The organism is Ruegeria sp. HKCCA5463, assembly GCF_013034175.1.
Classification (GTDB): Bacteria; Pseudomonadota; Alphaproteobacteria; order Rhodobacterales; family Rhodobacteraceae; genus Ruegeria.
The window spans coordinates 339,134-395,672 of record NZ_WQFL01000001.1 but is presented as its reverse complement, the minus strand read 5'-3'; the positions used below and the strand labels follow the sequence as shown (position 1 = coordinate 395,672).

The window sequence follows — 56,539 nt, the reverse complement described above, 5'->3', positions numbered from 1 at the left end:
CATCCATTGAAGTAAATCACTGGGGAGTTTCACCGACGGAGCCCCCAATGGATCTGAGAGCCCTGCACAATTTTCGCGTTGCCGCATGTGACCTGAACGGTCAGATGCGGGGCAAACGCGTGCCCCCCGGCTATGCCGACAAACTGGGAAAAGGCGCCGTGCGAATGCCGTTTTCGGCACTGAACGTAGACCTGTGGGGCGCTGATATCGAAGGAAGCCCGCTGGTCTTTGAAACCGGCGACGCTGATGGGGTGCTGCGCCCGACCGAACGCGGCCCGGTCCCCGTGCCCTGGCTGGATACGGAAACAGCGCTGGTGCCGATGTGTCTGTATGATGATGACGGCGTACCCTTTCCGGGCGACCCGCGGCATGCCCTGTCCGCCACACTCGACCGCTATACGCAACGCGGCTGGTCCGTTGTTGCCGCGACGGAGTTGGAGTTCACACTCGTTGACGCTTCTGCCGCGCAGCCGCAACCACCGGTGAATCCGATCACAGGGCGGCGCCTTGCGGATGAGGCCGTTCTGTCGGTTGCCGAAATGGACGCGTTCGAGGCGTTCTTTACCGACCTGTACGATGGCTGCGCCGCAATGGGCATCCCCGCGCAGACGGCCATTTCCGAAAGCGGCATCGGTCAGTTCGAGATCAACCTGAACCATCAGGACGCCATACGCTGCGCTGATGATACGTGGCTTTTCAAGGCATTGACGCGTGGATTAGCACGCAGGCACGGATTTGCGGCCACCTTCATGTCCAAGCCTTATGCCGATGACGCGGGCAACGGAATGCATGTGCATTTCTCGGTGTTGGACCAGAATGGGCACAATGTGTTCGACAACAACGGGCCGGAAGGCACCGAGATATTGCGGTCTGCCGTAGCGGGCTGTGTCGCGGCCATGCCGGGCAGTACGCTGATATTTGCACCCCACGGCAACTCCTACACACGGCTCATACCGGGTGCACATGCGCCCACGGGCGCCTGCTGGGCCTATGAAAACCGAACCGCTGCCATTCGTATCCCGGGCGGGGCGCCCGCCGCACGGCGCATCGAACACCGCGTCGCCGGCGGGGACATAAACCCGTATCTGATGCTGACCGCAGTTCTGGGCGCGGCACTTGTCGGCATCGAGGACGGCTTGACCCCACCTGCCCCGATCATGGGGAACGCCTATGACATCGCGGACCTGCGTCAACTGATGCCGGATTGGTCGAGCGCGATTGACAGGTTCGCCACGGATCCCCTGGTGGCCCGGCTGTTCCCCGCTGACCTGATCCGCTATCTGACCATGACCAAGCGACAAGAGATCACCCGATTTGCGAACATCCCGCCCGAGGATCACTGGCTGTGCTATCTCGAGACGGTTTGAACCCCTTGCCGCGTCAACCAGTCTCGGTTAGGGTTAATTTGATCAAATTTGGTGACATATGAAAATCGGTATTCTACAAACCGGCCACACCCCCGAAGTGCTACAGGAAGAATTCGGGGATTATGACGAACTTTTCCCCGCGTTGCTGCGTGACAACGGGTTCGAGTTCGTGACCTTCGCCGTCGTGGACGGCACTTTCCCCGATGGTGCGGATGATGCGGATGGATGGATCATTACCGGATCGCGCCACGGGGTTTACGAGGACCTTCCCTGGATCGCCCCGCTGGAAGCGTTGGTGCGCGAGATCCGGGAAAGTGGAAAACCCCTGATCGGCGTTTGCTTTGGCCACCAGATCATTGCTCAGGCACTGGGTGGCAAGGTCGAGAAATTCTCGAAAGGATGGGCCGTAGGTCGTACGGAATACGAATATGACGGCAGCAGATTATGGCTGAATGCCTGGCATCAGGATCAGGTTGTCGAATTGCCGAAGGAAGCGCGGGTTCTGGGCCGGAATACCTTCTGCGAAAACGCGATGCTGGCTTATGGGGACACAATCTGGACAGTTCAGGCCCACCCGGAATTCACCAACGGATTCGTGGCAGGCCTGATGCGGACACGGGGCAAGGGCGTGGTGCCCGAAGACCTGATGCGCGAAGCCGCAAATCGCGAGACGGCCCCGGACGACAACGCCAAAATCGCGCGCCACATGGCCGAGTTTCTAAAGAAAGAGAGAGCCTGATGGCTGATTGGACCGACAAACTTCCGGAAGCCGCAAAGGCATATTTCCATGGGCAACGACTGGACGAAGTTGAATGCATCATTTCGGACCTGCCGGGGATTGCGCGCGGCAAGGCGGTGCCTGCATCAAAATTCGCAAAGCAATCCTATTTCCACCTGCCCGACAGCATCTTTTACCAGACCATCACAGGGGGCTGGGGCGAAGCGGCCGGCGATGACGGGTTCATCGAAAAGGATATGATCCTGAAGCCCGATTTCTCGACCACTTCCGCTGCGCCGTGGACGGGGGATTGGACATTGCAGGTGATCCACGACGCCTACGACCGGGATGACAATCCGATCCCCTACAGCCCGCGTAACGTGCTCAAGCGTGTTGTGCAGCTTTATCATGATAAGGGATGGAAGCCGGTTGTTGCACCAGAGATGGAGTTCTTTCTGGTTGCCCCCAACGTGGACCCGGCGCAGGGCATCAAACCCATGATGGGGCGTTCCGGCCGCCCGGCCGCGGCGCGGCAGGCCTATTCCATGACGGCCGTGGACGAGTTTGGCCCGGTGATCGACGACATCTATGATTTCGCCGAGCATCAGGGGTTTGAGATCGACGGCATCACGCAGGAAGGCGGCGCCGGGCAGTTGGAAATCAACCTGCGTCACGGCAATCCGGTGAAACTGGCCGATGAAGTCTTCTATTTCAAACGTCTGATCCGCGAGGCCGCGCTGCGCCACAATTGTTTTGCCACCTTCATGGCCAAACCGATCGAGGAAGAGCCGGGTTCGGCCATGCATATCCATCACTCGATCATCGACATGGAAACCGGTCAGAACATCTTCTCTGGTCCTCAAGGGGGTGAGACGGACGCGTTTTATCACTTCATCGCCGGTTTGCAGAACCACCTGCCCGCCGGTCTGGCAGTCATGGCGCCCTATGTGAATTCCTACCGGCGCTATGTGAAAGATCACGCGGCACCGATCAACCTGGAATGGGCCCGTGACAACCGCACCACCGGTATTCGCGTGCCCCTGTCCGGCCCGGAATCGCGACGCGTCGAGAACCGCATCGCCGGGATGGACTGCAACCCGTATCTGGGCATCGCGCTGTCGCTGGCCTGCGGCTATCTTGGCCTGGTCGAGCAGGAACGCCCACGTCGTCAGTTCTATGGCGACGCTTATGAAGGCGAGGGCGATATCCCGCAGGTCATGGGCGAAGCGCTGGACCTGTTCGACGAGGCCACTGCCCTGCACGAGGTTCTGGGCCCTGAATTCGCCCGCGTTTACGGCATCGTCAAACGGGCCGAGTACGAAGAGTTCCTGCAGGTCATCTCTCCTTGGGAACGTGAACACCTGCTGATCAACGTCTGAGACCTTCCGTGAACCTGCTCTATTCCAATGACCGCAAAGGTGAGTACCCAGACAGCTGGTATGCTGCGACGGCAAATCCGATGGATCGCTTTCCTGCGTTGTCAGAAGACACCAAAGCGGATGTATGTGTAGTCGGTGGCGGTTATACGGGGCTGTCCGCGGCTCTTCATCTGGCCGAAGCCGGGTTCGACGTCGTGCTGCTTGAAGCGCACCGCGCGGGCTTTGGCGCGTCGGGCCGAAACGGCGGCCAGTTGGGCAGCGCGCAGCGGATGGATCAGGAAGACCTCGAACGTCTTGTTGGCGATGCTGACGCCGCCAAGCTGTGGGATTTGGCCGAAGACGCCAAGGATCTGGTCAAATCCCTGATCGCCAGACACCAGATCGCGTGTGACCTGAAACCCGGCATCGCCGTCCTGGGCCTGAGCAGATCTGAGCAGAAAGAACTGCATGACCACGCTGGCCATCTTTCTGAGCGGTACGGATATGACCAGATCGAATTGTTGGACGAAAACGCAGGTCACGCGCTTTGCCCATCACCCGCTTACAAGGGCGGGTATCTGGACATGGGTGCGGCACATCTGCACCCTTTGAACTTTGCGTTGGGATTGGCGCAAGCCGCGGCCAAAGCGGGCGTTCGCATCCATGAAAGCACCGAAGTGACCGGTATTGACGAGGGCCAGACGGCTGTGATCCGAACTGCTCACGGCAACGTTCGGGCCGAGCACGTCATTCTGGCCTGCAACGGGTATCTGGGCGACCTCAATCGTTCCGTCGCCGCCAGGGTCATGCCCATCAACAATTTCATTGCGGCCACCGAACCCCTTGGAGAGGACACCGCCCGGGTTTTGACCCGGGATGTGGCGGTTGCGGATACGAAATTCGTGGTGAACTATTTTCGCCTCAGCGCCGATGGCCGCCTCTTGTTCGGAGGCGGCGAAAGCTATGGCTATCGCTTTCCATCAGATGTCGCCGCCAAGGTCCGCAAACCCATGACCGAGATTTTCCCGAATTTGCGGGATGTGAAGATCGACTATGCCTGGGGCGGAACGCTGGCCATCACCATGCGGCGGATGCCGTATCTGGCCCGTGTCGCACCCAATATTCTTTCGGCTTCGGGATATTCCGGTCACGGTGTCGGCACTGCGACCCATGCCGGACAACTCATGGCGATGGCGATTCAGGGTCAGGCCGAAGGGTTTGACACGATGGCACGCGTGCCCGCGCTGTCTTTCCCCGGCGGCCCTGCCCTGCGCAGCCCGCTTCTGGTGCTGGCCATGACATGGTTCGCACTGCGCGACCGGCTTGGGGTCTGATCCACGTAAATTGCGACAGATTGGTGAATTTTCGCCTGCCCGGCGATTGAGGGCTTGGATTGCCTTCCGATTATCTTTATCTTTCCCAAAGATAGAATTCGGGAATTCCAAATATGACGCTGCCCCCCAACGTTCACGACGCCGAACCCATCCCTGCCGCCGCCAAGGACGCGATCGAGGCCCTGATGCAGTCAGGTGACCTGTTCCGCTATACCGCACCGCAGGATGCCCCGGTGGCCCTGCTGGAAGCCGAGTTCGCGGAACTGTTGGGCACGAAATACGCCTTGGCGGTGTCGTCCTGTTCAGCCGCGCTGTTTCTGTCGCTCAAAGCACTGGGCCTGCCCCGCGATGCGCGTGTTCTGATCCCCGGCTTCACCTTCGCGGCCGTGCCGTCGTCTGTCGTCCATGCCGACTGCATTCCGGTTCTGTGCGAAGTGGGTGAAAACTATCGCATCGACATGGCCGATTTCGAGGCCAAGCTGGACAACGTTCAGGCAGTCATCATCAGCCACATGCGCGGGCATACATCCGACATGGATGCGATCATGGCCTTGTGCGACGCACGAAACATTCCGGTGATCGAGGATGCCGCGCATTCGCTGGGCACCACATGGCATGGCCGCAATATCGGTACGATCGGAAAGGCCGGATGTTTCTCGTTCCAATCCTACAAGATGATCAATGCCGGCGAAGGTGGCATCCTGATCACGAATGATGCAGATCTTGTCGCGCGGGCCGTCATCATGTCAGGCGCGTATGAGCACAATTGGAAGAAGCACAAAGGTCCTCAGGGTGACAACTCACCCGAACTGGAAGAGGCCTTTGCCCGCTGGCAGAACAAGCTGCCGCTGTACAATCTTCGCCTGAGCAACCTCAGCGCGGCGGTGATCCGTCCGCAACTTCCGGAACTGGCGCGCCGCGTCCGCGATGGCCTGGCGAACCATGATTACGTGGCTGGTCGCCTGAACACCTCGTCTCATATCGAGGTTCCCGCCCCCCTGCCCCCCGAGCAGCGTGCGCCGGATTCGATCCAGTTCAATCTTGTCGGAATGCAGGAACATGAGATCCGCGCCTTTGCCGCAGCGTCCGAGGCACGCGGCGTCAAGGTTCAGGTTTTTGGTCTGAGCGAAGACAACGCCCGCGCCTTCTGGAACTGGCAATTCCTTCCGGAAACTTTCGACCTGCCCAAGACGCGCGACATGCTGATGAAGGCCTGTGACGTGCGCCTGCCCGTCCGCCTGACCCGCGAAGAGCTGGACGTGATTGCAGACATCCTGCTGGCATCGGTTGGCGAAGTGACCGGCCCGATGCCGGTCTATGGCACTTAAAGCAATGGCATTTTGAACAAGAAAGGCCCGCACAATGCGGGCCTGTTTCTTTGTTCGGAACGGATCAGTTCAGCTTGGACAGTTTTTGCTGCAACTCGGCCAGCTGTTTCTTTATGTCGTCCAGATCCTCTTTTGGTTCGGACTTTTCCTCTTCCTTTTCCGGGCTGGACCATCCGCTGGACAGCCCACTGGTCATCGCCTTCAGGAAAGCCTGTTGCTGCGCCTGCAATGCGTCAAAACCCGGCATCTGAGACATCGGATTCATCGCGCTCATGTTTTCCATCATCTTGTTTTGGCTTTCGCGCAGCATCTCGAACGAGCTTTGCAGAAACTGGGGCATCATTCCCCCGCCCGGCAGCATGTAACTGCGCACCAGATCATTCAGTACATTCACCGGCAGCACGTTTTCACCCCGGCTTTCATGTTCGGCAATGATTTGCAGAAGATACTGACGTGTCAGGTCATCGCCTGTTTTCAGATCAATGATCTGCACTTCGCGCCCGTCGCGGATGAACCCCGCGATATCTTCGAGCGTCACGTAATCGCTGGTCTCGGTATTATACAGCCGACGGCTGGCATAGCGCTTGATAAGCAGCGGTTTTTCTTGGTCCGACACCGGGTTCCCTCCCCAAGGATGATGCGTTGCAGCACAGGTTATGCGAGTGCAGCACAAAAAGAAAGGGCAGGTCAATGGACCTGCCCAACGCGATTGCACCTAATGGGAGGGTTGGGTGCGCTTCGCGGACGTTTCTTACTTTGCAGCTGCAGCTTTCTTGGCTGCGGTGGTGACCTCGTTGGTCGCCTTTTTGACGGCAGCGGTTGCTTCTTCCGCGGCGTCTTTGCCGGCAGCCATCAGCAGCTCGACGGTTTCGGTCTGAACTTTTTTCGCGATTTCAGCGAAAGCGGCCAGGTTTTCAGCTGCAACTTCAGCCGACGCGCTTGCGAAGTCGGTTGCGGCTTTTGCGTAGTCAGCAGGCTCTGCCTTGGCTTTCGACATCTCGCTCAGCTTGGCCAGGGTGTCCTTGGTCCATTTGTTCGAGATCTCGGCCGATTTCTCAGCAGCGTCCAGAGCAACGCCCGACAGCTTCTCGTTCAGCGAAGCGGTCGATTTGAATGCACCTTCCATTGCGGTGGTGTCCACCGGAAATGCACCCATCATGTCTTTCATGATCGCGGTAAAGTCTTGGGTCTTTGCCATTGTCCTAATCCTTTTAGCCGGTCCGGGCCCACCCCGGGTTTCATCAGCTTGAGGACAATATGATTGCTGCACCGCAGCATTGCAAGTTTTTTCTTGCTGCGGTGCAGAATTTTTAAGTTTCAAAATGAAATCAGGCGTTTGGTTTCGCCACAACATAAGTCCCGGGTGCGGGTGCAAGGCTCGGGTGCTTCGAATCACCCGGCTCACGGGCTGGAACCTGCTTGCCGGAGCGCTTCTTCAACCACGCATCCCACATGGGCCACCAGGACCCCTCGTGAAAATCAGCTTCTTTCAGCCAGGTGCTGGCATCCGACTTCATATCCGGGTTGGTGTAGTGGCCATATTTCTTCTTGCTGGGCGGGTTCACGATACCCGCAATATGACCCGATTCTGAAACCACGAAGGTTTTGGACCGCGAGCCCATTTTCTGCACGCCGCGGTAACAGTCTTTCCATGCCGCGATGTGGTCCGTTTCGCAGGTTATGGCCATCAGCGGCACATCCACGTCTTCGAGTTTCAGCTTGTGCCCCATCAACTCGAAACCGTCGGTCGCGAACTCGTTGCGCTGGCAGAGGCCTCGCAGATATTCCACGGCCATTTTTGCTGGCAGGTTTGCACCATCGCCGTTCCAGTAAAGCAGATCAAAGGCCGGAGGCACTTCCCCCATCATATAGCTGCGAATAGCCGGACCATAAATCAGGTCGCGTGATCGCAGGAACGACATGGTGCGCGCCATGATCCACGACCGCAGAACGCCCTCCTTTTTTACTTCCTCTTCGATTCCGTCGATGAAGTCGTTTTGCAGGAATGGCGTAAACTCACCCTGATCGGAAAAATCCGTCAGTGCCGTGAACAGCGTTGCGGATTTGACCGACTTGTCGCCACGCTGTTTCAGCAAGGACAAGGTCAGGCTCAGCGTCGTGCCCGCGATGCAATAACCCACAGCGTTGACCTGTTTGACCTTGCAGATCTTCTTGGCCGTTTCGATTGCGGTCAGGAAACCGTCCTGAATATAGTCTTCCATGCCGGTTTCGGCATAGCTTTCATCCGGGTTCACCCAGCTTACGACAAACAGGGTATAGCCCTGTTCGGTGATCCATTTGATCATGCTGTTCTGGGCTTTCAGATCCAGAATATAGAACTTGTTGATCCAGGGCGGGAACAGAACGATGGGTGTTTCGTAAACCGTTTCGGTCACCGGCTTGTATTGGATCAGCTCCATCATCCGGTTGCGATATATGACCTCGCCCGGCGTTGTCGCCAGGTTTCCACCAACCTCGAACGCGCTTTCATCCGCCAGTTTGACGACCAACTCGCCATCATTGGCTTCGAGGTCTGAAACAAGGTTCTCCAACCCTTTTATCAGCGACTGACCTTCGGTCTCGACCGCCTTTTGCAGGGCATCCGGGTTAGTCGCCAGAAAATTCGTGGGCGCCATCATGTCGATGATCTGCTGCGAGAAATACTGTAGGCGTCTTTTGTCTTTGGCATCCAGATCATCGACCGACGAGACAGCCTGCGCAATCGCTTCCGCGTTCGTCAGGTATTGCTGCCGGATCAGTCGGAAATAAGGGTTTGTCTCCCAAAGGGGATTGGAAAACCGTTTGTCACCGGGCTTGGTTTCCTCGGTTTCCACCTCACCCGTTGTCAGCGCTTTCTGCGCTTCGGCAAAGTTGAGAACCGACTTGCCCCAGAATTCTATCTGTTGCTCCAACAGTTTGGCGGGATTTTGCCATGCATCGGCCCAATACGCCGTTGCTGCTCGTGCGAAAAGCTCTTGATTCGGGCCGTCCAGCGCTGGGGTGTGCGACTTTTTTGACGCCATAATTTCAATCAGGCGCTTCGAGAGCTGCTCGACCTTTTCCATATTTTCTTTAATGCGTTCAATATGTTCTTCGGACACGTCCGGCATTTGGTCTTCACTTGTTGTCATTTTAACAATTCCACCCTAACCTCGCTGCCATGCAGAATAACGTCGTGGGTGCTGGGGGGCAAAGCGACGAATGGTCCGAACTCTCAGGATGACACTCAGGAGGCCCCATTTATGCGCTATATGATGACCTACGACCTTATGGAGTCCATGCGTAACACCAACCAGTGGCTTGGTGCAACCGCAAGCGCGATGGCGTCCTACCCGCTGTTTTCCATGACACCCAACCCGGCGTTCAGCTGGATGGCTGCCTGGGGCGAAGTTACCGAACGAACCTTCCAGCGAATGATCGTCAAACCTGACTGGGGCATTCGTACTTTCACCTGCGAGGATGGAAAGGACCATCTGGTCGAGATCACGACAGTTCTGGAACGCCCCTTCGGCGATCTGGTTCATTTCCGTGTCAACGGCCGGGAAGAACAACCGCGCAAGGTCCTGCTGGTTGCGCCCATGTCCGGCCATTACGCCACGCTGCTGCGCTCGACCGTCAAAAGCCTGCTGGTCAATTGCGAAGTTTACATCACCGATTGGCATAATGCGCGCGATATTCCTGTGTCTGCCGGCAAGTTCGATGTCGAAGACTACACGCTCTACCTTGTAGATTTCATGAAGGAACTGGGTCCGGACACGCATGTCGTCGCGGTTTGTCAGCCCGCCCCCCTGACACTGGCGGCCACCGCTTATCTGGCCGAGGTCGAGCCCAAGGCTCAACCCAGCACTCTGACACTGATTGGCGGGCCGGTGGACCCGGACGCGACCCCGACCGACGTCACCGACTTTGGACGCCGTGTGACGATGGGTCAGCTGGAAGAAACAATGATTCAACGAGTCGGGTTCAAGTACAAAGGTGTCGGGCGTATGGTTTACCCCGGCCTGCTGCAACTGGCGTCGTTCATGTCGATGAACGCCGATCGCCACTCCAAAGCGTTTTCCGATCAGATTCAGCGTGTTATCCGCAACGAAGCCTCGGACTTGGATGCCCATAACCGTTTCTATGACGAATATCTTGCGGTGATGGACATGACGGCCGAGTTCTATCTGTCGACGGTCGAACGCGTCTTCAAAAACCGCGAGATCGCACGCAACGAATTTGTTGTCGCCGGCCACAAGGTGGATATCGGCAAAATCACCGATGTTGCCGTGAAATCGGTCGAAGGTGCGAATGACGATATCTCGGCGCCCGGTCAATGTATTGCTGCCCTGGACCTGTGCACCGGCTTGCCAGACAGCAAAAAGGCCAGCCACGTAGAACCCGGCGCGGGCCATTACGGCATTTTCGCGGGCCGCAGCTGGCGCGACAACATTCGCCCGCTTGTGATTGATTTCATGAACGAAAACAGCCGCAAGAAACGTCGCCGCGCAGCGAACACCAACAAGGTCGCCTGATGAACATGGGCGGGCCGGCACATAGTGGCCTCGCCTTTTCTTGCACCTGCGGCCAGTTGAAGGGTCAAATCTCGGACCAGGGTGTTCGGCTTGGAACCCATGTCGAGTGTTTCTGTCATGACTGCCGCGCGGCGCAGCTGTATTTCGGGCAGCCCGACCCGGCGCCCGGCCCGGTCGACATCTTCCAGATGGCACCGGATGAAATCGAAATCACCGCCGGAGGCCAATTCCTTTCCGCCATGAAGCTCAGCCCAAATGGTATGCTGCGATGGTATGCCAGCTGCTGCAACGCTCCGCTGGCGACGACGCCACAGACTGCACGTTTGCTCTTTGCAGGGTTTATCGTCGGCAGGATTACCGGTGACGTTTCCGCATTGGGGCCGGTCACAACCCGTGGGTTTGTCCCTAGACCCGATGGAAAACAAAAACATGAAAAGGTCAGGTTTGCGGCGTTTGGCCTTTTGCGCCGCGCCCTGCAATCGCGCCTGTCAGGACGGTGGAAGAAAACGCCGTTTTTCGACCCCGAGACCGGCGATCCTGCGGTCGTACCGAATGTCATTTAGAAAGACGAGCGGGTGGCGCTTTACCCTTAGACAAACCTTTGCGGGATATTCAGCCAGGTTTCCAAGGCTTTGTTCACGGCATCGGGCGCTTCCAGCGGCAGCAGATGTCCGGCATTTTCGACGATCTCCAACGCGGCCTCCGGTATCAGGTCAGACATGAAAGAATGCCGTTTGACCGGGGTAAGCGTGTCATGGGCACCGCACATGATCAAAGTGGGGACTTTGATCCGGCGCAACGATCCCTGTTGGTCGGGTCGGCGCTGCAAGGCACGCATTTGGCGCACAAAAGTTTCGGCGCCCAGATCATTCGCCATTGCCAAAAGATCATTCAGAATGGGGATTCGCCTGGGCCCCGGCGCCAAAGTATCGGTCCCGACCAGTTGGCGCATGACCTCTTCCAGCCGCCCACCCAGGGCACCAATGATCAGGTCCTCGCGACTGGCCGCGATCTGAGGTGTGTCCGCCTGTGCGTCCGTCGACATCAGGCACAGGCGCGTCACCCGCTCCGGTGCCCGCCGGATCAGTTCCAGCCCCACAACACCACCCATGCTCTGCCCGGCCAATGCAAACCGATGTGGAAGCTGATCCAACAGCCCCGAGGCGATCTCTTCAATTCGCTCGCCTCCGGAAACAGGTGCAACAGTGACGGGCCGTGACCGTGACAACACCTCGATCTGAGGTCGAAACAGCCGGGCATCACACATCAACCCAGGCAACAACACCAGCGGTTCGTTCACGCGGGGGCTCCATCTGCTCGGTTTTCCGAGTCCTTCCAGTTGTTGTCAGGATGAGAGTTTTGCCGCGGCCGGGCAAGGAAAACTTCACGGGTAGGCGATGGCGCGAAATGCCGGAAAATCGGCGTAACGGGCTTGCCGCGTCGCAAGGTCTTCACCGGGTTCAGCGCCGGGCCTCAACAGACACCCACGCGGAGCAATATAGCTGTCGATCCGGCGATGCGGCCTGGGCCGCCACACAAGATTGAACGCACAGAGCTTGGGGAAGAACCAGATTTCGGAATACTCCAGATGATCGTGCATCCACCACGCCAGATCTCGCCAGTCCCTGCCCTGCGCATATTGATCCGCGAACCACGGAATAACGATGGACGCCCCGGCGATCCGCGCATCTCCTTCCCCGCGATCCCAGATATGGCATTCCAGCGGGTGATCGTTTCGGGCGCAGTTCAGCTTGTTTTCATTGCCAAACCGGTTCAAGGACGATGAACGATAACCCGACCTGACCGCGACCCGGCCAAATGTCTCTTCCAAAGGGTCAAGAAGGGTTTCGCAAAACGCGCGGCCTGTTTCGATCGCCAGATCCGGGTTGTCCGGAATATTCTGCTTTTGGTGGAAGTTGCCGATTTCCGAATACAGAAAATCGCGCATGAAGAAATGCCGGGACAAGCGGACACGACCCAGGGTCTCAAGGCTCCACATGCTACCCGGCTTACGCATCTTGCATCCTTTTTGTCCGATCAATCAGGGTTTATTCCACCCCCAAGCCCTTCAGCCACTCCAGAATACCAGCAACGGCGGCATCGGTTTGACCCGGCGACATCAACCGCCCCGCGATAACATGTGAAGACGGATCGTCACCCGGCCCCATCGTCACCAGCCTGACCGTTGCCGGAGCGCCCCAGGCCTCGGCAACCTTGTGCGTCCGGTCCGGCCGCACAACCTGATCATCATCCGAAAACCAGAACAAGGCGGGTATCAGGGCCTCAGAGAAATCCAGTGCATAGACCGTATCCACCAGCACGGACATCGGCACGACGGCTTCCCACGGGTAGACCGACGTCCAGTACCTGTTCTTCTCTGGGTCCGGCCCTGACACATCGCGTTCTTGCCCCATCAAAACAGGCAACCAGCTTCTTGCCCATGGCAATGAAGGCACCCACGCCGCGACGGTATTCACACCAAAGTTCGGCGAGACAAAAACCATGCCGACCACATCCTGGCTGAGGTCGGCATCCAACGCAGCGGCCGCCGCCAGCGTTCCTCCGGTCGAGGTGGAAATGACGATCACCTTTTCCCCGACCGCGCGCGCCGCTGCCAGCCCTTCTGCGGTATCCTGCATCCAGCCCGAGGCCGTACCCTCGGCCATCGCCGGCCCATCCCGACCGTGACCTTGCAACCGCGTGTAGACCAGATTGGCGCCCAAAGCGTCAGCCACCAGATCAGGAACAGGGCGGATTTCCTCGGAACTTGCTGAAAAACCGTGGATGTACAGAACAGAATACGGCGTGCGCTGTTCCTTGAACCCGTCCTGCCAGATCACGCGTTTTTCGACACCCGGAACGATGTCATCATAGGCGGACTCGGTGCTTTCAAAATAAACCTGAACACCTTCACCAAATTTCCGAGAGTCAAAGGTCGGGTGCAGGTTCACTTCCTCGCGCGGGCCGAACCAGAAGACCAGGCCGCCAAGAACAACCAGCGCTAGAAGAGCGCGCCCCAGAAGCCAACCAAAGCGCCGCATCAGGCTTCTCCCAACACGTCAAGAACCGCGGTCTTGATCAGACGCAGGCACTTCTCGTCCGAGAAGCGATGATCGGCCCCCTTGACCAACAGCAGCCGCATGTCAGGGCCCGCAGCATGTTCCAGCAGCCGCACGGCTGTTTCGGTCGAAACTGCCGTGTCTGCGGTGCCTTGCAGGAAACGAACCGGGAACGGCAGATCCAGTGCGCCCCGCAGAACCAAATTCTGGCGTCCGTCTTCGATCATGCGCTTGGTGATGATATAGGGTTCCATATAGTCGGACGGCAGCTCGACATGGCCGACAGTGTCCAGCGCAGCTTTTTGTTCGTCGCTGAACGAAGCCCAATACCCGTCCTCGGTGAAATCCGGCGCGGCGGCGATTGTCACCATGCCTGCAATTCGCTCGGGCATGACTTTGGCCAGCAGCAATGCCTGCCATCCCCCCATTGATGAGCCTACCACGATCAAAGGTCCGTCCGTCAATGCCTTTACCGCAGCCAATGTGTCCTGATGCCAGTCACCGATACAGCCCTTGGTGAACGCGCCCGAGCTTTCGCCGTGGCCGGAATAATCGAACCGCAAGAACGATTGCCCCCGCGCCTGTGCCCAGGCTTCCAGATGCACGGCCTTGGTGCCTTCCATGTCCGATTTGAGCCCGCCCAGAAAAACGATGGTCGGTCCTGCCCCTTCGGTCTTGTGATAAGCCAGTCGCCGCCCCTGCGGCGTCTCCAGAAAATCCGTCGCTGCCATGAAATCCTCTTTCTCTTTAGGCAACATCATGCACGGCAGCACGATGGTCGCAATTCCGGAATTCGATTTCCCGTTGCGTCAGCTACGCACCTTGCGACACTTGACAGTAATTGTTGCACCTGCCACATGGGCCGAACACACATAACCCGCAACCGGGCGTTCAGTGGGCGCCAAACCGACGAGGAGAGCCGATATGGCCCTGGATTCTCAATCCGTCTCTCTCACCTTTCCCGATGGCAATGCACGCACCTACGCCGCAGGCGTCACGCCCGCGCAGGTGGCTGCCGACATCTCAACCTCGCTGGCCAAAAAGGCCATCTCTGCCTCTGTTGACGGCCAGCACTGGGACCTGCAATGGCCCATCGAATCCGACGCGCAGATCGCCATCCACACCATGAAGGATGAGGCCCAGGCCAACGAGCTGATCCGCCACGATCTGGCCCATATCATGGCGCGCGCGGTTCAGGAGATCTGGCCCGCCACCAAGGTCACCATCGGCCCTGTCATCGAAAACGGCTGGTATTATGACTTCGACCGTGAAGAACCGTTCACGCCGGAGGATCTCGGCCTCATCGAGAAAAAGATGAAAGAGATCATCAACAAGCGTGATCCCGTCACCACCGAGGTCTGGGACCGCGAGCGCGCGATCGAATTCTACAAGGCCAACAACGAGCCCTACAAGGTCGAGCTGATCGAGGCTATCCCCGGCGACGAGCCGCTGCGCATGTACTGGCACGGGCACTGGCAGGATCTGTGCCGAGGTCCGCACCTGCAACATACCGGGCAGGTTCCGGGGGATGCGTTCAAGCTGATGTCCATCGCCGGCGCCTATTGGCGTGGCGACAGCGACCGTGCGATGTTGCAGCGCATCTATGGTGTGGCCTTCACCGGAAAGGAAAAGCTGAAAGCGCACCTGCATATGCTGGAAGAGGCCGCCAAGCGCGACCACCGCAAGCTGGGCCGCGAGATGGACCTGTTCCACATGCAGGAAGAGGCCCCCGGCCAGATTTTCTGGCACCCCAACGGCTGGACGATCTACACCCAGTTGCAGGACTACATGCGCCGTCAGCAGCGCAACGGCGGCTATGTCGAGGTCAACACGCCGCAGGTTGTGGACCGCAAACTGTGGGAAGCATCGGGCCATTGGGACAAGTATCAGGAAAACATGTTCATCGTCGAAGTGGACGAGGAACATGCCCGCGAAAAGGCGATCAACGCGCTCAAGCCGATGAACTGCCCCTGCCATGTGCAGATTTTCAATCAGGGCCTGAAATCCTATCGCGACCTGCCGCTGCGCATGGCCGAGTTCGGGTCTTGCAACCGCTATGAGCCGTCAGGTGCGCTGCACGGTATCATGCGTGTGCGTGGCTTTACCCAGGATGATGGGCACATCTTCTGCACCGAAGACCAGATCGAGTCTGAAACCGCAGAGTTCATCCGGTTCCTGTCCCGGATCTACAAGGATCTCGGATTCGAGAACTTCTCGGTCAAATTCTCGGATCGCCCCGAGAAACGGTCGGGGTCGGATGAAGTCTGGGACAAGGCCGAAGCCGCGTTGCTCAGCGCGACTCGTGCTGCCGGGATCGAGCCGGAGCTCAACCCCGGTGAAGGCGCCTTTTATGGTCCCAAGCTGGAATTTGTTCTTACGGATGCGATCGGTCGCGATTGGCAATGCGGCACGCATCAGGTTGACTTCGTGCTGCCCGAACGCCTTGATGCCACCTATATCGGCGCTGACGGCGGCAAGCACCGCCCCGTCATGCTGCATCGCGCGACGCTGGGCTCGTTCGAGCGTTTCATCGGTATCCTGATCGAAGAACACGCCGGCAAGCTGCCCTTCTGGCTTGCGCCGCGTCAGGTCGTGGTTGCGTCCATCACCTCCGATGCGGATGGCTATGTCGCCGAAGTGGTCGAAACGCTGCGCGGCGCCGGTGTGCGGGCCGAAGCCGACATTCGCAACGAAAAGATCAACTACAAGGTTCGTGAACACTCGGTCGGCAAAGTTCCGGTCATTCTGGCCGTCGGCCATCGCGAAGTTGAAGACCGCACCGTCAGTGTCCGGCGTCTGGGCGAAAAACAGACGCAGGTCCAACCGCTTGACGTTGTAACAAACGAGCTGTCGCAGGCAGCCACCCCGCCGGATTTGCTGTAACAATCGGCAGCATATTGCTGGGAATCTGGCCCCCGAATTGGGGCCAGATTGAAACAATTCACTCTTTCTTCATCAAAAACAATGCATTACGCTGCAAGAGGGCACGCCGCCCTTTGACGTGCTTGTGAGACACGGGCTCGTGAATTCAACTCTGTCTACCAAGCTACTACCTTTGTCATTGTCACAAGCAGACATACCCAGTCATCAAGAGGATTACCGAGATGTCGAACACAGCCAAGTCCCTGGTTATCGCAACCGCAGTCGCAGCCGCCGTATCGGGCGCCGCAACCACTGCATCCGCTCAGGCAAAGGAAAAATGCTATGGCGTATCGCTGGCCGGTCAGAACGACTGCGCCGCGGGCCCCGGCACCACCTGCGCGGGCACCTCGACCGTTGATTATCAGGGCAACGCATGGACCCTGGTTGATGCAGGCACCTGCGCGGATATCGAACTGCCCGCACAGGCAGACGGCACCCCGCGCAAAGGCTCACTGGAAGCTCAGGATCGCGACCTGCCGGCATAAGAACGGCCTGACGAATTCAGGGGGCGGGCACCATCGCCCGCCCCTTCCCTTTCGTGATCAAGGAACTGGCCCATGTTGGATGATGCCCACAGGTCGAACCGCCTGCCCGCAGCTCCGGGCGTAGGTTACAAGCCGCAACACTTCGCTCAGATACTTGAACACGCGCAACCCGTTGCATGGCTGGAAATTCATGCGGAGAACTATATGGGCGATGGCGGGCGGCCTCTGGCGCAGCTGCGCCATCTTTCCGAACAATTCCCGATCTCGGTCCATGGCGTTGGCCTGTCCATCGGCGGCGAAGGCGCGCTGGACTCTGATCACCTGGCCCGGCTGAAACATCTGGTAGGCTGGCTGAATCCCGCCAGCTTTTCCGAACACCTGGCCTGGTCCACCCATGACACCCATTTCTACAACGACCTGCTGCCCCTGCCCTATACCGACGCAACACTGACACGCGTTTGCGATCATATCGATCAGGTTCAGGACACCGTCGGACGGCAGATGCTGTTGGAAAACCCCTCAAGCTATTTGGCTTTTGAGGAAAGCACCTGGTCCGAGCCCGACTTTCTGCGCGAAATTGCACGTCGTACCGGATGTGGCTTGTTGCTGGATGTCAACAACGTCTTTGTCTCTGCCACCAATCTGGATTTCTCTCCTCAGGGTTACATCGATGCCTACCCACTTGAAAAAGTGGGGGAAATTCACCTTGGCGGCCATGACGAGGATGAAGACGATCACGGCCACCCGCTGCTGATCGACAGCCACGGGCGTGAAGTCGTTGATCCGGTCTGGGCGCTGTTGGATTACGTGCTGGAACGTACGGGGCCGAAACCCGTCCTGATCGAGTGGGACACCGACGTACCGGACTGGTCCATTTTGCGGGAAGAGGCCGTTCGCGCACAGACCGCCCTTGAACGGATCCCGGCATGAGCGTTTCGCAATCCGAATTTCGCGCGGCCATGATGGATGCGTCAGCCCCTGTCCCCGAAGGTTTGCTGGACGCCGAGGCGCAGCCAGCAGGTCGTCGGTTCAGCGTCTATCGCAATAATATCGCCGTGTCCTTGACCGAGGCGATGCATCAGGCGTTTCCAGTCATCACCAAGTTGCTGGGGCCGCAGAACATGGATGGGCTGGCCGGGATATTTCTGCGCCAGCACCCGCCATCATCACCTCTGATGATGTTCTATGGTGAAGCCTTTCCCGATTTTCTGGCTGGAATGCAGCAGCTTTCGCATCTTGGTTACCTGCCGGATGTGGCGCGGCTGGAACTTGCGTTGCGCAAGTCGTACCACGCCGCCGACAGCCAACCCGCCCCGGCAGACGCACTGGCCGCAGACCCCGAACAAGTCATGCGGGCCCGGTTGCGTTTTGCCCCGGCCATGCGGGTGGTGCGCTCGGACTGGCCCATTCACGCGATCTGGCGCTTCAACACCGAATCCGACGCGCCGAAACCGGTTGCCCAAGCCGAGGATGTATTGATCACACGCCCGGAATTCGACCCGGTTGCCCAATTGCTGCCCGCCGGCGGCGCCGATGGGATCGCCTATATGCAAGGTGGCGACATGATCGGCGAAGCGTTTGAGAAAACAGCGGCGGAGCAACCTGAATTTGACCTTGGAACCACTCTGGCACTGCTTTTGCAGGGCGGTGCAATAACTTCTGTGACTATCGAAAGGCTGGAGACATGACTGCCCTGATCTCACTTCACAACAACGTTCTGGGAAAGGTGGACCTTGCGTCCAACTGGCTTACACCCACTCTGGCGCGGCTGGTCTTTGTCGCTGTCCTTCTGGTCTATTACTGGAACTCGGCAATGCTGAAGATCGACGGTTCGATCTTTTCACCTTCGGCAGGTGCCTTCGGTCAGATTTTCCCCAAAGCCGCCGAAGCCGTCCTTTACGACGTATCCCAAATGACGTTCTTCCAACGTATCGTCATTTTCTTGGGCACGGTTGCAGAATTCGTCCTTCCCGCGCTGCTGCTGGTCGGTCTGTTCACCCGTCTGGCGGCCTTGGGTATGATCGGTTTCATCTGGGTGCAGACTCTGGTCGACGTCACCGGCCATGGCGTGAAACTGGGCAGCCTGTTCGACGCGGCGCCATCCATTATGGATCAGCGCACGATGTGGACATTCATGATGCTGGTGATCGTGATCAACGGTGCAGGCCCCATCTCACTTGATCGGATCCTGCGTCTGAAATGACCTAGAAATGCGCTTTGGGCTGGTCTGGCTTACCTGCTGCCAGCCCAAGCACCCCGGCAACCCCGGCAAACGCGATCGGGAACATGGTGAACACACCAAATCCGAAGGCGTAGTACATCGCCGCCGCTGAAATCAGCAGCAGGATCCCTGCAACGAGGGCGCGCGCGGGCGCCATCGCCCCCCCGGCAATGGCCAACAAAGGCGCAATGATCGACACAGCCTGAATCAGGTCAGGGTTGTCCACCTGCCTCAGAACGCCGTCTATCTCGCCGACGTGATCGATGACGACCACCTTCGCATACCCGAAGAACCCGACGATCATCCCGATCAGCCCGGCAATAACGCCCAAGATCATGGCGGCATTACGCATTTAACGTCCTCACTGTTGCTTGCAGGCACATAAGCATTCCTTAAGAAATACCAAGCTGCGTGCGTGTTTCCGCAGTCCAGCCGAGAAACAGCTCTCCGCCTTTCTCGATCAACGGGCGCTTCATCAGGGTGGGATGCTGTTTCAAAAGCTCCAAAGGTGCTTTCGCGCGCTGGTTGTCATCCAATCCGCGCCATGTCGCTGACCTGGTGTTGAGCAAAGCGTCGCCGAAGTCAGCAAGAGCCTGCGACAGCACAGCATCCGGCACGCCGTCGCTGCGGACATCCACGAACTCTGCGTCTGGCAATGTTTTCAATGCTTTGCGACAGGTGTCACAGGTTTTCAATCCATAAAGGCGCATGTTTTTACTGCTCCTGCATTTGATTGCATTTTAGGCAAACTTGCCAGTTTCCGGCGGTTATTCTTGATTTTTTACTTCACCGTGCAATGTTGAAAAAGGCGAAACACACGAAACGGACTGTTCAGAAAGTGCCAAACAGTCTTTTTTTGTGGTGACGCTGACCACAGCCCCCACCAATTTGTGGGACAATGCGCAAGTAGAAGGAGACACGGGACATGCCAACCGGCACCGTGAAATGGTTCAATACCACTAAAGGTTATGGTTTTATTGCCCCTGATGAAGGGGGCAAAGATGTGTTTGTACATATCTCGGCCGTAGAACGGTCCGGCCTCACCGGACTCGCAGACAATCAGAAAGTCTCGTACGAGTTGCAGGACGGACGCGACGGCCGACAAATGGCTGCGGAATTGAAGCCGTTGTAACGACATCCCCGCTGATCGCGGGATGGATCCATTAAGGATGGCGGCCAATTTCCGGCCGTCAACCACCCCCTACCGGGCCTGTTCCATTACCCGCGCGCGGATTGTTCATTTGTGCGGCGTCGATGGTGTATATCCGTTGCAGTGGTGTCGGATACCCCGGGTTCCTGCGACCTGATCCCAGCCCCGCCCCCAGATCGGATTTCCCAGGCTTTCATTGTGTGCTCGGGGCGACGCTGGCACGTTGCGACGCCCTTCGTTCCGGTTTCAGGTCATCGTGCATGCGTCGCAAAAGCCCACACTCTGCTTAGGCGATGGATCGCTTGGCATGACAATCCGAAAAAATTGGCGCCCGGCAATTCGAATTCTATTTGCGAATGATCTCTTCGAATTCGCGCCACTCCCGAGCCGTCATGCCCGAGCTTTCCTGCGTGACGTCCTCACCCGCCAGCATGCGGCGTAGGCTTTCAACCATCTGAGCCGACAGGTTGACGGCCCCAAGACGGTAGTCCTCGAATGCTTTATAGGCAAAGGGCACCCAGTCGGCGACAATCTTGCACATCGTATCAGCGTAGACGCGGATCTCATATTGAGCATGAGGGTCAGCGCGCAGTCTCAAAAAATGGAACAGGTTGTGCAGGTCGACCTTCCAATACCACTGCGTATAGATGTTTGCGGGCAGGTTCATCCGCGCCAATTCTCGAGCCAGACCCTGCTGCCCGTCCTGGCTGATCATCGACTCGTAATTGTCATAGCACCGGGCGCTGTCGGCCTTGAGGATGTCCAGAACACGCGCGGCCTCTTCACCTTCCAGAGCAGAGCCACGGCCCTGATTGTTCACCTCTGATTGGGCGGCCACATGTTCGGGTGCGGGAATATAGAACTCACGATCCAGAATTGAATATCGCGCCGAATACTCATTTACATTGGCCGTACGGTGCCGAATCCACTGCCGCGCCACGAAGACCGGCAGCTTCACATGCAGTTTGACCTCGCACATTTCGAAAGGGGTCGAATGCCAGTGCCGCATCAGATACCGGATCAGACCTTCGTCATTCTGAACCGATTTGGTTCCTTTGCCGTAAGACACGCGCGCGGCCTGACAGATGGCCGCATCATCGCCCATATAATCAATCACGCGGACAAAGCCGTGATCCAAAACCTGATGCGCGGTGTACAGGTGATCTTCCATTCCCGCTGAAACGACGCGACGAGTGGGATGCGATTGGGCACGTTGCGCTTCGATCTCGGCCTGTTGGTCAGCGGACAGCGGCATCAAGTTTTCCTTTCTGGCAATGAGTCGCCCCCTACTATATCTCGCCAACCGCAACATCGAAACCGCGATATATGCCGCAACCCACGCAAAATTCAGTTCGCCAGACCCAGCGGTCTCGACACACTAGGTCGGCGCGCTAAGCTCTTTGCAAACTGAGTCGAAAAGGATGAGCAAAATGGCGCTGACATATCTTCACACCATGGTCCGCGTGAAGGATTTGGAAAAATCCATGGCGTTTTACAAGCTTCTGGGCCTGAAGGAAACACGCCGCTATGACAGCGAAGCCGGGCGATTTTCACTGATTTTCATGGCCCCTCCGGGGCAGGAGGATGCGCCGATCGAGCTGACCTACAACTGGGACGGTGATGACGGCCTTCCCAGCGACAGCCGCCATTTCGGTCACCTTGCATACGGCGTCGACAACATCTACGAGGTTTGCCAGCACCTTCAGGACAATGGTGTCACGATCAATCGCCCTCCGCGTGACGGTCGCATGGCCTTTGTACGCTCACCCGACAATATCTCGATCGAGCTTTTGCAAAACGGCGATGCTTTGGAGCCGAAGGAACCCTGGGCCAGCATGGAAAGCGTTGGCCACTGGTGATCCGGTGGGTCATAACGCTTGGGTTGGCCGTGCTGGCCAGCCCGATCAAGGCCGAGACGTGTCGTCTGGCCCTTGCATTGGCCATTGACATTTCAGTGTCGGTCGATGAGGCCGAGGACGTACTGCAACGGCAGGGTTTGGCCGCTGCGCTGATCGCACCCGAAGTGCAGGAGGCTTTTTTCTCCTCTCCTATGCCGGTTGCTTTGGCTGTTTACGAATGGAGCGGTCGTTCCACCCAGCACGTCATTTTGAATTGGTTGCTGATAGAAGATGTTGCCGACCTGCTCTTCGCCTCCGGTCAGATAAGTACTTCTGTGCGATCAGATTCCGGATCAGCGACCGCCATGGGCTATGCCCTGGCTTACGGGTCAACCTTGATGAACCAGGCACCCGACTGCTTGTTTCAAACGATTGACCTGTCCGGAGATGGTTCAAACAACGATGGCTATGGACCGCAGATAGCCTATCGTCACTTCGCTTTCCAGAATGTGGTGGTCAATGGCCTCGTAATCAACGCGGCGGATTTTGAAGGCGAACTTTTTCTGATCCCGTTTTTTGAAAACAACGTCCTGCATGGTCCCGGTGCCTTTTTGGAGGTCGCTCAGGGGTTCGAAGATTTCGAACGGGCCATGCGGAAAAAGCTGAAACGGGAATTGAGCGGTTTGCAGATTGGTGCGCTTGATGAAGACCCGCAATAAATCCGCGCCTGAGTGCTGCTTTTGCGGGCCTGTTCTCTGGACCGGCATTTGAACAAGGCCGCCAGGCCTGTGCATCAGTGCAGGACGGTTTTGGTTCTGCGCGACACACAACCCCGGTCAGTAGATGTATCGGATCTGGTCGGTCCAATATCGCTCCACCCGGCGCAGTGACGTGGTGATGTCTTCGATGCCTTCCAACTCCAACACGCCCCTGCTTTGCAATCCTTCGGCGTGACGCGCAAACAGGTCGGACACGATATTGCGGATTTCCCTGCCTCGTGGTGTCAGACGTACGCGGACAGAGCGGCGGTCAATCTCGCATCTCTGGTGGTGCATATACCCCATCTCAACCAGCTTCTTGAGGTTGTAGCTGACATTGCTGCCCTGATAGTAGCCGCGGCTTTTCAGCTCGCCCGCCGTCACTTCGTGATCGCCGATATTGAACAGCAGCAGTGCCTGAACCGCGTTGATTTCCAGCACGCCGACGCGCTCGAATTCATCCTTGATGACATCCAGCAGCAACCGATGCAGCCGCTCCACCAGGGCCAGTGCCTCAAGATAGCTGGTCATGAACCCCTTGGCTTCAAGCCCGGAGACCTGCATTTCCATACTCATCCGACCCTCCGATTCAGTCGTGCTGTTTGAGACACGATGACCTGAAAGTCCGAAAAATCGGTTAAGCCGGTATTTTCTTATTTCTGAAAGGTCTGCGCGATGTTTGAAATCAGACTGGCAAACTGCGCCGGCGGCTGCACCTGACCTGTGACCCATTGATAAAGGTCCTGATCGTTTTCGTGCAGCAGCGCGTCAAAGACATCCAGCCCGGCGGCATCCATATCTGCCAGGTTGCGATCGGCATAAGCGGACAGGATAATGTCCATCTCTTTGATCCCGCGCCGCATGGATCGCATTTTCATTCGCTTGATGCGTACGTCCCGGGGTTCACTCAATTCTTCTGCTCCAGCATCAGACGCATTTTCTTTTCCAGACGCGCCGCACGTTCAGCGCAAACCCGCATCTCTCCTCGGATGGCGCGCAGTTCGGCCACCGCGGTCGACAGTTCCATTCCACCTTCGCCCTCTTCCACCGGGGCATCCATGCCATCGCCCTCACCGGTCAGCAGCCACATGATCGAGACATTGACCAGCCCCGCCATCATCGACAACCGGTTCGCACGCGGCTCGGACAGATCGTTTTCCCAATCGACAATCGTCGTCTTCTTGACCCCAAGGCGGCGCGCCAGCTCTGCCTGGGTCATTCCGGCCGCTTCGCGCGCGCCTGCCAGACGGTCCCCGAATGTCGCAGACTCAGGTCCATACCAGTCTTTTTCATCATTCATCGGGGTCTCCAATTCACATTGTCCATTCGGCTTGATCGTCATTCCGGCGCACCCTATGACAGTCGGGTTGAACATACAAACCGAGGCCATCCATGAGTTTCCTGTCTGCGACACTGTCACGCGTTAAACCATCGCCCACGATCGCCATGACAGCCAAGGCCGCCGAGTTGAAAGCCGCCGGGCGCGACGTGATCGGCCTGAGCGCGGGTGAGCCGGATTTCGACACCCCGCAAAACATCAAGGACGCCGCCGTTGCAGCGATTGCAGCCGGAAAAACCAAGTACACCGCACCGGACGGCATTCCGGAACTGAAGCAGGCGGTTTGCGCCAAGATGAAGCGCGATCACGGGCTTGACTACACGCCCGCGCAGATCTCGGTTGGAACGGGCGGAAAGCAGACGCTGTACAACGCCTTGATGGCAACAATGAATGACGGTGACGAGGTGATCATCCCCGCGCCATATTGGGTAAGCTACCCCGACATGGTTTTGCTGGCAGGTGGAACGCCGGTTGTTGTTGAAACGACGCTGGCCAACAGCTTCAAGCTGGCGGCAGAACAACTGGAAGCCGCCATCACCCCAAGGACAAAGTGGTTCATCTTCAACTCGCCCTCGAACCCGACAGGCGCAGGGTACAGCCGGGATGAGCTCAAGGCCCTCACCGATGTTCTGATGCGCCATCCGCATGTCTGGATCATGTCGGACGACATGTATGAACACCTGGCCTATGACGGGTTTGAATTCTGCACGCCTGCCGAGGTGGAGCCCGGCCTGTATGACAGGACGCTCACCTGCAACGGTGTTTCGAAAGCCTACGCCATGACCGGCTGGCGCATCGGTTATGCGGCCGGTCCGGTCGAACTCATCTCGGCGATGCGCAAGATCCAGTCGCAATCCACCTCGAACCCCTGCTCGATCAGCCAGTGGGCGGCGGTGGAAGCGCTGAACGGAACACAGGATTTTCTGGCCCCGAACAATGAAACGTTCAAACGCCGCCGTGATCTGGTGGTGCGCATGTTGGACGAGATTGACGGCATAACCTGCCCGACACCCGAGGGCGCGTTTTATGTCTACCCCTCGATCGCCGGGCTGATTGGCAAAACGACACCCGCGGGAACCGTCATCGAAAACGATGAAGCCTTTGCCACGGCCCTGCTGGAAGAGGCGGATGTCGCCGTCGTGTTTGGCGCGGCCTTCGGCCTGTCACCCAACTTCCGGGTCAGCTATGCGACGTCCGATGCAGCCCTGACCGAAGCTTGCGCTCGTATACAGCGCTTTTGTGCATCTCTGAGGTAAACATGTCTGCCGACCTGCCCGAATATTATTTTCGCATCCGTGAAAACGGGGCCGCGGTGTTTCGGATCGATACGGAAAACCGCCAGCGCCGGATCGAGATGGACCAGATCGCCGTCATCAACATCCGCAACGGTGAGGTCAAGCCGCACGGCCAACGGGTTTTGTCCGAACGGGATCAGTCAGAGATCGCCCAATGGATGGACGAGCGCCGGGCCGTACTGGCCCAGCGCGACATCGACGACATTCACCGCGCTGTCGACTATCTGAATCTGACAACGCAATGGGCGCAGTCCAAGGCAAGCGACGAACAGCTTGAGGATGTAACCGACAGGTTGCTGATGGCGATGCACGATCTGCGCACGGTTCTGGTTCGGAAAAAGGCCGACCGGTTGAGCAAAGACTAGGCAGGTTCCGCCGGCGCCTGCATCTGCCGCACCGAATGCATCCAGAACCGGGCCATCAGCAGCACCGCCGCGAAGGCCAGGCCAAGCACCAGTCCCAGCCAGACACCGATGCCATCCATCTGACGGACGAAGCCGAAATAGTAGGACGCCGGAATTCCCACCACCCAATAGCTGAGCGCCGCCATAACCATCGGTATCTTGGCATCCTGCAAACCACGCAGCAGTCCCAGCGCAATCACCTGCGCCCCGTCGACCAGTTGGAACAGGGCAGCCATGGCCAGCAATCCTGTCCCGATTGCCAGAATTTGTCCGCGCTGCGGATCATCGGCCTCCATGAACAGGGAAATCAGCGGCTCGGCATATGTCAGGAACAGGATGACGGTCACGACGGACATGACCAGCGACATGCCCGTCACGGCAATCGCACCTTTCTCCAGATGCGCCTTGTCCCGGCGGCCCAACGCGTTGCCGGCCCGGATGGTGGCCGCATTTGACAGCCCCAGGTGCACCATGAATGTGGCCGACGCCAGATTCAGGGCGATCCCGTGCGCGGCCAGCGGGACCTGACCCAGCCAGCCCATCATCACGGCGGATGTTGCAAACAGCGACACCTCGGCCAGGGTGGTCAGGCCAATGGGCACGCCCAGTTTCCACACGCTGATGAACATTTCCCAATCCGGACGCCAGAAGCGCTGGAACAGGCTGTGTTCCGGCAAGGTTCGGACCACATAGACGACAACAGCGACCAGTGAAACGACCTGCGTCGCGATCGAAGCGATCGCAGCGCCCATCACGCCCAGTTCCGGCGCGCCCCAGTTGCCAAAGATCAGCGCATAGTTGGTAAACCCGTTCACAACCGCCGCCGTAACCGTGATCCACAGCACGATCTGAGTTCGCTCCAGAGCCGCAAGGTAGGACTTCAACACCATCACGATGAGCGCCGGAAACAACCCCCAACCGGCAACACGCAAATATTCCGACGCGGTTTCAGCGATATGCGGCTCTTGTTTCATGGCGATCAGGATCGGATTGGACCACCACAACAACGGCATGACCACCGCAGCGTATAGCAGTGACAACCACAGCCCCATGCGCGTCGAGCGGCGAATGCTGGTTTCGTCCCCTTCTGCCGCGGCGGTGGCAACCATCGGCATGACGGCCCAGCCAAACCCCGCACCAAACAAAAACAGAACGAAATAATAGCTGCTGGCCAGGGTAACCGCCGCCAGCGCCTCGACCCCGTACCAGCCCAGCATGACGGTGTCGGTCAGGCCGATGGCAAACTGCGCCAGATGGCCACCGACCAACGGCAGGCCAAGCACGGCAATTGCCCGAAAGTGGGCCGGATATGTCATCACTTTTGTCATTGCACCAGCCATATGCGCGGGCTTGGCGCGGGACAAGAGAAGATCACCAAAATTTCAATATGAGACTCCGGTGCCTACTCACACGGCAAGAGCAGGCACCGTGCGGTTAACGGGCGTCTGGGTGCAATGCTGTACCCAAAATATGCTCGGACCGGTGGATGACGTGATGCGCCTGTCCCACGATCAACGGATCGGGTTCACCCACAGTGTCGTGATCCTTACCCGGGTAGTCCAGCGTCGACAGGAAATGCCGCATACAATTCAGGCGCGCGCGTTTCTTGTCATTCGACTTGATGATCGTCCACGGCGCATCAGCCGTATCGGTGTAAAAGAACATGGCCTCTTTCGCCTCGGTATAGTCATCCCACTTGCTGAGGCTCGCCTTGTCAATCGGCGACAGCTTCCACTGTTTCAGGGGATCAATCTCTCGACTTTTGAAGCGGCGCTGCTGTTCTTCCTGCGTGACCGAGAACCAGTATTTGTAGAGCTGGATGCCCGACCGCACCAGCATCCGTTCCAACTCCGGCGTCTGCCGCATGAACTCCAGATACTCGTTGGGAGAGCAAAAACCCATCACCCGCTCGACACCCGCGCGGTTGTACCAGGACCGGTCGTAGAACACCATTTCGCCAACTGTTGGCAGTTCCTGAATATAGCGCTGGTAATACCACTGCCCCTTTTCTTCCCAAGTGGGTTTATTCAAGGCCACGACTCGGGCCTGACGTGGATTGAGGTGCTCCATAAACCGCTTTATCGTACCGCCCTTGCCGGCAGCATCGCGCCCTTCGAACAGCAGAACGAAACGCTGCCCGGTTTCCTGCGCCCACAACTGAACCTTCAGCAACTCTGCCTGAAGCTTGGCCTTCTGTTCTTCATACACCGACCGCGCCATCTTGCGGCCATAGGGGTACTTGCCGCTTTCAAACGCCTGCCGGATCTTTTCAGGGCTGGGCTCTGCGACCTCTGCAACCGGCGTCGGCCTGGTCTTGACCTGAGTTGAATTTGTTTCGACCCGAGCAATGGCTTCCATGAAATCTTTCCTTTTCTGTTGTCCCGGAAAGGAGCTAGCAGAAAGGCCACGGATGCGCTTTGATTGGGGTCAAATTGATGCCTCAAAAACCCATGAATTCCGCGCTGGATACAAGGTTCCGATACAAACGCCGTTTTTCAAGCTATGCCCGAGCGGCCCTTGCCTGAATCCTCAACAGGATCGTCTAATCGACCTAGGCCATCATGGCCAAGGCTGGCGCCCGTTTGGCGCACCGGATCGCTGATCCCCTTGTTTCAGGCTTCATCTATGCCCCCAATCGTCAGGGTTGTCAGAGTTGTTGGGCGACAGACCCAATTCGTCGCCTTCCGTCGAACATCCCAGCCCCAGAACCGTGCGGTTCGCATAAGAGAAGTAGGAACAGACCTGATTGATCTCGAGGATTTCTCCATCATCCCACCCTGCCGTGCGCAGCGCCGTCACATCCGCTTCGACCAGATCGCCCGGATCCTCGGTCAGTTTGCGCGCATAGGTCATGGCCGCCACCTGCGCTGCATCCAATGGCGCGGCGGCCGGATCGCGGGCTTCGATCGCGGCCCGGATCGCGTTTCCCCGTTCTTCGTTGTCCAGCAACCGCTGCAACCCTGCGAAATGATGTTCGACGCAATATCCGCATCGGTTCAGAGAGCTGACCCACACGCCCAGCGCCTCGAGAAACCATTTCGGTATCTTGTTGCCCGAGTGATGCAGCACCGCCTTGTAGATCGCCATGTGCCCTTCCATCGAATGCGGACGCAACGAATGCGCCATCATGATATTGTCCACATTGTTGCCCGGGCCCGTGACGCGGTCATAGAGTTTCTTCAGCCTGCCTGTGGCCTGCTCGAATGGGATGGTTCTGATCCAGCTCATTTGGCTTCCTGTTGACGTGATTGCCTGTCGTTCAGAGACTAGAAGCGCTTTGAGCCCGAGGCGAGACGAATTCGACACCCCGTCAGAAAGAACCCGGACCAGCACAGACCGCAATTCGAACATCGGCCCGGTTTCCCGAAACACCAACACGGGAAGTCCAGTCTAAGCCCTGCGAGCATCCGCCCTAAACCACCAGCCGTTCGGCACCCCGGTCAGATTGGGCTAGACGCCCTCTATCTCCATGGTGCGGAACTCATTCTTCAGCCAATTGTGCCGGGCACACATCGGTCTTGTGAAATGCTGACGTATCAATTTGCTCATGGCCTTCTGGATCAGCACCGACGTCGTTGCTGGGTATACTTCAGTTGTAAACAGCGACACTGTGCGAACGAAGTTGCTACCGGGAAATGGCATAGCCTTTACGCTGTTGTGAAACCTCTGCGTTCGGTGGAAACACGCGGCGGTCGTGATTGCCCACCCGCTGCCCTGCGCAACCAAGCCGATGATGGATTGATTACACTCCAGCTCAAACCGGTTGGGCAGGCTGTATTTGCTCCGGGCCAACTGCGTTTCGATCTGCTTGCCGATCACATAGTCACGCGAATACCTCAACAATGGCAGGTCGGCATCCGGGTTGAACAGCTCGTCCGGGGACCCTTCAAACTTGTTGGGAACCACGACGATGAAGGGGTCTCTCATCAACGGGTATTCGATCAGCCCCTCGGTACGACCCAGCGGTCGTGTGGCGACGCCCACGTCAAGCTTGTGTTCCTGAAGTTTGGCAAGAATTTCGTGGCTTGGGCGCGTGAAATGGCGGAAATTGCACCGCGGCAGAGCCTGCGCCAGAAAACGAACAAGGTCGGGCGCGATCTGGTTGTCGAAATCATCGATCAAAGCCAGCCGCAGATCCGTCGCATGCTGCCAGTTTCCCGTTCGTATCTCGGCCTCACCGCGTTTCAACACAGTCAGACCCTCACGCACATAGCGGGCAAACACCTCGCCCGCCGGCGTCAGGCCCATCGGGCGACGCCCATGGTCGACCAATTCAATCCCCAACGCGCGTTCAAGGCTGCGCAGGTGGTTCGAAACCGTGCTGATCGACAAGTCTGTTTCTGATGCGACTTGCTGAATCGATCCGGATTTGGCGATCAGCTGAAACACTTCCAGCCATCGAAGACTCAGAGATTTGGACACGGCAACCGACCATTGTTTCGATTTGTTCGAAACTAGCGAAGCAAAGTTTTGCCCATGCGGCAATGAAGAAGTTGATCGAAACGGTCGATTCTAGGCTTTCATCCGCACAAAATCCGGGTCGTACGGGCTTGGGCTGATAACCGTCGCACCAATCCGTTTCCCGCAGCTGTCCAGCTCCATTTCGCGGCCAAGCTGCGCCAGGGACGGATGAATGAAAGCGTGCGCCAGATTCAGCTCCGTGCGATACCCCCATTCGCCCGACGTGATGGTGCCAACGACAGTATCATCCTGCATCAGTGATGCGCCGGGATGCGCCGGGCCAAGGGTTGAATCGATGCGCAAGGGGACCAGCTTGCGTCGTGGTCCTTCCGACTTCCGTCTCAACAAGGCATCACGCCCCACGAAGGCGCCCTTGTCCAGTCGGACAAACCGATCCAAGCCGGTTTCAAAAGGATCAAATTCGGTGATCAGATCGGCTTTCCAGTGCAAAAAGCTCTTCTCCATGCGCATGGATTCAACGGCCCTGGCACCGAACAGTTTCAGCCCATGCGTTTCGCCGGCCTCGCGCAAGGCAAGATAGGCCGCATAAAGCGAGGCATTTGGAACATGGATTTCATAGGCCAGCTCGCCCGAGTAACTCAGTTTCATGACCGTCGCCGGAGCAATACCGACAAAGCACTCGCGCACGCTGAGCCACGGGAACGCATCTGCCGACCAATCTCCTCTGGCGCAGGCTGACAAGACAGAACGCGACTTCGGGCCAGCCAGAACCAGAATGGTCTGATCATTTGTCAGGCTGCGCAACTGAACGTCCTCATCGCTGCGCAGATGCAAGCGCAACCAATCCATGTCGTGAAACTCGCTCGCCGCGGCGGAACCATACCAAACGCGGGCCGGCCCCCTGTCGCAGGCGGGCAGATTGGCGATCGTCGCTTCTGCCTTGATCATACCGTAGTGATTCAACAGGTATCCCAACCCGACACGCCCCTCACGCCGAGGAACAAGCCCGCAAAACAACCGATCCAGGAATGCGTGCCTGTCCGATCCCGTGATCTCGATGCGGTTGAACCCGTTTACCTCTGCAAGCCCGACGCCGGTTCGAATGCTTTCGACTTCGGCGGCCACCAAATCGAAGGTTTCGTCAAAATCGAAACTGAGCGTCGGCGAGAAATCGGGATCGGGTTTGAAATAGTCCACCCTTTCCCATCCGTTGACCACAGTGAACTCGGCCCCTTCGGATGCCAGAACAGGCGTCAGAGGGGTCGTTTTGGCGGGTCGGCCCGCGGGGCGATGTTCATGCGGAAAGTGGAACCTGAATTCGTTCTGATAATCTTCAATCGCCTTGAGCGCGGTGAGTTCCACATTGGCATGACCTGAAAACCTCCGCGGGTCGAGGCACCACGTGTCATAACATGCCTCGCCATGCACGATCTGCTGTGCCAGCAACCATCCGTGACCGCCACCTTCACCCAGCCCGGCCCGCAGTCCAATGATGCAGTACGCGTTGCGCTTGCCCGGGATCGGACCGACCAATGGGGCGCCATCAATGGTATAGGTGATCGGTCCGTTGACCACGGTGTGAATACCAACCTCCATCAAGGCGGGCATGCGCGCAAAGGCCCCTTCCAGCACATCGGTTACCCGGTCCAGATCATCCGGGCACAATGCGTTCACGAAGTTCGGATCAATCCCGTCCATACCCCAGGTTTTGCACCCCTGCTCGTAAAACCCGAGTAGCAGCCCGTTCTTTTCCTGCCGGCAATAGTAATCGCTGATCGGGCAGCGCAGCAGCGGCATCCGGTGTCCGGCATCCCGGATGGCCTCGATTTCTTCGGTCAGGAAATACTGATGTTCCATGGACGACACGGGATGATGAACACCCATCATGGCGCCGACTTCGTTGACCCTGTAGCCGCAGGCGTTGACGACGACATCACAGTCGATATCCCCGTGCTCGGTATGCACGGTCCAGGTATCATCGCTGTGCTGTGTCAGCGCGGTCACCGGCGTATTTCGATACACCTCGGCGCCCGCCTTGCGTGCCCGGCGCGCAAGGGACTGGCACAATTGCGCCGGATCGATGTCTCCGTCCAGCGGATCCCAAAGCCCGCCGATGAGATTGTCGGTCGAAATCAACGGGTGTCTCCGGGCACATTCATCCGCGTCTATCACCTCGAAATGCACGTCCATCCCCCGCGCCATGGACGCAAAGTGACGATAGCCCTGCATCTGCCCTTCGGTGTTGGCCAGACGGATCCCACCGTCTGCGTGGTGATAGTTGATCGGGTAATCCGGATCGTCGGCCAGTTCCTTGTACAGACGGATCGAATGAGATTTCAGGCCGACCATCGTCTGGTTCATGCCGAAATTGGTGACCTGCGCCGCCGAATGCCATGTCGTGCCCGAGGTCAGTTCATTCCGTTCGACCAAAACCACATCGGTCCACCCTTCCTGGGTCAGGTGGTAGAGCGTCGAACATCCGGCGATCCCGCCCCCTATCACAACGGCTCTGGTACGCGACTTCATGGCATTGCTCCTTCAACTTCGGCACCAGTCTTGCTGAATAACGGGATGGGCAGACAACAGGGCAGATGCGGGTGCCGGAAAATCGAAACCGCGATTTCGGATTCTGAAAACGGCACTTCTTCTTTGATACCGGGACAACTTGGGTCCTACGGTGCAGGAAAACGCAAGGTGACGAAAACACATGCCATCCGACATCATCAAACGAAGCGGACGCAAAGCACGGCATGCACAGCGTGCGGCCAAACCCGTCATTGATCCTTGCCCGCCCGGTCAGAAAGGCGGGGCATTCAAGCCCATGAGCCTATCGGAAATCGAGAAAATCTATGACACGGCGCTGCGTTTGCTGGAAGAGCTGGGGATGGGAGACGTGCCGGACAGGCTGGCCTTCGACCTCAGGGCGGCGGGTGCCCAGGATCGGGAACAGAACCGCCTGGTTTTTCCCCGTTCAATGGTCGAACAGGCCATCGCCTCGGCCGCGAAGAGCTTTACCTTTCATGGCCGGGATGAAAAACGATCCATCGAGGTGGGTGGCGACCGCGTGTATTTTGGCACTGGCGGCGCTGCGGTTCAGACCCTTGATATCAACAGTGGGCTTTATCGCCCCTCCACCCTAGCCGATCTGCATGATTTCACCCGGCTACAGGACACTCTGGCCAACGTCAGTTGGTTTACCCGGTGCTGCGTGGCGACCGACGTCCCAGATGTGTTCGATCTGGACGTCAACACCGTTTACGCATTGGTACGCAACACAACCAAGCCAGTGGCAACGTCTTTCACGTTGGCGGAACATGTCGGCCCGATCGTCGAGATGCTGGACATCGTCGCCGGAGGGGTCGGGGAATTCGCCAAACGCCCCTTCCTGAAAGCGCATATAAGTCCGATCATTTCGCCAATGCGATACGGCGAGGATGCCGTGGACGTGGTTTATGAATGCATCGCCAATAACATTCCGATGTCCTGCATCACGGCCGCGCAGGCGGGCGCAACCGCCCCGGCAACTCTGGCCGGATTTCTGGCGCAATCACTGGCCGAAACGCTGGCCAGTCTCGTGATGGTCAATGCGATCAAACCCGGCTTTCCGATGGTCTTTTCCAACTGGCCTTTCATCGTGGATCTCAGGACCGGCTCTTTCGCAGGGGGCAGCGGCGAGACCGCAATCCTGAATGCGGCGTCGGCGCAAATCACGAACTGGCTGGGTTTGCCGTCGGGTGTGGCCGCCTCGATGGCCGATGCCAAGGCCATCGACGCCCAGCATGGGGCTGAAAAAGGCATCACTTCGCTGGCGGCGGCGCTGGCAGGAGGCAATCTGATCTATGAAAGCTCGGGGATGACGGCATCTCTGCTCGGGGTCAGCTTCGAGGCCTTCGTTCTGGACAACGAAATGCACTCGCACACCTATCGTGTCTTGCGCGGGATCGAGGTCACCGAAGCGAATCTTGGCTTTGACGCTATATGCCATTCGGTTCTGGGCGATGGGCATTTTCTGGGCAGCGAGCAAACCTATGAAGCCATGGAACGAGACTATTTCTATCCGAAACTCGCCGATCGTCAGGAGCCCCGCACCTGGCAAACCGATGGTGCGATGGATGCGTGGTCATCTGCACGGCGCGTCGCTCAAGAGGTGTTGAGCACGCATTACCCCAAATACCTCACCCCTGAACAAGACGCCGAAATCCGCCAGCGTTTTCATATCCTGTCTTGAAGAGCGGCGGGCATTTCCAGCCCGGTCCTGAACCGTTAGGGTCACTGAGGAAACTTGCAGAGGATGGGGCATCATGGCCGATTCATTTTTTCAACCGGTGTCCGCCATGGAACTGGCCCGATTTGCCGGCATTCCCGCATTCATGCGCCTGCCCATGCTGGATCTGGCGCACGAACGGATCTCGGAGGTCGAACTGGGCATCGTCGGTATCCCTTGGGACGGCGGAACCACCAATCGCCCCGGCGCCCGGCATGGTCCGCGGCAATTAAGAGATTATTCCACCATGATCAGGGCGATGAACCCGGTTACGGGTGTGGCACCGTTTTCAATGGTGAACTGCGCAGATCTAGGAGACGTCGCCCCCAACCCCGTCGACATAGAAGACACGCTGGATCGGGTCACGCGTTTCTACACGGATCTTCGAAGCCGCAACATCACACCATTGACCGCCGGAGGAGATCACCTGACCACCCTGCCCGTCCTGCGAGCCCTGGCCGCTTCGGGTCCGGTTGGCCTGATCCAGTTCGACAGTCACACGGACTTGTTCGACACTTATTTCGGAGGTCACAAATTCACCCACGGCACCCCGTTCCGCCGAGCGGTCGAGGAAGGGTTGGTGGACCCGAAGCGTTTTGTACAAGTCGGGATTCGCGGCACGGCCTACAACACTGAAGATATCGAATGGGGCGAGGCGCAGGGCATCCGCATCATCCGTATCGAAGAACTGTTCGACAGGGGCATGGTCGACGTTATGAACGAGGTACGCGATATCGTTGGCATGCAGCCGACCTATTGCACCTATGACATCGACTTTGTCGATCCAACTTACGCCCCCGGCACAGGAACACCTGAAATCGGCGGGCCCAACAGCTTTGAGGCCCAGCAGGTCATTCGCAGGATGTCCGGTCTGAACCTTGTTGGCGCCGATCTTGTCGAAGTGTCACCGCCATTCGACCCCCAAGGTGGAACGGCGTGGCTTGGCATCTCGCTGATGTTCGAGTTGCTGTGTGTTCTGGCACAGGCGATCGACGCGCGGCGCTAGGCCCGCGCGACGTTCTCGGCGATCATCGAAATCATCTCGAACACCACGGCCGCCGCCGTCAGCGCGGTGATGTTGTTGGGGCTGTCCTTGGTGGGCATCATGCAGACCACATCGCCGCCGATGATGTTCAATCCGCGCGCCGCGCGCAGGATGCCGACCGCCTCATCTATGTCAAACCCCTTCTCACCCGGTTCCAGATTGGACACGGCCGGCGCGACGGTTGGGTCCAGACAGTCCAGATCGAAGGTGATGTAAACCGGGCGGTCACCCAAAACCTCTTTGGTCTGCGCGACCACATCGGCCAACCCGCGCTGTCGGAACTCTCGCATTGTGACGATATTGTACCCGTAGTCATAAGACGGTTGCAGCCAGTCCAGGCTGCGTGGATGGCCCCGCAGACCGATCTGCATCGACCGGGTTGGATCCACCTGCCCCTGATCGGCCAGATAGGCCCCCCAGTGAGCCGCTGATTTCTTGGCACCAAGAAAGTGATCAACCTTGGTGAAGACATCCGTATGCGCGTCCAGATGCAGAAAGCTGACCGGCTGCCCGCCTGCAAGCTTGCCGCCACCCAGGGCCTGAACAATGCCACCGGTGATGGAATGGTCGCCTCCGACGGAAACGGGGCGCGCTCCGGCCGCGTCTATGGTCTTGTAGAATTCAGTGATGCGTTCGATGCAGTCTTCGTTGTCGTTGGCCTTTGGAAAAGGCACATCACCAACATCGGCGATCCGCGCACTCTGCCAAGGATCAATTTCAAAGACCGAATGCACCCTGCGTTGTACGGCCGAGACATGCCGCAACGCGCGTGGTCCCAGGTGCTGGTCCCTTTCGGTCGTGCCGTTGCCCGTCGAATGCGGCACGCCCGCCAGTGCGATATCCTGCCCTTCGGGCCCGACATTGGGACACCGGAACAGTGTGGGCACGCCCCACCAATACAGGTTGTCCATCATCGATTGTTCATACGGGTCTGTCATGGTTTCCTCGGATCAAAGAAAAGCGCCCCCGATCAGAACCGGGGGCGTTTGCGTTCAGAGTTTTTCGTCTTCTCGTCGGAACGCGCCCTGCACGATCCGGTCCATGACCATGGCAAGGAACAGGATCGCAAAGCCCCCCAGCAGGCCCGGCCCCTTGGCCGCGTATTGCAGCGCCTCGAGGATTTCCTTGCCCAAACCGCCCCCGCCGATCAGTGAGATGATCACGACCATGGACAGGCACATCAGGATCGTCTGGTTCACACCGGTCATGATCGATGGCAGCGCCAGCGGGATTTCAACATCCTTCAACAGTTGCCATTTCGACGCGCCAAAGGCGACGGCAGCTTCTTTGATGCTTTCAGGCACCCCCCGCATTCCCAGTGCCGTCAGGCGGATCACCGGCGGCATGCCAAAGATGATGGTGGCCAGAATCCCCGGCGGGTTGCCGGTGCCGAAGAAGGCGATGATCGGGATCAGGTAGACGAAGGCGGGAAGCGTCTGCATCAGGTCCAGAACCGGTTCCGCCGCGCGATAAGCGCGCTGCGACTTTCCGAACCAGATACCCAGCGGAATGCCGAAGACGACGCACAGCAACACCGCCGCACCGACCAGAGCAACCGTTTCCATCGCCACGTCCCAATACCCCAGCAACGCGATATAGGCCAGGGAAGACGCGGTGAAGATGGCAACCCTTGGTCCCGCCGCACGCCAGGCCGTCACACAGATGACCAGCATGACCACCGGCCAGGGCGACCCAATCAGTGCAATCGTCAGCGCATCAAGCACCGATCGCACGCCCGCCACGATCCCGTCAAAGATGTCGCCGCCCGCCGCTGCAGCCGCATCAATCCTGGCCTCCATCCAGTTTGCCAGGCTCGAGAACAGCGTGCCGTTGCCTTCGCCAAGAAACATCGCAGACACTTGCTGTTCCGGGAACGCGTCCAACAATGGAAGGGATGCGTTCACTGTGAACTTGTACACAATCAATGGTCCGATTGCCGCAACAAGGATCGCGCCCATGACGATGTTACGGGTCGAACGCCCACTTTCAGTGCTTTCCGGATCGATACGCCAGTTCGAATACTGTTTCTCGTAGACGCGGTCGGCGTAGAACCCTTGAACCAACTTGAACACCAGCAACATCAACAACCCGGTAATCAGGATTCCTGCCGCCTCGGACTGGGCGGCGGCAGCCCTTTCCAGACTTGTGGCCGCTGCTTTTTGTATGTTCTCGGCCAGTTTGGTGAAACGGTCGATATCGGCCTGTTCCGTGGCATCCGCTGCGCGCGCCAACAGTTCGGCCGCACGTTCCTGCTGACGCGCAGCGCGCTCGGCGAAATCCGCGCCGGGATTGCCCCACGCGCCCCTGCCGATCTGGACCCACGCGATGATCTCAAGGATCAGAAAGGTCCAGAACATGCCCCAAATGGCGCGTGACGCAGACCAGAATGGCCCCAGCACCGCGGCCCACTTGTTGAACGTGTTGGGAATCGCGCTGGTCGCATCATGAATCTTGTGGAACGCATTGACATAGTAGTCACCGTTCGGACCCGCGAACTCTTTGATGGAAAGGTCCAGGGCCTCGCGATCGACCTCGATATCAGAGGCGGCCGTTACTTTCATCTCTGTTGCAGCATCAGTCATTTTTGCCCCCCTGGATACCGCGCAACAGGCGCGGCTTGGTCACGACACCCACATCGATACCCGCATCCGTGATGACGACCGGCTGATCAGAATTCACGGCCAGGTCGATCAATTGATCCAGATCCGCGCCCTCGTCGGCTCGGGGCGCACCGTCAAGTGGCCCTGAGTAACTGCCCACCGGCTCCATGATGGAATGCGCCTTGACCAGTTTGAGCTTTGAGATGCCCTGAACGAATTCGCGTACGTAATCGTCGGACGGGTTCATGACGATGTCTTCGGGGGTTCCGATCTGTACGATGACGCCATCTTTCATGATCGCAATCCGGTGGCCGATCCGAATGGCTTCGTCCAGATCGTGGGTGATGAACAGCGTGGTCTTTTTGAGCTGCGCCACAAGTGCTTTGAACTGGTCCTGCAATTGCAGGCGGATCAGCGGATCAAGGGCAGAGAACGGTTCATCCATCAACAGGATTTCCGGGTCCGAGGCCAGCGCCCGCGCGATCCCCACGCGTTGCTGCATCCCGCCCGAAAGCTCTTTGGGCAGGCGGTCCTCGTAACCTGTCAGATTCACCAGGCTCAGCGCGTGATCCGAGACGGCCCAGCGCTTTGACTTGGACACCTTTCGGATCTCCAACGGATAGGCCACGTTGTCGCGCACGGAACGATGCGGCATCAGCGCCATGTGCTGAAAGACCATCCCGATTTGCTGGGCGCGAATGCGGCGCAACTCGGATTCCGACAGTTTCGAAACATCGTGACCCAGAATCTCGATCCGACCCGCCGTGGGTTCGATCAATCGATTCACATGTCGCACCAATGTGGACTTGCCCGAGCCGGACAGCCCCATGATACAGAAAATCTCACCCCTCGGCACTTCGAACGTGGCGCCCTGAACGCCTACAACACAGTTGAACCGCTCCAGAACCTCCGGCTTGCCTATGCCTTCGTTTCTGACCGCTTCCATTGCCTCTTCCGCACGCGAGCCGAAGATCTTCCAAACGTTTTCTAATTTTACGACAGGTTCGTCCATTTATCCCCCACAGGGCGATGCCCTGCCCGACAGAAAAAGGCCGCCGCGGTTTTGCGCGACGGCCCGAAGAGTGGTGATTTAGTTGGTCAGCCAGCCGATGACGGTGTCTTCATTCGCAGCCACCCATTCCTTGGCGAAATCCGCAGCTTCGATGTTGTCGACGGCCAGCGCCTTGCCCATCGCGCTCAGATCGTCGCCTGTCATCTGGTAGTTGCTGAACAGGGCGGCCACTTCGGGATAGCTCTCTTCCAGTTCCTTGGCGTAGTGCAAGTGAAGCGTTGCTCCGTTCCAGGCCGAGGACGCCTCGGACTTGGACAACCAATCCGGATCATCCGTGGGCTGAACGATTGTCCAGGTGGCCGGATCATGAGGCGGTTCTTCCAGAACCGTCAGATCCTGTGTCACGAAGATATAGTGGGGGCTGTAGCAGAACCCGATCCACGGGTCGCCCGCTTTGGTTGCATTTGCCAGATTGGCATAGGCAATGGTTTCTTCGTATTCCGTCAGCTCGAAGATCTGGTCATAGCCATAGGACTTGGCCCGGATCTTCTCGACAACGGTCGACGCCCAACCCGGCGCACCGATCCATACCTCGGGTGTTCCGTTGCCATCAGTATCAAAGATCGCAACCTTGTCGGGGTCGCTCAGGTCATCGATCGATTTGATGTCATATTGTTCCGCGATATAGGTCGGCACGCACATGCCCTGTTCGGCCTGAACCGGGTTTTGGTTCATGACGACGGTGCCGTTTTCCTTGACATAGGTATCGTGCAGGTTCTGCTGATTGGGCATCCACACTTCCGGATGGACATGCATCGAACCGCTGTCCATCGCCTCGAAGACAATCGGGTTGGTGCCGTTTTGCAATTCCACGTCCAGGCCGAGGTTTTCTTCGATCACGACCTCAAGAATATGTGCCGTGGCGTTCACCGAGGCCCAGTTGGGCACACCGATCACGATATCCGCGGCCATGGCCGGCCCGGCAATCGCGAAAGACGCGCTTCCAAGTAGCGTTGCAATTTTTTTCATCTGATATCTCCGTGTTGGGTAGCTTCCGCGCTTGTTTTTCTCACCCTCTCGGGCAGCGGTGCGCTCAGGTTTTTGGTGTGGAAAGGTAGTGCCTTTCGGTTTTTTGGGGCCAGCAAAACCAAATGCTGACATAGCCCCGAAAGTGAAGCATGCGGATGCATTGCCCATCAAGGGTTACGTCTTTCTACCTCATGAATGCGATATTATCATAAGTTTGTTTCGGCTTCTTGCAATTCAATGCGGTATTTCCGAAACCTCCGAAACCGAAGATACCCGCTGTTTTCATGAGCACTGAATTGCCTCGCGCGAAAACCACAGCCAGTTTCAAAACGGCTATTGAAGCTTTCCTTTTGCAGGAAGCAATTGATATCAAGCAGATATTGCTGCACCTGATATAGCGTGTCGCGCACGCCCCGCCCTCAAAACGAGGCGTGAAACCTCTCCGTGGCGGTTGCGCCACCTAACCGTACGACCAAGCCCCCTGACAAGAAACCGTTCAACACTCTGTGAAACGTGTCGAGTATTCTAGTTTTGCAGCTGGCGCTTACCTACCTACTAGTAGATAATATCATGCGTCGTAACCAAGGAAGAGACCTGACCCCATGGAAATCAATTCGGACTTCTCTGACCGCGTTGTCGTTCACTCAGACCAGCTGGAATGGCAGGCCTCTCCTATGAAGGGTGTGGATCGCAGGATGTTGGACCGGATCGGAGGCGAGGTCGCACGGGCCACCACTATCGTGCGTTATGCGCCGGGCAGTCATTTCTCTGCCCACACCCATACCGGCGGCGAGGAATTCATTGTCCTTGACGGTGTATTTCAGGATGAACACGGCGACTATCCGGTGGGGACCTATGTGCGCAATCCGCCAACCTCGCAACACACACCGGGGTCGGAACCGGGATGCACGATCTTCGTCAAGCTCTGGCAGTTCGACATGAACGACCGAACCCAGTTTCGCAAAAACATGGTGGATGAGCTGCGCGCGCCCGCGAACGGCATCGCCACCGCAGTCCTGCATGAGGATGCGCGCGAGATAGTGACCTACTCCCATCTGGACGCGGGCGCGACGCTGCGCTCGGACGCCCCTGGCGGGATCGAGGTTCTGATCATCGACGGGTCGGTCACCGAAGGCGGGGACGAACTGGTCAAAAACGATTGGCTGCGCCTGCCTGAAGGCCATAGCCTGACGGCCGTTGCTGGGGCGGACGGGGCCAAAATCTGGATGAAGACAGGCCACCTGCCTTACGCCCAACCGCCGGCGGTGTAACCGATGGCTGAACAAAAAACCTTGGCGCTTGTCGCCGGAGCGGGGGCTGGGCTTGGCCAGGCGTTGGTGTCGCGTTTCCAGGCCGAAGGCATGGTGACCGTGGGTCTGGGCCGAACCCAACCCGACAACCCAATCGGTTCCTTTCATCAGGTCGATCTGTCCGACCCCGGCGAAACGGCACCGGTCATAGCCGATTTGATTGCCACTTACGGGCCGCCCAAGATCGTGGTGCACAACACCGCAGAACTGGTGATCTCACCCTTCCTGAAAACAACGCTGAACGATTACCAGCGCAGCTGGACGTCGATGGTGCAAACGCTGATCGTGCTGGCGCAATCGGTGATGCAGCCGATGGTCCGTGGCGGTGGCGGAACCTTGATCGTGTCGGGTGCAACCGCCTCTCTGCGCGGTGGTGCACAGTTTTCAGCATTTGCTTCGGCCAAGTTTGCCCTGCGCGGGCTGACACAATCGCTTGCACGAGAGTTTCAACCGGTAGGCGTGCATATCACGCATGTCACTCTGGACGGCATAATCGACACGGCCCGGTCACGCGACCGGCACAGTCTGGACCCAGCCAAAATGATGAAGCCCGAAGATATTGCCGAGGTATATTGGCAACTGGCGCAACAACCCAGGTCGACTTGGACCCAAGAGCTGGACCTGCGTCCTTCAACTGAGGGGTTCTGATCCATGCGCACCGATACGCTCATCATCGGCGGTGGGCTTTCAGGGCTCAGCCTGGCGACACAGCTTGTGGATCAGGGTCAGGAAGTTCTGGTTGTTGAGGCGCGCAGCCGTCTGGGCGGACGCATTCTGACCGAGGTTCAGGGGAACGCCCATCTGGACATGGGTCCGGCTTGGTTCTGGCCCGGCCAGCCACGTATCGCAGCGCTGACAGACCGGCTGGGCCTGCACCAGTTTGACCAATTCAGTTCCGGCGCGCTGAGTTTCGAAGATGAACAGGGCCGTGTTGAGCGGGGCCGCGGGCTTTCATCCATGGAAGGGTCTTATCGTCTGGTCGGGGGGCTCTCTGCTTTGACAGATGCGCTGTCGGCACGGTTGCCGGATGGGACAATTCACCTGTCCACGCAGATCACCGTCTTGGCCTGCACCGAAGGTGGGGTTCGGGTCACCACGCAATCTGGGCAGCATATTTTGGCAAACCGTGTGGTACTTGCCGTGCCCCCACGCATCGCGGCCGAGTTGATCTATGAGCCCGCCCTGCCCGATGGCACGTTGTCAGCCATGCGGCACATCGCGACCTGGATGGCCGGGCAGGCCAAAGCGGTTGCGGTCTATGACACTCCGTTCTGGCGCGAAGACGGACTGTCAGGGGATGCTATGAGCCGGCACGGTCCCATGGCGGAAATCCACGACGCGTCGCCTGCCAGCGGTGGTCCCTTCGCGCTGTTCGGTTTCATCGGCATCCCTGCGCAAGCGCGCCGGGATGAAGGGGATGTGCGGCAGCAGGTTCTGGCTCAGCTGGGGCGATTGTTCGGGCGCAAGGCGATCAGCCCCAGCGCGCTTTTGCTGAAAGACTGGGCGTTTGACCGCTTCACAGCGACCAACCTGGACCTTCAGCCCGTATATGCCCATCCGCAATACGGCATGCCGAAGGCCATGAGGCGGATCTGGGAAGACCGGATCATTTTCAGTGGCACCGAAACAGCCGCGCAATTTGGGGGATATCTGGAAGGTGCATTGGAAGCAGCAGAAAACACCGCGGCATTGTTGAGCGCAAATAGGATGAACGTGGTATGGAAATAGATACAAAAACCGCTTTGCTGAATTCTGCCGAATTTGCCGTACGCAGCAAAGGCTTCGACGGCTTCAGCTATGCCGACCTCGCCAATGATGTGGGCATCCGCAAGGCATCGATCCACTATCACTTCCCGACCAAAGCCGCGCTGTCAGCCGCTTTAATGATACGCTACCATACCGAGTCTACGGGACGCTGCGACGAGATCGAGGAAACTTGTGACACGGCGGGCGGGCGTATGCGTGCGCTGATCGCGCTGTATCGCGCGGCTTTGAACGACGGAAAAACCCTGTGCTTATGTGTGTCGCTGATCATCAGCCGGGAAAGCTTGTCGAATGAGGTCACCGACAAAATCCGCGAGTTCCGGCGCATGATGACCCGGTGGATCGAGAATGTCTTTGCGCTTGGCAAAACCGATCATTCGATCACTGGCGTTGAAGATCCGAAAGCAGAAGCACGCGCGGCATTGGCCTTGCTGGAAGGCGCTCATCTGACGGCGCGGGCCGAGAATAGCGCCCAAACCTTTGATGACGCCGTGGAAGTGCTAGCAGCACGTTGTTTGTGACACGGCCTAAGTTAGCTTATACAAAATGGCCGCGTCGATTGTTGAGGCGCCTGCCCGCCTCAACCCGGTTTTTCAAACAAGGCCGGCAATTCAACCCGCAAAGCAGAAAGCCTCACTCCAGCTTTACCCAGGCCGAATTTCTGGCAGAGCTTTGCACGCATGCGGCCACAAACCTGACGCCTTCAAGCCCATCCCGGACCGTTGGATAGACAACGGATGCGTCAGGTGAACTTCCGTTTCTGAACGCCAGTATGGCTTCGGCTGCTTCGCCATAGATATTGGCGAACCCTTCCAGGTAACCTTCGGGGTGTCCCGGGGGCACTCTGCTGAGCCGATTGGCCGCATCCCCTGCCGCAGCCCCATTTCGGGTGATCAGACGCTTTGGCTCTCCGTAAGGAGTAAACCAAAGATAGTTCGGGTCTTCCTGAGCCCACTCGATGCCGCCCTTTTCGCCGTACACACGCAATCGCAGAGCGTTTTCGTTACCGGGCGCAACCTGCGAAGACCACAGCATGCCGCGGGCTCCGCCTTGGAACCTCAGCAACACATGCGCGTTATCGTCGACCTGACGCCCCGGCACAAAAGCCTGCAAATCCGCCGCAAGGCTTTCTGCCCTTAATCCGGTTACAAAGCAGGCAATATTATACGCATGAGTTCCAATATCACCGGTTGATCCTCCGGCACCGGAGCGTTCCGGATCAGTCCTCCACTCGGCCTGCTTGAAATCCTGCGGCTCTGTCAGCCAGTCTTGCGGATACTCAACCTGAACCACGCGGATCTTGCCGATATCCCCGTTGGCAACCATCTCACGCGCTTGCCGAACCATTGGATAGCCCGTGTAGTTGTGGGTAAGGATGAACAGCGCGTTTGAGTTTTCAGCGGTTTTGACCAGTTTCTTCGCATCACCAAGGGTCGACGTAAGCGGCTTATCGCAAATCACGTGAATGCCGCGTTTCAGAAACTCACGCGCGGCAGCATAGTGAACGTGATTTGGCGTGACGATCGAAACCGCTTCGATCCCGGATTTCAAACGCGCTTCTCGCATCGCCATTTGCTTGAAGTCATCGTAAACCCGCTCGAGGCCCAGCGCCTCGCCGCTTTCCCGGGATTTTTCGGGCGTCGAGGACAACGCGCCTGCAACCAGCTCGAACTTGTCATCCAGTCGCGCGGCTATGCGGTGGACACCGCCGATGAAAGCATCGTTTCCGCCGCCGACCATACCAAGGCGAATGCGCCCCGTTCTTTCTTCGTTGCGTCCTGTTACCATCAGCCTATCCCCAGCATTTTCCGATTGGCCGCTTCGTCGGTGCCGCCGTCGGCAAAGTCGTCAAAGGCCTTCTCGGTCACGCGAATAATGTGATCGGAAACGAACTGCGCACCTTCACGCGCGCCATCCTCGGGATGTTTCAGGCAGCATTCCCATTCGACCACGGCCCAGCCATCAAAGTCGTTTGCCGCCATCTTGGAAAAGACAGCCCCGAAATCCACCTGCCCATCACCGAGTGACCTGAACCGCCCTGCCCGATCGACCCAGCTTTGATAGCCGGAATAGACACCTTGCTTTCCGGTCGGATTGAACTCGGCATCCTTTACGTGAAACATCCGGATGCGGTCTTTGTAGATGTCGATATTGTCAAGGTAATCGAGGCATTGCAGGACATAATGCGACGGGTCGTACAGCATGCACGCCCGCGCATGGTTGCCTGTTCGTTCAAGGAACATTTCGTATGTCACCCCGTCATGAAGATCCTCGCCGGGGTGGATTTCATAGCAAACATCAACGCCACAGTCTTCGGCGTGGTCCAAAATCGGCACCCAACGACGGGCGAGCTCATCAAATGCGGTTTCAATCAGACCAGCAGGACGTTGAGGCCAGGGATACACGTAAGGCCAGGCCAGCGCGCCAGAGAATGTTGCATGAGCCGAGATTCCCAAATTCCGAGAGGCTGAAAGCGCTTTCTTGACCTGATCAACGGCCCATTCCTGCCGGGCTTTGGGATCTCCCCTGACGCTTTCGGCCGCAAAACCATCAAACGCCGTATTATAGGCCGGGTGAACAGCGACAAGTTGGCCTTGCAGGTGCGTCGATAATTCTGTGACTTCAACGCCGTTCTCTTGGGCTTTGCCCTTGAAGTCATCGCAATAGTCTTTGCTTGTCGCGGCCGTTTCAAGGTCGAACAACCGCCCGTCCCAACTGGGCACTTGAACGCCCCTGTATCCGCAATCCGCCGCCCATTTGGTTATGGCGTCCCATGAATTGAACGGCGCTTCGTCACCGGCAAATTGTGCAAGAAATAATGCAGGCCCTTTGATCGTCTTCATTCAGTTTCCTCCCCGAAACCAATGCCTCTATGGCGGCAAGTTTTCCTTCAGATAGATGTCGATGCGGATGCGTTCCTGTGATTTGTTGAAAGGGACTTTGTCCGATGTTGCACGCAACAGACGCACGGCGGACCGCACCAGATGCCCGGAGTCCTGCGAGATCAGCGCGTCAAAGGTGCCACGGCGAAGCGCATCACGACTAAGCGGCGTGAGTTCATGCGCGATAATGACCAGATCCTTGCTGATCCTGCTCTCTGACAGAAATTGAACCAAACCCGCATTGCCCGCGGCGGAAGAGTATATTCCGACCAGGTCAGGGTAGGTCTCAAATATCCCAGGCATCATCTTGTAGATCAGATCCGGGTCATCTCTGCCCTCGACAGACGCCACGACTTCCAGATGAGGGAACTCTTCAGCGACAACAAGATCAAATCCCTGGCGCCGCTCCAGATGATCACGTGCCAAACGTGAGCCCGTCAGAACCAAAACCTTACCCGGACGATGCACAAAGCGCCCCATCAACTGAGCTGCGGTTCGCCCGGCCGAAACGTTATCGATCCCGACAAAATGATCTCTGTCCGAGCTTGGCAAGTCCGACACCAATGCAACCACTGGAATGCCTTTATCCCTGACCCTCTTCACAGCGTCGCGGACCGAAGGCGTTTCCGGCCCGAATACGGCCACTCCGTCGACATTCAGGCGGTCGACCCCATCCAGAATGTTAACTATGTCCTGAGGCTCGAACGGAGCGACCTTTTTTATCGTGACCCGTGTTCTTTCGATGAACTGATCGCGCGATTGTTCAGCTATCTGATCGCATATCGCCTCGACAAATTCATTGCCGGCATCCGGCAGAATAAAGACGAAATTATAGACACGGTTCCGCGCGAGGTTGGCGGCAGCGGTGTCGCGCACATACCCAAGCTCATCAATCGCCTTTTGTACTTTCTGCACGGTCACCGCCCGCACACCGGGACGCCTGTTCAAGACCCGGTCAACAGTCGCCAGACTGACACCCGCAACGCGCGCGATGTCGTTTACGGTTGGCTTTTTCACCAATTCTAGTTTTTGCTTTTGGTCTTCCACGTGTCTTTCAGCCCTCAATCTCCCGTGCCAAGCCTTCGAACAACAATGCAACAGCTTCTGCACCCGGGTCATTATGTCCGATCAGGTTTTCTTCGGGAACATAGGCTGCGCGGCCTGCCTTGGCACGGTGAATATTTGCGGTTTTGTCAGCACCTTCGCGCGCGGCTTGCGCGGCTTGCACCAGCCCTGAAGGCAGCGCCTCAAGCGCAGGTGCCAGAGCATCAATCATTGTCCTGTCGCCAACTTTGGCCCCACCTACCTGGCTGACCCGGTTCAGACCTTCGACCAAAGACTTTGATATGGAAGCGCCACTGGCACAGGCATCTCCGGCGGCATTGAAAAAGATCGCCAGGATCACACCGGAAGATCCCCCCATGGTCTGGCTCAGCTCATTGCCCAGCGCGGGAAACAATTGCGTCAGATCCGCAAGAGGCATTCGATCCAGGCTTCCCTGCAAAGATCTGGCTGCTGTCGCCAAGGTACTGCCTGTATCTCCATCTCCGGATTTCGCGTCCAATTCGTTCAGGTCTTTCTCGGCTTGGATCAGCAGTTCTGCCAAGCGATTTATTGTTTCCTTGGTCGCCGGATTGTTCGACGGGATGGGGTCAATCGGGGTTAAACCATCAGGCAAAGGGGCAATTCGAACCGGCTTTATCGTTTTGACCCCTGGCCATGCCACCAACTCGACCGGTTCTTCCAGCGCCAACAAGTCACTCGGATCAACCGGCAGAATCGAAACAGAAAATCCATGCATGTCCAGCGAAGTCATCAGCGGTGCCGGACCGATAATATGTCCCGCGATACCGGTTTCGGACAAGGCGTGCGTCAAAACAGACATCTCAAGCGGTGTTGTAGACCCCAAGTTGTTTACCAGCGCCACGCAGTCACCCGCCCCCACTCGCTGCTGCAACTTTTCCACGACGGTGGACATTGCGGTCACGGCATTTGCGAACTCCACCTGCTCAACACCCGGCTCGCCGTGAATACCCAGCCCGAGCTCTGCTTTGCCAGGGGCAATCCTGTCTTCTTTCGGGGAACCCGGAACGGTGCAGGTGTCCAAACTCATCCCGATACTGACTACTTTCTCGACTACGTTCTTAGCGGCCTTGGTTACGGTTTCCAGATCAGCCCCACGTTCTGCCAATGCTCCGGCAATCTTGTGCACGAACAAGGTCCCTGCCACGCCACGCGGTTGCGGCAGGTCAGGAAGGGCGATGTCATCATCGACCACCACCATTTCCACCTTGCGCCCCAATGCGCGGGCGCGCTCGGCCGCCAGTCCAAAATTCAGCCGGTCGCCAGTATAATTCTTGACGATCAGCAAACACCCCGCCTCACCGGTCACGGCCAGAATGCCCGCCAGGACAGCTTCTACCGATGGGGAAGCGAAAACCTCTCCGCATACGGCCGCAGTTAACATTCCCGCGCCCACAAACCCGGCATGGGCAGGTTCGTGGCCGGAACCTCCGCCCGAAACCAGGGCGACTTTCGATTTGTCCCAATCCGATCTGTAGACAACCTTGATATGAGGGTACCCATCCAATCTGGTCAGTGCCCCACCTGAGGATGCAAGAAGACCATCTATCGCCTCGGTCACGAGGGTTTCTTTTGTGTTGAGGAACTGGGCCATGCTTTTGCTCCTTAATTCACGCGCGCGCCGGACGCGTCAAAATACAACGGGTTTCGTGGGCTAATTTTGATAGTCTTACCTGCGGGGTAATCTTGATGGACATCGATCAGCGTCACGACCGGATGGCCATTCAAGTCCAGATGAAGTCGGGTTTGGTCACCCAGGTGTTCGGCACGTATCACGCGCGCGTCACTGCCTTCGCCTTCAATGATGTTTTCCGGGCGAAGACCAATCTGCGGGCCCTTGTGATCTCCTCCGAACAACTCCGACGGAAGGATATTTATCCGCGGCAGACCCAATCGACTGGCAACATAAACACTGCACGGGTTTTCATAGATGTCCCTTGGCGTGCCGTACTGAACCAGCCTGCCCTCTTCCAGAACTCCGATATGTGTTGCCATTGTCATGGCCTCAACCTGATCATGAGTCACATACAAAAGCGTAGACCCAAGGTCGGCCTGAATTCTCTTGAGCTCAACGCGCAGATCCGCTCTCAGCTTGGCATCCAGTGAACTGAGCGGCTCGTCCATCAAGAAAATTTGGGGATCCCGCACCAATGCGCGACCAATCGAAACACGTTGCATCTCTCCGCCGGACAATTCCGTGGCCTTGTTGTCCAGCTTGTGCGGGATTTGCAGGATTTCCGCGACTTCGTTCACCTTCTGCGTGATCTGATCCTCAGGAGTTTTCAGGATCGGCGAACGCAGTGGAAACGACAGATTCTCGCGTACCGTCATATGCGGGTACAGCGAATATTGCTGAAAAACCATCGCCACATCGCGTTGGGCAGGCGTTTCCAGGCCAACATCTCGGCCGGCGATGCGTACCGATCCCGAATCCATCTTCTCGAGTCCGGAAATCAATCGAAGCGTTGTCGTTTTTCCCGCACCTGTCGGACCCAAAAGCACGACGAAGGCACCATCGGGAATTGTCATCGAGATACCATCGACGGCTTGAACAGTTCCGAATGACTTCGAGATGTTCTGCAAAATGACTTCAGCCATTGCTCAGCACCTCTTCGTTCAGGGCGGATTTCAGCGCCCGGCCCGTGGAGCGCTCAAAAAGAGTCACCGTTGTCGAACGGAAATCCAATCCCACGGTTTCACCCGGCGCAACCTTTTCACCTGCGCCGATGCGGGCCTTCAACTCACCGTTCGGGCTTTGCAATGTCACGATCTGGGTTGTCCCCAAGTATTCAGCTGTCAGAACTTTGGCCCGATAGTCACTGTCGTCGGACAAAAAAACATGTTCCGGCCGGACACCGAAGACCAGTTCCCCTTCCGCCCCCTCCATCAGCTTCGGGACCGCTTCGTCATGGCCGTTCAGCCTGACCCTTTCAGAGCCGGGTGCCACTTTTCCCTGAAACGGCAAGAAGTTCATTGACGGAGATCCTATGAAATCCGCCACAAACATGGTCGCAGGTTTGTCGTAGATTTCTTGCGGCGTTCCGAATTGTTCGATCACTGCGTTATTCATGACAACAATCTTGTCGCCCATCTGCATGGCTTCTAGCTGATCGTGTGTGACGTAAACCGTTGTCGCTCCCATTCGATCGTGAAGCGCGCGCAACTCTTCGGCCATATGCTCGCGAAATTCGGCATCCAAAGCGCCAAGAGGTTCGTCCATCATGAACGCCTTGGGCTCGCGAACGATCGCCCGCCCAAGTGCAACGCGCTGCCTGTCGCCACCCGAAAGCCCCCCCACCGGGCTTTCCAGAATGTCAGTTATCCCCAGAATTCCGGCAACTTCTTCGACTTTGGCTTTGACGGCTGCGCGTGACATGCCTTGTGAAATCAGTGGATAGCTGATGTTCTTGCGAACATTCATGTGCGGATACAGCGCGAACATCTGGAAAACGAACGCTATGTCACGTTCTGAAGGCGGTTTTTGGCTGATTTCCTCACCATCCAGATAGATTTCGCCGGAAGTCGGAAGTTCCAGCCCCGCAATCATCCTGAGCGTTGTCGTCTTTCCACATCCCGACGGCCCAAGCAGCATGAAAAACTCACCGTCCTCAATTGTAAAAGAGCTTTCGCGCACAGCAGTGAAATCGCCGAACATCTTCTTTACGTTTTTGACTATGATTTGGGCCATTTCTACTCCGGAAAATGGCTGACGATGATGAACATGACGGTTCCGATCAGCGTGACGATGAAGGAATAGGTGAACGCCCAAAGGACAAAGGGCTGCATCAGCATGAAGACACCCAGTGCGATCAGGATGGTGGCGACCATCTCCCACGGGCCGCGGCGGAGCCGCATCAATCCGGTAAGAAACTCGCTCATTTGCGTACGGCTCCGAATGTGATCCCGCGCAGCAGGTGTTTGCGCATCAGGATGGTGAAAATCATAACGGGGATCAGGAAGATCGTCGCACCAGCCGCAACCGCTGGCCAATCCAGACCGCCGATACCGATGATGGTGGGGATAAACGGGGGCGCTGTCTGCGCGTTGGCCGAAGTCAGCAGCACGGCGAAAGCATATTCATTCCATGCGAAGATCAGGCAGAAGATCGCAGTTGACGCAATGCCTGTGGCGGCTTGCGGCAGCACCACTTTGTAAAAGGCCTGAAACCTCGTGTAGCCATCTATAAGGGCGGCTTCCTCGTACTCTCTTGGAATTTCGTCGATGAAACCCTTCAGCAACCAAACCGCTAGGGAGATATTCACGCCCGTATACAGGAGGATCATTCCCAGATGCGTGTCGCTCAGCCCAAGGTTTCTGAACATCAGGAAGATCGGGATGGCGACAGCGACCGGAGGCATCATCCTTGTACTAAGAATGAAGAACAGAAGGTCGTCTTTGAGCGGTACCTTGAACCTGCTGAACGCATAGGCGGCCAGCGTGCCGAGGAAAATACTCAAGAACGTGGATCCAAATCCGATGATGACCGAATTCATGAAACGCTCGCCGAATTTGGAGGGCCCAACGATCACCATGTCGTATTGGCGGACGATCTCATCGGCCCAGTTCTGTGGCGGGTTGGCTTCCAGAAACTCCTGCGTCTGCCTCGTGCGCGTGGTGAAAAGATTGACGTAACCTTCGAGCGTTGGGTCAAAGACCACTTTGGGCGGGTAGCTGATCGCGTCGGCAGGGGATTTGAACCCAGTCAGCAAAATCCACACCAGCGGGATCATCGTGATCAGCGCATAAGTGATGACCAGGATTCCTGCGATCCATTTGGACCGGTTCGAAGGTTCAGTGACGGAAAAGCCGCTCATCTCTGCTTCACCTTGTTCAGGGCTTTGACGTAAATCGACGCAAGGCCGAACACAGTGACGAACAGGATGATTGCATAAGCCGATGCATACCCTGTACGCCACTTCTCAAACGCCTCTCGCTTGAGATTGATCGAAGTGAGTTCCGTAACGGACCCCGGCCCACCGCCAGTCAATTGCACCACCAGATCAAACATTTTGAAGTTCTCGATCCCTCGAAACAGCACCGCCAGCATCAGGAAAGGCAGCACCATCGGGATCGTAATCGTAAAGAACTGCCGCAGCTTGCTGGCCCTGTCGATCTCGGCCGCCTCGTAGATGTAATCGGGAATACTGCGCAGCCCGGCCAGGCAGATCAGCATCACAAACGGCGTCCACATCCATGTGTCGACGATGACGATGGCCCAGGGCGCCAACGTCACCGAACCCAGCATCTCAAAACTTGACGGGTCTTTGCCGGTGAACCACGAAACGATATAGTTGAACAGGCCGATCTGAGGCTGATAGAGAAACTTCCAAAAGTTCCCGACGACAGCAGGGGACAGCATCATTGGCAAGACAATAATCGTGGTCCACAGGTCGTTTCCCTTAAACTTCTTGTTGATTAGCCACGCCAAGGTGAACCCGATCAGAACCTGAAAAAAGATCGTCCAGAACAAAAAATGCGCCGTCGCCTGCATATTCAACCAGGTGTCGGAATCCGTCAGGATACGCTCGTAATTCCTAAATCCGACATCCTTGACCTCGCGCCCTATCCGATTGGCTTTGTAGTTGGTAAAGCTAAGCTGGATTGTCCAAATCAACGGAAAAATGTTGATTGCAAGCAGCAGGAAGATCGTCGGGGAAATGAATATCCAAGCAATTGCTCGATCGGATAACCCTCTGATTTTGCGCGCAACTCGCGTGGGCGTTGCCTGCGCAACGCGATCTATGGTCCGGTCAGACATTTCTTTGCCAGTTCTTGTCGGTTTGGGACACACGGGTCATGGTGGAGCGGGCTTGAACCCGCTCCTGCCCTGCTTCCGGATTAAAGCTTGCCTTCGTCTTCGAAGACTTCGGTCCAATCCTCGATCAAAAGATCAAGCGCTTCCTGGGCGGTGCCTTGATCGGCGACAACGTAGTCATGGATACGTTTCTGCATGGCCAACAACAATTCCGCATAAGCAGGCTCCTGCCAGAAGTCCTGCACACCTGCCATGGCTTCCAGAAAGTCACCGGCAAAGGGTTGGCTGTCCACGAAGCCGGGGTCTTCCAGCACGGAATTATGTGCTGAATAACCGCCCAGTTCCCACCATTTGGCCTGAACTTCGGGTTGCGCGAACCACTTGATGTACTCAAGCGCGGCATCCTGTTTGTCAGAATAGCTGACGACAGAAATCCCTTGCCCGCCCAACGTTGAACCTGCCTGATTTTGCGGCGGGTTCACGAAGAAGTCGATCTTGTCGCCACCGGTATTGGGATCGGCATAGAGGCCCGGGAAGAATGCAAACCAATTCATGGCCATGGCGACCTGACCTGACTTAAAGGCGTCCAAGCTTTCACCCATGTAAGAGTTTGTGTACCCCGGAGGTGTCGCTGTTTTGTAGAACTCTTTGTAGAATTCCAGCGCTTCGACGGCTTCGGGTGAATTCACGGCGCCTTCCATGTCATACGAGCCCGGCGTATTTTCATACTTGAACCCCCAAGGGTAAAGCGCACTCGTCACACCCATTGTTATCCCTTCCGAACCGCGCTCGGTAAAGATCGCAGCGCCGTACACGGTTTTTCCGTCGATCTCGCGACCTTGGAAAAATTGCGCAATCTGCAACAGCTCTTTCTGGGATTCCGGTTCACGCAAATCTTGACCGGTTGCTTCTTTGTAGGCGGCTTGGATATCGGGATCTTCGAACCAGTCCTTGCGATAGAACCAACCGTTCGCATCACCCATTGCAGGCAGCGCATAGTAATTTGGCGTGCCCTTTGGCCAAGTCGAATAAGCGTACACAGTTGCCGGCGCGAAATCATCCATACTGATGCCTTCAGCATCAAAGAAGTCATTCAGCTTTACATAGTGACCGTTCTCAGCTCCGCCGCCAATCCATTGGCTGTCCCCGATCAGCAGGTCACAAAGCTTCCCTCCGGAATTCAGCTCGTTCAGCATGCGGTCCGCAAAGTTCGGCCAAGGCACAAACTCGAAGTTCATTGTGTGGCCAGACTCGGCCTCGAATTCCTTGGATAGCTCAACCAGCGCGTTGGCCGGGTCCCATGCCGCCCAACACAGTGTCAGGTCTTCAGCATTTGCCTTGGTAGAAAGAGTAGTAGCGGCAAGGACTATTGCGCTGGCAGACGCCAGTTTTGAGTAAGTCATCCATTCCTCCCTTTTTAACGCCGTCAATCGAGGATGTGCGAATCGCGGCATACTTCCAAGGCTATTTGAGGTACGCACCTCAAGTCTAGATAATTTTGAGGTTCGTACCTCAAAATGCCCCATGTAACTTAAATTTACGCTACTAATTCATTGTTTTTGAACAATTTACGCTGCACCATTTCCTTCCGCATACTTTCCAACAATCCACAGGAAAAACCGATAGTCTCAAAACAGTTCTTTGAAACTGACCTGCTGGCAGCTTTGGATAGCCAGTTCTCACAGGCCCTGCATTGCTGGATTTCCGGCTTTACGCCCCCCGCCCGAACGCGTGGAAATCGATGGCCCAGAAGACGCAAGACGAGCCAAATTCGGCTGTTCACGACGGATCGGAAACCAACGCATGAGCGAACTCACCATTGTCAGAATGAAGCGTTACCCTATCAAGGGTCTGAGTCCGGAGCCGCTGAAAACAGTCAACCTGAGCGCGGGTGAGGGTGTACCTGGTGACCGCCTTTTCGGCTTTGCTCGCTACAATTCCGGCTTTGACCCGACTGACCCAAAGCCACTTCCTAAAGACCGCTTTGTTGTTTTGCTGAAAGAAGCTGGGCTTGCGGGTCTCAGGACACGTTTCGACGCAACAACTCAACAGTTGGAAATTGATGTGGACGGCCGCACCCACTGCTTCCGCATGAGTGAGCCCCAAGGAAAAACGGATGCCGCCAGACTCCTCTACGATGCGCTGGAACTACAGGATCCTGAACCGCCTAGATTCGTGTCTTCGCACCCGCATCGTTTCACGGATGTTTCAGTCGTTTCACCGAAGATGATGAATGCGATATCGGTTCTCAACTTAAGCTCTGTTGATGCGTTAAGCAGAAAGTTGCGCACAGACATTCACCCGGACAGATTTCGGGCGAATATCGAAATTGACGTATTGCCACCGTTTTCCGAGCTGAGCTCTGTCGGTTCCACCTTTGTGTTTGGCGATGTCAGGCTGCGGATACTCTCGCGGACGAAAAGATGCGCCGCTACCGAGGTGAATCCTGAGACGGCCCTTCGAGACTTGAACATACCGTTCTTACTTCGAACCCATCTGGGCCATATGGATATGGGGGTTTACGTAGAAGTGCTGGATGGCGGCACCCTCTTTGCTGGCCAAAAAGGAAAATGCCCGCAGGAATAAGTGGCCCAATTGATCTGACACTTACACGTCGCCGGAGTTCTTTTGGCATTCATCGGACGTGATCAGACCAACCTGTGCTCGGAACCACGTAATGCAACTCGCGAAAATTGCAGCATGAATCCAGATCGTCGAATGGAAATGATGCGAAACGGATACAAATGGTGGTGCTGTAAGACAAATTGGAACCAGTCTCTGCTAAGCCAGTATGGCTGCCCTTTTTGTCGCACCAAGTTCGCGCGGCCCGGCGAGAGCGATTGTGCGTGTTCGCTTGAAGGTATCTCTGCTGGCTAACGATCTTTTATGGTTGAAGTGGTTGTAGACGGAGGAGTGGACTACAGCGAACTTCTGCAAACTTCGCATGCGCCTAAAACGTAGCATGGCGCGTTCGCGTCGTTGAAACGGCAGGTGCGAATTCTCGACACGGTTTTTAGGCATCTACCAGCTTGCTGATTTTCTGTAGCACCCAAATCTCTGATTGCCGCCACAGATTATCGGGCTGGCCGTTGATCTTAAAAAAACCTCATCCACATGCCACTTCCATTTTTGAGTACGCCCGCTGCTGCTGGACCCGTTTTCTAAGGATTTCCGTGGCAAACATTGGGCCGAACCGGGTCCACCAGTATCGAACTGCCTCCTGGCTCACATCTATCCTACGCTCATTCATCTGGTCTTCGACATTGTAAAAGGCACAGGAAAC

General features: G+C 57.3%; 56 protein-coding genes. 24 read left to right on the top strand and 32 right to left on the bottom strand.

Features of this window, described 5'->3' with window-relative positions:
• The first annotated feature begins 47 nt into the window (after positions 1-47).
• From GOW09_RS01960 to GOW09_RS01940, 5 genes are all read left to right on the top strand, one after another.
• On the top strand, positions 48-1,367 hold the full coding sequence (locus GOW09_RS01960) for a glutamine synthetase family protein (protein WP_171115238.1): 1,320 nt from the start codon (positions 48-50) through the stop codon (positions 1,365-1,367).
• Positions 1,368-1,425: 58 nt separating this feature from the next.
• Positions 1,426-2,106 carry a type 1 glutamine amidotransferase gene (locus GOW09_RS01955; protein WP_171115235.1) on the top strand — a complete coding sequence of 227 codons (681 nt, stop codon included), beginning with the start codon at positions 1,426-1,428 and terminating at the stop codon, positions 2,104-2,106.
• On the top strand, positions 2,106-3,464 hold the full coding sequence (locus tag GOW09_RS01950) for a glutamine synthetase family protein (protein WP_152458471.1): 1,359 nt from the start codon (positions 2,106-2,108) through the stop codon (positions 3,462-3,464). The genes GOW09_RS01955 and GOW09_RS01950 overlap by 1 nt, the downstream gene beginning before the upstream one ends.
• An 8-nt stretch (positions 3,465-3,472) precedes the next feature.
• A complete protein-coding gene (locus tag GOW09_RS01945; RefSeq protein ID WP_171115233.1) occupies positions 3,473-4,777 on the top strand; it encodes an FAD-binding oxidoreductase in 1,305 nt (434 codons plus the stop codon).
• 113 nt (positions 4,778-4,890) lie between these two features.
• A complete protein-coding gene (locus GOW09_RS01940; RefSeq protein WP_171115231.1) occupies positions 4,891-6,105 on the top strand; it encodes a DegT/DnrJ/EryC1/StrS aminotransferase family protein in 1,215 nt (404 codons plus the stop codon).
• 64 nt (positions 6,106-6,169) lie between these two features.
• Here the strand turns inward: GOW09_RS01940 and phaR are convergent, their stop codons facing one another.
• The 3 genes from phaR to GOW09_RS01925 form a co-directional block, all read right to left on the bottom strand.
• On the bottom strand, positions 6,170-6,721 hold the full coding sequence (gene phaR / locus GOW09_RS01935) for a polyhydroxyalkanoate synthesis repressor PhaR (protein WP_171115229.1): 552 nt from the start codon (positions 6,719-6,721) through the stop codon (positions 6,170-6,172).
• Between the two features lie 135 nt (positions 6,722-6,856).
• The gene (locus tag GOW09_RS01930; protein ID WP_152458475.1) at positions 6,857-7,303 is read right to left on the bottom strand and encodes a phasin family protein; all 447 of its coding nucleotides are present in this window, start codon (positions 7,301-7,303) and stop codon (positions 6,857-6,859) included.
• A 130-nt stretch (positions 7,304-7,433) separates the two neighbouring features.
• A complete protein-coding gene (locus GOW09_RS01925; RefSeq protein ID WP_171115227.1) occupies positions 7,434-9,236 on the bottom strand; it encodes an alpha/beta hydrolase in 1,803 nt (600 codons plus the stop codon).
• 111 nt (positions 9,237-9,347) lie between these two features.
• On the opposite strand from GOW09_RS01925, the gene phaZ reads away from it, so the two are divergent.
• A complete protein-coding gene (gene phaZ / locus GOW09_RS01920; protein ID WP_171115225.1) occupies positions 9,348-10,619 on the top strand; it encodes a polyhydroxyalkanoate depolymerase in 1,272 nt (423 codons plus the stop codon).
• Entirely contained in the window at positions 10,619-11,182 is a 564-nt protein-coding gene (locus tag GOW09_RS01915; RefSeq protein ID WP_371808010.1) for a DUF6151 family protein, read from the top strand. Before phaZ ends, GOW09_RS01915 begins: the two co-directional genes overlap by 1 nt.
• 26 nt (positions 11,183-11,208) lie before the next feature.
• On the opposite strand, the gene GOW09_RS01910 is transcribed toward GOW09_RS01915, so the two are convergent.
• The 4 genes from GOW09_RS01910 to GOW09_RS01895 form a co-directional block, all read right to left on the bottom strand.
• Positions 11,209-11,919 (bottom strand): alpha/beta fold hydrolase, encoded by a 711-nt coding sequence (locus GOW09_RS01910; RefSeq protein WP_171115223.1) that lies wholly within the window; start codon positions 11,917-11,919, stop codon positions 11,209-11,211.
• 84 nt (positions 11,920-12,003) lie between these two features.
• The gene (locus GOW09_RS01905; RefSeq protein ID WP_171116493.1) at positions 12,004-12,618 is read right to left on the bottom strand and encodes a hypothetical protein; all 615 of its coding nucleotides are present in this window, start codon (positions 12,616-12,618) and stop codon (positions 12,004-12,006) included.
• A gap of 49 nt (positions 12,619-12,667) precedes the next feature.
• Positions 12,668-13,660: a carboxylesterase gene (locus tag GOW09_RS01900; protein ID WP_171115221.1), complete on the bottom strand. Its 993-nt coding sequence runs from the start codon at positions 13,658-13,660 to the stop codon at positions 12,668-12,670.
• Positions 13,660-14,409 carry an alpha/beta fold hydrolase gene (locus GOW09_RS01895; protein ID WP_171115220.1) on the bottom strand — a complete coding sequence of 250 codons (750 nt, stop codon included), beginning with the start codon at positions 14,407-14,409 and terminating at the stop codon, positions 13,660-13,662. Before GOW09_RS01895 ends, GOW09_RS01900 begins: the two co-directional genes overlap by 1 nt.
• 193 nt (positions 14,410-14,602) lie before the next feature.
• Here GOW09_RS01895 and thrS point away from each other — a divergent pair, with 193 nt between their 5' ends.
• The 5 genes from thrS (at position 14,603) to GOW09_RS01870 (ending at position 19,288) form a co-directional block, all read left to right on the top strand.
• Complete coding sequence (thrS, locus tag GOW09_RS01890; RefSeq protein ID WP_171115218.1) at positions 14,603-16,561, top strand: threonine--tRNA ligase; 1,959 nt, start codon at positions 14,603-14,605, stop codon at positions 16,559-16,561.
• A gap of 221 nt (positions 16,562-16,782) precedes the next feature.
• The gene (locus GOW09_RS01885) at positions 16,783-17,085 is read left to right on the top strand and encodes a DUF2282 domain-containing protein (protein WP_170343841.1); all 303 of its coding nucleotides are present in this window, start codon (positions 16,783-16,785) and stop codon (positions 17,083-17,085) included.
• Positions 17,086-17,157: 72 nt separating this feature from the next.
• Positions 17,158-18,015: a DUF692 family multinuclear iron-containing protein gene (locus tag GOW09_RS01880; RefSeq protein WP_171115216.1), complete on the top strand. Its 858-nt coding sequence runs from the start codon at positions 17,158-17,160 to the stop codon at positions 18,013-18,015.
• Positions 18,012-18,773 (top strand): DNA-binding domain-containing protein, encoded by a 762-nt coding sequence (locus GOW09_RS01875; protein ID WP_171115214.1) that lies wholly within the window; start codon positions 18,012-18,014, stop codon positions 18,771-18,773. The genes GOW09_RS01880 and GOW09_RS01875 overlap by 4 nt, the downstream gene beginning before the upstream one ends.
• Positions 18,770-19,288: a DoxX family protein gene (locus tag GOW09_RS01870; RefSeq protein ID WP_171115212.1), complete on the top strand. Its 519-nt coding sequence runs from the start codon at positions 18,770-18,772 to the stop codon at positions 19,286-19,288. Before GOW09_RS01875 ends, GOW09_RS01870 begins: the two co-directional genes overlap by 4 nt.
• A gap of 1 nt (position 19,289) precedes the next feature.
• On the opposite strand, the gene GOW09_RS01865 is transcribed toward GOW09_RS01870, so the two are convergent.
• On the bottom strand, positions 19,290-19,658 hold the full coding sequence (locus GOW09_RS01865) for a hypothetical protein (RefSeq protein ID WP_152458486.1): 369 nt from the start codon (positions 19,656-19,658) through the stop codon (positions 19,290-19,292).
• 40 nt (positions 19,659-19,698) lie between these two features.
• Positions 19,699-20,016 carry an ArsC/Spx/MgsR family protein gene (locus GOW09_RS01860; RefSeq protein WP_152458487.1) on the bottom strand — a complete coding sequence of 106 codons (318 nt, stop codon included), beginning with the start codon at positions 20,014-20,016 and terminating at the stop codon, positions 19,699-19,701.
• Between the two features lie 215 nt (positions 20,017-20,231).
• Here GOW09_RS01860 and GOW09_RS01855 point away from each other — a divergent pair, with 215 nt between their 5' ends.
• Positions 20,232-20,438 (top strand): cold-shock protein, encoded by a 207-nt coding sequence (locus GOW09_RS01855; protein ID WP_152458488.1) that lies wholly within the window; start codon positions 20,232-20,234, stop codon positions 20,436-20,438.
• A gap of 364 nt (positions 20,439-20,802) precedes the next feature.
• Here the strand turns inward: GOW09_RS01855 and thyX are convergent, their stop codons facing one another.
• Positions 20,803-21,711: an FAD-dependent thymidylate synthase gene (gene thyX, locus GOW09_RS01850; RefSeq protein ID WP_152458489.1), complete on the bottom strand. Its 909-nt coding sequence runs from the start codon at positions 21,709-21,711 to the stop codon at positions 20,803-20,805.
• Positions 21,712-21,886: 175 nt separating this feature from the next.
• Here thyX and GOW09_RS01845 point away from each other — a divergent pair, with 175 nt between their 5' ends.
• Entirely contained in the window at positions 21,887-22,315 is a 429-nt protein-coding gene (locus tag GOW09_RS01845; protein ID WP_170343834.1) for a VOC family protein, read from the top strand.
• On the top strand, positions 22,312-23,013 hold the full coding sequence (locus GOW09_RS01840) for a DUF1194 domain-containing protein (RefSeq protein ID WP_171115210.1): 702 nt from the start codon (positions 22,312-22,314) through the stop codon (positions 23,011-23,013). The genes GOW09_RS01845 and GOW09_RS01840 overlap by 4 nt, the downstream gene beginning before the upstream one ends.
• A gap of 117 nt (positions 23,014-23,130) precedes the next feature.
• On the opposite strand, the gene GOW09_RS01835 is transcribed toward GOW09_RS01840, so the two are convergent.
• The 3 genes from GOW09_RS01835 to GOW09_RS01825 all read right to left on the bottom strand — a co-directional run bounded on the left by GOW09_RS01835 (position 23,131) and on the right by GOW09_RS01825 (position 24,352).
• Positions 23,131-23,628 carry a MarR family winged helix-turn-helix transcriptional regulator gene (locus GOW09_RS01835; protein ID WP_371807722.1) on the bottom strand — a complete coding sequence of 166 codons (498 nt, stop codon included), beginning with the start codon at positions 23,626-23,628 and terminating at the stop codon, positions 23,131-23,133.
• A 77-nt stretch (positions 23,629-23,705) separates the two neighbouring features.
• Positions 23,706-23,930 carry a succinate dehydrogenase assembly factor 2 gene (locus GOW09_RS01830; protein ID WP_170344713.1) on the bottom strand — a complete coding sequence of 75 codons (225 nt, stop codon included), beginning with the start codon at positions 23,928-23,930 and terminating at the stop codon, positions 23,706-23,708.
• Positions 23,931-23,959: 29 nt separating this feature from the next.
• Positions 23,960-24,352, bottom strand: coding sequence for a helix-turn-helix domain-containing protein (locus GOW09_RS01825; RefSeq protein ID WP_171115209.1), 393 nt, complete (start codon positions 24,350-24,352; stop codon positions 23,960-23,962).
• Positions 24,353-24,444: 92 nt separating this feature from the next.
• Between GOW09_RS01825 and GOW09_RS01820 the strand changes: the two genes are divergently transcribed.
• Positions 24,445-25,647, top strand: a complete 1,203-nt coding sequence (locus tag GOW09_RS01820) for a pyridoxal phosphate-dependent aminotransferase (protein ID WP_171115206.1) — start codon at positions 24,445-24,447, stop codon at positions 25,645-25,647.
• A 2-nt stretch (positions 25,648-25,649) separates the two neighbouring features.
• Positions 25,650-26,051: a hypothetical protein gene (locus tag GOW09_RS01815; protein ID WP_171115205.1), complete on the top strand. Its 402-nt coding sequence runs from the start codon at positions 25,650-25,652 to the stop codon at positions 26,049-26,051.
• On the opposite strand, the gene GOW09_RS01810 is transcribed toward GOW09_RS01815, so the two are convergent.
• From GOW09_RS01810 to GOW09_RS01790, 5 genes are all read right to left on the bottom strand, one after another.
• Positions 26,048-27,418, bottom strand: a complete 1,371-nt coding sequence (locus GOW09_RS01810) for an MATE family efflux transporter (protein WP_171115203.1) — start codon at positions 27,416-27,418, stop codon at positions 26,048-26,050. The two genes, GOW09_RS01815 and GOW09_RS01810, sit on opposite strands and share 4 nt — an antisense overlap.
• Positions 27,419-27,524: 106 nt before the next feature.
• The gene (gene ppk2 / locus GOW09_RS01805; RefSeq protein ID WP_171115201.1) at positions 27,525-28,448 is read right to left on the bottom strand and encodes a polyphosphate kinase 2; all 924 of its coding nucleotides are present in this window, start codon (positions 28,446-28,448) and stop codon (positions 27,525-27,527) included.
• Between the two features lie 261 nt (positions 28,449-28,709).
• On the bottom strand, positions 28,710-29,318 hold the full coding sequence (locus GOW09_RS01800; RefSeq protein ID WP_171115199.1) for a carboxymuconolactone decarboxylase family protein: 609 nt from the start codon (positions 29,316-29,318) through the stop codon (positions 28,710-28,712).
• Positions 29,319-29,540: 222 nt separating this feature from the next.
• The gene (locus GOW09_RS01795) at positions 29,541-30,512 is read right to left on the bottom strand and encodes a LysR family transcriptional regulator (RefSeq protein ID WP_152458498.1); all 972 of its coding nucleotides are present in this window, start codon (positions 30,510-30,512) and stop codon (positions 29,541-29,543) included.
• A 90-nt stretch (positions 30,513-30,602) separates the two neighbouring features.
• Complete coding sequence (locus GOW09_RS01790; protein WP_171115196.1) at positions 30,603-33,038, bottom strand: FAD-dependent oxidoreductase; 2,436 nt, start codon at positions 33,036-33,038, stop codon at positions 30,603-30,605.
• 181 nt (positions 33,039-33,219) lie between these two features.
• Between GOW09_RS01790 and GOW09_RS01785 the strand changes: the two genes are divergently transcribed.
• Both GOW09_RS01785 and GOW09_RS01780 read left to right on the top strand, forming a co-directional pair.
• Positions 33,220-34,740, top strand: coding sequence for a trimethylamine methyltransferase family protein (locus GOW09_RS01785; protein WP_171115194.1), 1,521 nt, complete (start codon positions 33,220-33,222; stop codon positions 34,738-34,740).
• Between the two features lie 73 nt (positions 34,741-34,813).
• Positions 34,814-35,782, top strand: a complete 969-nt coding sequence (locus GOW09_RS01780; RefSeq protein WP_171115192.1) for an agmatinase — start codon at positions 34,814-34,816, stop codon at positions 35,780-35,782.
• On the opposite strand, the gene GOW09_RS01775 is transcribed toward GOW09_RS01780, so the two are convergent.
• The 4 genes from GOW09_RS01775 to GOW09_RS01760 all read right to left on the bottom strand — a co-directional run bounded on the left by GOW09_RS01775 (position 35,779) and on the right by GOW09_RS01760 (position 40,462).
• A complete protein-coding gene (locus GOW09_RS01775) occupies positions 35,779-36,759 on the bottom strand; it encodes an arginase family protein (protein ID WP_171115190.1) in 981 nt (326 codons plus the stop codon). The genes GOW09_RS01780 and GOW09_RS01775 overlap by 4 nt on opposite strands.
• Positions 36,760-36,813: 54 nt before the next feature.
• Positions 36,814-38,403 (bottom strand): proline/glycine betaine ABC transporter permease, encoded by a 1,590-nt coding sequence (locus GOW09_RS01770; RefSeq protein ID WP_171115188.1) that lies wholly within the window; start codon positions 38,401-38,403, stop codon positions 36,814-36,816.
• Positions 38,396-39,433: a glycine betaine/L-proline ABC transporter ATP-binding protein gene (locus GOW09_RS01765; RefSeq protein WP_171115187.1), complete on the bottom strand. Its 1,038-nt coding sequence runs from the start codon at positions 39,431-39,433 to the stop codon at positions 38,396-38,398. Before GOW09_RS01765 ends, GOW09_RS01770 begins: the two co-directional genes overlap by 8 nt.
• Before the next feature lie 78 nt (positions 39,434-39,511).
• Positions 39,512-40,462 carry a glycine betaine ABC transporter substrate-binding protein gene (locus GOW09_RS01760; protein ID WP_152458505.1) on the bottom strand — a complete coding sequence of 317 codons (951 nt, stop codon included), beginning with the start codon at positions 40,460-40,462 and terminating at the stop codon, positions 39,512-39,514.
• Positions 40,463-41,064: 602 nt separating this feature from the next.
• Between GOW09_RS01760 and GOW09_RS01755 the strand changes: the two genes are divergently transcribed.
• Genes GOW09_RS01755 through GOW09_RS01740 form a run of 4 tightly spaced genes read left to right on the top strand, consistent with a single transcriptional unit; the run spans position 41,065 to position 44,057 of the window.
• Positions 41,065-41,733, top strand: coding sequence for a cupin domain-containing protein (locus tag GOW09_RS01755; RefSeq protein WP_171115184.1), 669 nt, complete (start codon positions 41,065-41,067; stop codon positions 41,731-41,733).
• 3 nt (positions 41,734-41,736) lie between these two features.
• Positions 41,737-42,420: an SDR family NAD(P)-dependent oxidoreductase gene (locus GOW09_RS01750; RefSeq protein WP_171115182.1), complete on the top strand. Its 684-nt coding sequence runs from the start codon at positions 41,737-41,739 to the stop codon at positions 42,418-42,420.
• Between the two features lie 3 nt (positions 42,421-42,423).
• Complete coding sequence (locus GOW09_RS01745) at positions 42,424-43,500, top strand: NAD(P)/FAD-dependent oxidoreductase (protein WP_171115180.1); 1,077 nt, start codon at positions 42,424-42,426, stop codon at positions 43,498-43,500.
• Entirely contained in the window at positions 43,491-44,057 is a 567-nt protein-coding gene (locus GOW09_RS01740; protein WP_171115179.1) for a TetR/AcrR family transcriptional regulator, read from the top strand. Before GOW09_RS01745 ends, GOW09_RS01740 begins: the two co-directional genes overlap by 10 nt.
• Positions 44,058-44,169: 112 nt before the next feature.
• Here the strand turns inward: GOW09_RS01740 and GOW09_RS01735 are convergent, their stop codons facing one another.
• The 10 genes from GOW09_RS01735 to GOW09_RS01690 form a co-directional block, all read right to left on the bottom strand.
• Entirely contained in the window at positions 44,170-45,324 is a 1,155-nt protein-coding gene (locus GOW09_RS01735) for a Gfo/Idh/MocA family protein (RefSeq protein ID WP_171115177.1), read from the bottom strand.
• Positions 45,324-46,379, bottom strand: a complete 1,056-nt coding sequence (locus GOW09_RS01730; RefSeq protein WP_171115175.1) for a sugar phosphate isomerase/epimerase — start codon at positions 46,377-46,379, stop codon at positions 45,324-45,326. Before GOW09_RS01730 ends, GOW09_RS01735 begins: the two co-directional genes overlap by 1 nt.
• 27 nt (positions 46,380-46,406) lie before the next feature.
• Positions 46,407-47,435 (bottom strand): LacI family DNA-binding transcriptional regulator, encoded by a 1,029-nt coding sequence (locus GOW09_RS01725; RefSeq protein ID WP_371808009.1) that lies wholly within the window; start codon positions 47,433-47,435, stop codon positions 46,407-46,409.
• A gap of 37 nt (positions 47,436-47,472) precedes the next feature.
• Positions 47,473-49,095, bottom strand: coding sequence for a dihydroxyacetone kinase subunit DhaK (locus GOW09_RS01720; RefSeq protein ID WP_171115170.1), 1,623 nt, complete (start codon positions 49,093-49,095; stop codon positions 47,473-47,475).
• An 11-nt stretch (positions 49,096-49,106) separates the two neighbouring features.
• On the bottom strand, positions 49,107-50,099 hold the full coding sequence (locus GOW09_RS01715) for an ABC transporter ATP-binding protein (protein ID WP_171115168.1): 993 nt from the start codon (positions 50,097-50,099) through the stop codon (positions 49,107-49,109).
• Positions 50,092-51,189, bottom strand: a complete 1,098-nt coding sequence (locus tag GOW09_RS01710; protein WP_171115167.1) for an ABC transporter ATP-binding protein — start codon at positions 51,187-51,189, stop codon at positions 50,092-50,094. The genes GOW09_RS01715 and GOW09_RS01710 overlap by 8 nt, the downstream gene beginning before the upstream one ends.
• 2 nt (positions 51,190-51,191) lie before the next feature.
• Positions 51,192-51,380 (bottom strand): hypothetical protein, encoded by a 189-nt coding sequence (locus GOW09_RS01705; RefSeq protein ID WP_058274732.1) that lies wholly within the window; start codon positions 51,378-51,380, stop codon positions 51,192-51,194.
• Entirely contained in the window at positions 51,377-52,315 is a 939-nt protein-coding gene (locus GOW09_RS01700; protein WP_171115165.1) for a carbohydrate ABC transporter permease, read from the bottom strand. Before GOW09_RS01700 ends, GOW09_RS01705 begins: the two co-directional genes overlap by 4 nt.
• A complete protein-coding gene (locus GOW09_RS01695) occupies positions 52,312-53,259 on the bottom strand; it encodes a carbohydrate ABC transporter permease (protein ID WP_171115163.1) in 948 nt (315 codons plus the stop codon). The genes GOW09_RS01700 and GOW09_RS01695 overlap by 4 nt, the downstream gene beginning before the upstream one ends.
• An 80-nt stretch (positions 53,260-53,339) precedes the next feature.
• Positions 53,340-54,659, bottom strand: a complete 1,320-nt coding sequence (locus tag GOW09_RS01690; RefSeq protein WP_152458518.1) for an ABC transporter substrate-binding protein — start codon at positions 54,657-54,659, stop codon at positions 53,340-53,342.
• Positions 54,660-55,059: 400 nt separating this feature from the next.
• Here GOW09_RS01690 and GOW09_RS01685 point away from each other — a divergent pair, with 400 nt between their 5' ends.
• The gene (locus GOW09_RS01685) at positions 55,060-55,842 is read left to right on the top strand and encodes an MOSC domain-containing protein (protein WP_171115161.1); all 783 of its coding nucleotides are present in this window, start codon (positions 55,060-55,062) and stop codon (positions 55,840-55,842) included.
• Positions 55,843-56,539: the final 697 nt, after the last annotated feature.

Bases quoted from the DNA above. Each gene is read 5' to 3' on its own strand.
- GOW09_RS01960 (WP_171115238.1), top strand. From the start codon at position 48: ATGGATCTGAGAGCCCTGCACAATTTTCGCGTTGCCGCATGTGACCTG.
- GOW09_RS01955 (WP_171115235.1), top strand. From the start codon at position 1,426: ATGAAAATCGGTATTCTACAAACCGGCCACACCCCCGAAGTGCTACAG.
- GOW09_RS01950 (WP_152458471.1), top strand. From the start codon at position 2,106: ATGGCTGATTGGACCGACAAACTTCCGGAAGCCGCAAAGGCATATTTC.
- GOW09_RS01940 (WP_171115231.1), top strand. From the start codon at position 4,891: ATGACGCTGCCCCCCAACGTTCACGACGCCGAACCCATCCCTGCCGCC.
- GOW09_RS01930 (WP_152458475.1), bottom strand. From the start codon at position 7,303: ATGGCAAAGACCCAAGACTTTACCGCGATCATGAAAGACATGATGGGT.
- GOW09_RS01925 (WP_171115227.1), bottom strand. From the start codon at position 9,236: ATGACAACAAGTGAAGACCAAATGCCGGACGTGTCCGAAGAACATATT.
- phaZ (WP_171115225.1), top strand. From the start codon at position 9,348: ATGCGCTATATGATGACCTACGACCTTATGGAGTCCATGCGTAACACC.
- GOW09_RS01915 (WP_371808010.1), top strand. From the start codon at position 10,619: ATGAACATGGGCGGGCCGGCACATAGTGGCCTCGCCTTTTCTTGCACC.
- GOW09_RS01905 (WP_171116493.1), bottom strand. From the start codon at position 12,618: ATGTGGAGCCTTGAGACCCTGGGTCGTGTCCGCTTGTCCCGGCATTTC.
- GOW09_RS01900 (WP_171115221.1), bottom strand. From the start codon at position 13,660: ATGCGGCGCTTTGGTTGGCTTCTGGGGCGCGCTCTTCTAGCGCTGGTT.
- GOW09_RS01895 (WP_171115220.1), bottom strand. From the start codon at position 14,409: ATGGCAGCGACGGATTTTCTGGAGACGCCGCAGGGGCGGCGACTGGCT.
- thrS (WP_171115218.1), top strand. From the start codon at position 14,603: ATGGCCCTGGATTCTCAATCCGTCTCTCTCACCTTTCCCGATGGCAAT.
- GOW09_RS01885 (WP_170343841.1), top strand. From the start codon at position 16,783: ATGTCGAACACAGCCAAGTCCCTGGTTATCGCAACCGCAGTCGCAGCC.
- GOW09_RS01880 (WP_171115216.1), top strand. From the start codon at position 17,158: ATGTTGGATGATGCCCACAGGTCGAACCGCCTGCCCGCAGCTCCGGGC.
- GOW09_RS01875 (WP_171115214.1), top strand. From the start codon at position 18,012: ATGAGCGTTTCGCAATCCGAATTTCGCGCGGCCATGATGGATGCGTCA.
- GOW09_RS01870 (WP_171115212.1), top strand. From the start codon at position 18,770: ATGACTGCCCTGATCTCACTTCACAACAACGTTCTGGGAAAGGTGGAC.
- GOW09_RS01865 (WP_152458486.1), bottom strand. From the start codon at position 19,658: ATGCGTAATGCCGCCATGATCTTGGGCGTTATTGCCGGGCTGATCGGG.
- GOW09_RS01860 (WP_152458487.1), bottom strand. From the start codon at position 20,016: ATGCGCCTTTATGGATTGAAAACCTGTGACACCTGTCGCAAAGCATTG.
- GOW09_RS01855 (WP_152458488.1), top strand. From the start codon at position 20,232: ATGCCAACCGGCACCGTGAAATGGTTCAATACCACTAAAGGTTATGGT.
- thyX (WP_152458489.1), bottom strand. From the start codon at position 21,711: ATGCCGCTGTCCGCTGACCAACAGGCCGAGATCGAAGCGCAACGTGCC.
- GOW09_RS01845 (WP_170343834.1), top strand. From the start codon at position 21,887: ATGGCGCTGACATATCTTCACACCATGGTCCGCGTGAAGGATTTGGAA.
- GOW09_RS01835 (WP_371807722.1), bottom strand. From the start codon at position 23,628: ATGAGTATGGAAATGCAGGTCTCCGGGCTTGAAGCCAAGGGGTTCATG.
- GOW09_RS01830 (WP_170344713.1), bottom strand. From the start codon at position 23,930: ATGAAAATGCGATCCATGCGGCGCGGGATCAAAGAGATGGACATTATC.
- GOW09_RS01825 (WP_171115209.1), bottom strand. From the start codon at position 24,352: ATGAATGATGAAAAAGACTGGTATGGACCTGAGTCTGCGACATTCGGG.
- GOW09_RS01820 (WP_171115206.1), top strand. From the start codon at position 24,445: ATGAGTTTCCTGTCTGCGACACTGTCACGCGTTAAACCATCGCCCACG.
- GOW09_RS01815 (WP_171115205.1), top strand. From the start codon at position 25,650: ATGTCTGCCGACCTGCCCGAATATTATTTTCGCATCCGTGAAAACGGG.
- GOW09_RS01810 (WP_171115203.1), bottom strand. From the start codon at position 27,418: ATGACAAAAGTGATGACATATCCGGCCCACTTTCGGGCAATTGCCGTG.
- ppk2 (WP_171115201.1), bottom strand. From the start codon at position 28,448: ATGGAAGCCATTGCTCGGGTCGAAACAAATTCAACTCAGGTCAAGACC.
- GOW09_RS01800 (WP_171115199.1), bottom strand. From the start codon at position 29,318: ATGAGCTGGATCAGAACCATCCCATTCGAGCAGGCCACAGGCAGGCTG.
- GOW09_RS01790 (WP_171115196.1), bottom strand. From the start codon at position 33,038: ATGAAGTCGCGTACCAGAGCCGTTGTGATAGGGGGCGGGATCGCCGGA.
- GOW09_RS01785 (WP_171115194.1), top strand. From the start codon at position 33,220: ATGCCATCCGACATCATCAAACGAAGCGGACGCAAAGCACGGCATGCA.
- GOW09_RS01780 (WP_171115192.1), top strand. From the start codon at position 34,814: ATGGCCGATTCATTTTTTCAACCGGTGTCCGCCATGGAACTGGCCCGA.
- GOW09_RS01775 (WP_171115190.1), bottom strand. From the start codon at position 36,759: ATGACAGACCCGTATGAACAATCGATGATGGACAACCTGTATTGGTGG.
- GOW09_RS01770 (WP_171115188.1), bottom strand. From the start codon at position 38,403: ATGACTGATGCTGCAACAGAGATGAAAGTAACGGCCGCCTCTGATATC.
- GOW09_RS01765 (WP_171115187.1), bottom strand. From the start codon at position 39,433: ATGGACGAACCTGTCGTAAAATTAGAAAACGTTTGGAAGATCTTCGGC.
- GOW09_RS01760 (WP_152458505.1), bottom strand. From the start codon at position 40,462: ATGAAAAAAATTGCAACGCTACTTGGAAGCGCGTCTTTCGCGATTGCC.
- GOW09_RS01755 (WP_171115184.1), top strand. From the start codon at position 41,065: ATGGAAATCAATTCGGACTTCTCTGACCGCGTTGTCGTTCACTCAGAC.
- GOW09_RS01750 (WP_171115182.1), top strand. From the start codon at position 41,737: ATGGCTGAACAAAAAACCTTGGCGCTTGTCGCCGGAGCGGGGGCTGGG.
- GOW09_RS01745 (WP_171115180.1), top strand. From the start codon at position 42,424: ATGCGCACCGATACGCTCATCATCGGCGGTGGGCTTTCAGGGCTCAGC.
- GOW09_RS01740 (WP_171115179.1), top strand. From the start codon at position 43,491: ATGGAAATAGATACAAAAACCGCTTTGCTGAATTCTGCCGAATTTGCC.
- GOW09_RS01735 (WP_171115177.1), bottom strand. From the start codon at position 45,324: ATGGTAACAGGACGCAACGAAGAAAGAACGGGGCGCATTCGCCTTGGT.
- GOW09_RS01730 (WP_171115175.1), bottom strand. From the start codon at position 46,379: ATGAAGACGATCAAAGGGCCTGCATTATTTCTTGCACAATTTGCCGGT.
- GOW09_RS01720 (WP_171115170.1), bottom strand. From the start codon at position 49,095: ATGGCCCAGTTCCTCAACACAAAAGAAACCCTCGTGACCGAGGCGATA.
- GOW09_RS01715 (WP_171115168.1), bottom strand. From the start codon at position 50,099: ATGGCTGAAGTCATTTTGCAGAACATCTCGAAGTCATTCGGAACTGTT.
- GOW09_RS01710 (WP_171115167.1), bottom strand. From the start codon at position 51,189: ATGGCCCAAATCATAGTCAAAAACGTAAAGAAGATGTTCGGCGATTTC.
- GOW09_RS01705 (WP_058274732.1), bottom strand. From the start codon at position 51,380: ATGAGCGAGTTTCTTACCGGATTGATGCGGCTCCGCCGCGGCCCGTGG.
- GOW09_RS01700 (WP_171115165.1), bottom strand. From the start codon at position 52,315: ATGAGCGGCTTTTCCGTCACTGAACCTTCGAACCGGTCCAAATGGATC.
- GOW09_RS01695 (WP_171115163.1), bottom strand. From the start codon at position 53,259: ATGTCTGACCGGACCATAGATCGCGTTGCGCAGGCAACGCCCACGCGA.
- GOW09_RS01690 (WP_152458518.1), bottom strand. From the start codon at position 54,659: ATGACTTACTCAAAACTGGCGTCTGCCAGCGCAATAGTCCTTGCCGCT.
- GOW09_RS01685 (WP_171115161.1), top strand. From the start codon at position 55,060: ATGAGCGAACTCACCATTGTCAGAATGAAGCGTTACCCTATCAAGGGT.